The organism is Chryseobacterium viscerum, assembly GCF_002899945.2.
Taxonomy (GTDB): Bacteria; Bacteroidota; Bacteroidia; order Flavobacteriales; family Weeksellaceae; genus Chryseobacterium; species Chryseobacterium viscerum.
In genome coordinates this window covers 344,148-401,818 of record NZ_PPEG02000002.1, presented here as the reverse complement: position 1 = coordinate 401,818, position 57,671 = coordinate 344,148, and the positions used below count along the sequence as shown (strand labels likewise).

Below are 57,671 nucleotides of genomic sequence, written 5' to 3'. Positions count from 1 at the left end.
AGTCTGTGGCTGTAAAAGAAAAACATTACGCCCATGGCAAATGCTTTCATGATGAGGTCTAAGCCAAAGTTCATCAGTGCCAGATAAACATTGGTAGCGAGGTCCTTTCCACTATATAATTTAGCTTCTGAAACATGGCTGTAAATCATTTCGGCTAAAATGACGGCAGCGTGCAACGGAATAGACCATGCATATACATTTTCCAGCCCGTCCTCACTCATAAGAAAATCCATCATCACAAAATAATTTTTGCAAAGGTATGGCTTACCCTATTTTTAAGAAAATATTTGGTTTTTTTTTAAGGAAATTTTAATCTGTTGCTTTGTTGGCCAATTGCCCACAGGCGGCATCTATATCCCCTCCACGGCTTCTTCTGACCATTACCGTAATCCCTGCATTTTCAAGCTGACGAATATAGTTTTCTTCCGCCTGTTTGTTGCACTTGTCATACTTTCCATCCCCGATCGGGTTGTATTGAATCAGGTTTACTTTTGAAGGAACCTGTTTGCAGTATTTGATTAAAGCTTTGATATCCTCATCTCCGTCATTGATTCCTTTCCATACACAATATTCAAAAGTAATGACAGAAGCTGTCTTTTGATACCAATACTGAAGGGACTCCATAATATCCGTTAACGGGAATTTATCAGAGAAAGGCATGATCTCATTACGCTTGGATTCGATTGCAGAGTGAAGGGACAAAGCCAGTTTCACACGCAGTTCATCATCTGCAAGCATTTTGATCATCTTAGGAATACCGGATGTAGAAACGGTAATTCTTCTTGGAGACATTCCCAATCCTTCCGGCTGGGTAATTTTTTTGATGGCCTCCACTACGTTTTTGTAATTCATCATCGGTTCTCCCATACCCATAAATACGATATTGGAAAGCGGTCTGTCGAAGTACATTTTACTTTGGGTGTCAATAAGTGCTACCTGATCTACAATCTCAGCTACTTCAAGGTTTCTCATCCTTTTCAGTTTGGCTGTAGCGCAGAATTCGCAGTTTAATGAGCATCCCACCTGTGACGATACACAGGCTGTAGTTCTTGTTTCTGTAGGAATAAGAACAGATTCCACCATCAGTCCGTCATGAAGTTTCACGCCGTTTTTGATGGTTCCGTCAGAGCTTTTTTGAAGAAGATCTACGGAAACAGGGTTGATGGTATATTCTTCTGAAATTTTTTCACGAAGTGATTTCGAAAGATTCGTCATTTCATCAATCGAATGGAGGTTTTTACTCCATAGCCAGTCATAGACCTGTTTCGCACGAAACGGTTTTTCACCTAAAGATTCAAAGTAGTCTTTAAGCTGATCTAGTGATAATATACGGATATCTTTCATAATATTAAAGAGCCAAGTTAAAAGTAAAAGGTTTCTAAAGTTTAGTATTGTTAACTATTGCAGCCAAAATGTTTTTCAACTCGTTACTTTCATTCAATAAAGATTTAAATTCTTCAGAATCATAACCATCTAGTTCTTCTAAAACCCGAAGCCAAAAATGACTTTCTCTTGCTTCTCTTAAAGCAATTTTTACTTTATTTTTAAAGTCAGCTTTAGAAGATCCAGCTTGGGATTCTTCATAATTAGCGCCTATTGAAGTAGCTGATTTTCCGAGCTGGAATCTTATTAATTTACTTTCAGAATCATTTGGGAGTGTTCTTAAAAACTTAAGACAATTAACTCCAAATGTAAAAGTTCTTGTAAGTAAATCATTTTGTCTCATTTCTACTTGTATTACTTTTAACTTGGCTCTTTTTACTTTTTTATAGAATTAACATGGCATCACCATAAGAATAGAATTTATACTTTTCTTTTATGGCTTCTTCATAAGCTTGCATAATGAAATCTCTTCCTGCAAACGCAGCAATCATCATAAGCAATGTAGACTTCGGTGTGTGGAAGTTTGTGATCATTGAGGTAGCAACTCCAAAATCGTGAGGCGGATAAATGAACTTATTCGTCCATCCGTTGAAAGCAGAGATTTTTTTGTTTGAAGAAACAGAAGTTTCCAACGCTCTCATTGTAGTAGTACCTACTGCACAAACTCTTCTGTGAGTTTCTACTGCTTTATTGATAATTAAAGCATTTTTCTCATCAATGATAATCTCTTCAGATTCCATTTTGTGCTTAGAAAGATCTTCCACCTCAATCGGGTTGAATGTTCCCAATCCTACGTGAAGAGTAACTTCAGCAAAATTGATTCCTTTGATCTCTAATCTCTTCATCAAATGTCTGGAGAAGTGAAGACCTGCTGTAGGTGCAGCTACTGCTCCTTCTATTTTTGCATAGATCGTCTGATATCTTTCTGCATCTTCAGGTTCTACAGCTCTTTTGATATATTTTGGAAGTGGAGTTTCTCCCAATTCCTTTAATTTCGTTCTGAATTCGTCGTAAGAACCATCGAATAAGAATCTTAATGTTCTTCCTCTTGAAGTTGTATTATCGATAACTTCAGCAACCAAAGATTCATCCTCAGTGAAGAATAATTTGTTACCAATTCTGATTTTTCTTGCAGGATCTACTAAAACATCCCAAACTCTTGTTTCTTTATCAAGCTCTCTTAATAAGAAAACTTCAATTTTAGCACCTGTTTTTTCTTTATTTCCGTAAAGACGTGCAGGGAAAACTTTCGTATTGTTGAAGATAAACAAATCATCTTCATCAAAATAGTCCACTACATCCTTGAATAACTTGTGCTCGATAGTTTGTGTTTTTCTATCAAGTACCATTAATCTAGCTTCATCTCTGTGCTCTGATGGGTGTTCTGCTAATAATTCCTCAGGAAGATCAAAATTAAAATCTGATGTTTTCATTTTTTAAATTACGGTTTAAAAATTACTGAAATTACAAGGTGTAATTTTCGGAGTGCAAATATACGACATTGAATACCCCTTTGTCAAGTATTATTTACAATCAAATTTAAAACCCTGATTTTATGGGGATTTTTAAAGCTTAAAAAGATTATTTTCAGGATAATTTAAATTCAATATTGAACAAATAAGTAAAATCTACTCCATTCATCATCCGGATCCTGTAGGTCATAAATTTTTCATATTCAACTAATTATAGAAGATCGATGAGATTGACTTTGCCTGGTTTAATTTTCATTTAAAAACTAAAGCTTATTACCCAAATAATCGAGATAGAGACTCTGGAGAAAATGAAGATTTGTCCGATTGGCCCTCCAAAATAGGGTGAAAAAATGATCATCACTGCACTTTATCATCAACTTATTGTGGGAAACAGAGAAGAATCAGGATCATTAACCCGGATGAAAAACTGGATTTTCATGCCCTTTTCAGCAACGATCTTCTGTCTGTTTATAAAATCTGGTCAATAGAAATATTTAAAACTAAATGTCAATTTCTAAGAATATAAATTGTTGGATTTGAATTCTAAAAGTAACAAAAGAGATACAAACCCGACAAAATAAAACAGGAACAGTATAACAACAACAAATTAAATATAGATCATTATGAGTAAATATTCGATAGAAGCATTTATCAACGAAACGAAAGAGAATCCTCAACAAAGAGATTATTTTGAACTGGAAACCAAGCATCTTTTGGAAATCAACCTTAATAACCAGGCAGTATGGACGAAAAAAGGAAGCATGGTAAGCTACGTGGGGAATGTCAATTTTGAAAGACAGGGAATGCTGGCTGGCGGAATTGGCAATTTTTTGAAGAAAGCCATCAGCGGTGAAGGAGCAAAACTGATGAAAGCGGAAGGAACAGGTAAGCTGTATGTCGCTGATTTTGGGAAGAAAGTTCGTATTCTTTATTTGAATAATGAGTCAGTCTGTGTAAACGGAAATGATGTGCTTGCTCATGAACAAAGCATAAAAAGTGATATCACTATGCTTAAAAGTATTGCAGGAATGATGTCCGGCGGTCTTTTCCAGGTGAAACTTTCAGGTACAGGACATATTGCAATTACCACTCACGGCGATCCTTTGACCTTACTGGTTACTCCTGACACTCCTGTTTTCACAGATCCCAATGCTACGGTGGCATGGTCCGGAAACCTTAGCCCGGAGCTGAAAACCAATATTTCATTTCAGAGTTTAATGGGAAGAGGCAGCGGTGAAGAGTTTCAGATGAAATTTTCAGGACACGGATGGGTATTGATCCAGCCTTACGAAGAAGTTTATTATATGGAAAAATAAGCCCTCTTACAGGTAATTTTATATTTTCACAATAATTTAAATAGTAGCAGATGAAGACTCTTATAAAGCTATTTTTCGTGGTCGTTATATTCTCTAATATGATGATCGCCCAAACACCAAAGAAGAATTATGAATACCACATAGATCTTCTTCATATGTCTAATGATGAGGTAAAGGTATCTTTTGCTCCGCCCAAGAATAATCTTACAAAGGGTAAGTTTATTATTCCCAAGCTGGTTCCCGGATTTTATCAGGCGATGAATTTCGGACAGTATGTTTCTCATTTTACAGCTACTGATAAAAACGGAAAAAAAATTGTTACCGAGCGTTTGGATAAAAATAGCTGGATGGTACATGATCTTAAACACGTCGCTACCATATCTTACCAGGTAGCAGATGGGTGGGATTCTTTGGAAAAGGAATCCAATGAGGCCAGATCTGCAGGCAGCATGTTTAAAAAAGACAGCGTTTTTGTCATCAATTATAATTCTTTGGTGGGATATTTTGAAGAAATGAAAGATATTCCGTATCAAATTAATATTACCAAAAACAAGGGTTTTTATGCTTCATCTGCTTTGGATTATAAACAGAAAAACAAAACTACGGATAGGGTTTGGGCAAAAGATTACCGACAATTGGTAGACTCCCCCGTTTTATATTCTGTTCCCGATACCACATGGCTGAAAATAGGGCATACCAAAGTGCTTGTATCCTTCTATAATAAAAAGGAAAGACATTATTCCAAAACAATAGCTCATGAGATAGAGAACATTTTGAAAAACCAGCAGGCGTATCTTGGAGGAACATTACCGGTAGACAAATATGCCTTTTTGATTTATTATGAATCTTCCAATGAAAGCGGGTTCCTTGGAGACGGTCTGGAACATGCCCAATCTACAGTGTGCCTATACCGTTCCGGAAGTATGAAATTCCTTCCGAATGCTTTAAACCGAGTGGCCTCCCATGAGTTTTTTCATATTATTACTCCTCTCAACATCCATTCAGGAGAAATTCAGCATTATGATTTCCTGAATCCTGTGATGTCTAAACATCTATGGCTGTATGAGGGTATGACCGAATATGCTACAATTCATATGCCTATCAAACAAAAAATGATCAGTCTAGAAGATTTTGAAAAAAGCATAGAAGAAAAGATACACGGCATGAAAGAGTTTGACAATAAGCTTTCTTTTACAGACATCAGTAAAAATGCAATGGAAAGGCAGGACCAGTACATGAATTTTTACCAAAAAGGACCCTTACTCGGGCTATGTCTGGATATAAGATTAAGAGAACTTTCTAATGGCAAAATGGGAACTCAGGATCTGATGCAGCTGCTTATGAAAAAATATGGAGAAGGAAAGTATTTCAATGATGATGACCTATTTGATGAAATTACAAAAATGACTTACCCGGAAATACGTACATTTTTCCGAGATTTTATAGAAGGTGCCCAGCCTCTTCCTCTGAAAGAATATCTGGAAAAAGCAGGTTTTAACTATGATGAAACTACAGGAAAAGTAAGTGTTCTGCCTAATCCTGATTCAAAACAACTGGCTTTAAGAAAAGCATGGATCAATCAATAGATTTTTAAACGAAATTATAAAAGGGAAAAGGGCTGAATAGTAAAAATTTATTTAGCTCTACTTCCCTATTCAAACACCCTAAATTCTCCCACTCTCAAACTCTTTCATCCAAAAAACTTCAGATTTTTTTCCAAGCAATAAATATATCATATTCAGATTCCTACGGAATGACAAAGTGTGCGGATCGATAGATTAAGTGCTTAGATTGTATTCCGGAGGAATCTATACGCTTATAATCTCAACCCACTAACTCATAAACTCTCTCACTCTCTACCCCTCAAACATCTCCCCCTCGCATCCTAAATCTCACAACCTTATTCTCCATCACACCATCGGGATTTACAAAAGTTTTAATATATTTAAGAAAAAAAATAGATGAACAATAGCAATTCCCGCAGAGACTTTCTTAAAACAGCTGCTTTGGCAAGTTTTGGAGCCTTGGTTTTACCCAATTCTTTATTTGCTTATTCCAATGATTTTAAAACAGATAAAAAAGTCCGTGTTGGTTTTATTGGGGTGGGTCTTCGTGGTCAGGAACATGTCAAATTACTTGCAAAACGTAATGATGTAGAGATTGTAGCGTTTGCAGATCCCGAGAAAAGAATGCTTGCTGCATCTCAAAAAATATTAAAAGACAATAATAAACCGGCAGCTAAGGAGTTTTCCAATGGGGAATATGACTATCGAAATCTTTTACAATTAAAAACAATAGACGCTGTTGTCATTGCTACTCCATGGGAATGGCATCTTACACAAGGTGTAGAGGCAATGCGTGCTAAAAAAATTGTGGGCATGGAAGTTTCCGGAGCGATAAAGCTTCAGGACTGCTGGGAATTCGTAAAGGTATATGAGGAAACGAAAGTTCCTATCTTTATGATGGAAAACGTGTGTTACCGAAGAGATATCATGGCCATCCTGAATATGGTACGCAAAGGAATGTTTGGAGAACTGGTGCATGGAAGAGGTGGTTATCAGCATGATCTGAGGGGTGTCCTTTTCAACGACGGGGTTACTCCTTACAATTCCGGTGCTGAATTTGGAGAAAAAGGATTCAGTGAGGCAAAATGGAGAACTGAACATTATGTGAAACGCAATGGAGAGCTTTATCCAACTCATGGATTAGGTCCTGTTGCCATGATGATGGACATCAACAGAGGAAATCGTTTAACAAGGCTATCTTCATTTTCCTCAAAATCAGTAGGGCTTCACAAATATATCGTTGAACATCCTAAAGGAGGAGAAAATCACCCAAGTGCCAAAGTAAAATTCAACCAGGGAGATATAGTCACCACTCAGATCGCCTGTGCTAATGGGGAAACCATCCTTCTGACTCATGATACAAGTTTGCAGCGACCTTATGACCTGGGATTCCGGGTTCAGGGAACTGAAGGACTGTGGCAGGATTTCGGATGGGGAGACTTCAACCAGGGACATATTTATTTTGAAAAAACAATGAACCATACCCACCGTTGGGATAATACAGAAAAATGGATGCAAGAATACGATCATCCAATGTGGAAGAAGTTTGAAAGTTCTGCCGCAGGAGCAGGACATGGCGGAATGGATTTCTTTGTGATGAATACTTTCATTGAATGTATCAAACGAAATATAGAATTCCCGATGGATGTGTATGATCTTGCATTGTGGTATTCGATTACGCCATTGAGTGAAGAGTCTATTGCCAAAGGTGGTCAGGTAGTTGATATCCCTGATTTTACCAATGGAAAATGGAAGACCCGTAAACCTGTATTTGGAATGACCGATGAGTTCTAAGAAAACATTACTCATATTAGCAGGCGGATTAGGCAGCAGATATAAAGGCCTCAAGCAAGTGGATGGTATACTGAATAACGGCTCTCCGATTCTGGAGTATTCTATCTTCGATGCCCTGGAAGCCGGTTTCCAAAAAGTGGTCATTATTGTCAACAGGCTGATTCCGGAAAGTTATATTGAAAGACTCAACAGCATCTCAACAGCAAAAAAATTTGAGCTCCATTGGGTGTACCAGGAAATGGACAGTATTCCTATTTCGCTGGAAGGTTTTGATTATCCTGAGCGTGAAAAACCATGGGGAACTGCTCATGCTGTGCTTTGTGCCAAATATTCTATACAGGAACCTTTTGTCATGATCAATGCAGATGATTTTTACGGAAAAGAAGCTTATCAACTGGCGGCATATGAAATTAATCATCACCATATTTCAGACACACAGCTAGGAATGGTTGCTTATCCTGTAGGCACCACATTAAGCGGCCACGGAGCGGTAGCAAGAGGAATATGTACGCTGGATTCTGAAAATTATCTGATAAACGTTGAAGAACAAACTTCCATTCAAATCATCAATAATTCGATTATCTATATTAAAAATGGAGAAAATATTAAATTAGATCCCGACACATTGGTCTCGATGAACTTTTTTATTTTCCATCCTCATATTTTCTGCTACCTGGAAGCGTATTTTTATGACTTTATCGAATCTGATCCTCTGCCGAACCAGGAGTTTTATATTCCTTCTGCCGTACAGAGAATGATGGATGAAAACAGAGTACAGGTAAAGGTAAAAGCCTCTCCTTCGCAATGGATGGGGGTCACTTATGCTGATGATAAAAAAGAAATTAAGGATTTTCTGATCTCAGAGATTAAAAACAACAGATACCCGGAAGATTTATGGAAATAAAAGATATTATCATTGAGTTTATCGGTACTGACAACTATGATCTCTCCCCTATCAATGACGGATTGATCAATACCACTTACCTTTTGGAAGATAAAGATCAAGGGAAAAAGTTTATCCTGCAAAAGATCAACCATCATGTTTTTAAACAGCCGGAGGTCATCATCAATAATCATTTGATGATTAATGAACTTCTCAGGTCAAATCATTATCATTTTCAAATCATAGAGCCTATCCCTTCTCTTACCCATCAACTTCTGGTAAAAGATGCTAATGATGAGCCATGGCGTATGCTAAGTTTCGTAGAAAACAGCATTACCTTTCTTACCGCTCCATCTTTACAGACGGCTTTTGAAGCAGCTAAAACCTTCAGTTATTTCCTGACCACCGTCAATACTGAAAAGCTCCCTGCTATTGAAGATACCCTTCCCAATTTCCTTAATTTTGAAAAAAGGATTTCAGATTATAAAAAAGCTCTACAAGATGCAGCTCCTCATTTAAAAGAAAACGCAAAGGCTGAAATAGAAATCACCAACCAGCTTTTGTCCTTACCTGATCAATGGATCGAAATGGAGAAAAGCAATCAAATTCCCAAAAGAATTATCCATGCGGATGTAAAAATCAGCAATATCCTCTTCGATCAAAATCATCATCCGCTAGCTGTCATTGATCTGGATACCATGATGATTTCCACTATTCTATATGATTTTGGAACGATGATTCAATCCTACACCAATACAACCCATGAAGATGACGGAAGTGCTGTAAACAATTTCAACTCTGAAATGTATAAAGTTGTAAAAGAAGGATTTCTATTCTATCTAAAGGAAAAATTGACACCTGAAGAATCTGAGAATCTTGATTATGCGGCACAAGTCGCCATTTATATCCAGGAACTTCGTTTTTTAACTGATTATCTGAATGGAAGCACCTATTATTCTATCACACATCCTGAACATAATCTGGACAGGACAAAAAACCAGCTAGAGCTTTTAAAAGGACTGAGAGAATATTTAATAATTGATTAATTTTCAATATCTTACAATCATTCACTAAGGATTAAATATGATCTTTAGATTTCTACGGAATGATAAAATGTACGAATAGATAAAGCGCTCTGTTTGTCATTCCGTAGAAATCTAGCGTTTATCCTCTCACTCCCAAACCCTCAAACTCTAAAGCTCTCCCACTCTCAAATCTCTCCCCCAACTCTCCTCAACTCAAAAACTCCAGAACCTTCTTCCACTCTTCTAGCTTCTTCTCAAAGGAAACCGTATGAAGCGGGCTTGTAGAAGGGAGTAAAATGACAGGCAGTTTATAACTTTTTCCTAACAGCTTCTGTAAGTTTTTATAGGATTTTCCACCATTGCAGAAAATGGCTTTGACATTGGGGTGTTCTTCCATTAGTTCAGCAATCTGATTGGCTTCTTCATTTTTAATTTCAGAATCCAAACTTCCTTTTCGCTCGCAGGTATCGATGACATCCCAAAGCGCGATATGATGTTTCTTTATGGTTTCAATTCTTTGCGTATAATCATCTGTAAATTCTTCGTTCAGTAATTCAAAAATGATTTTCCAGAATTTGTTTTGTGGATGGGCATAATATTGCTGCATTTCCAATGATTTCACGCCGGGAATTGATCCTAAAATTATAATTTCAGATTGGGCATCAATAAGGGGTGGAAATGAAGAAATACGGTTTTTCATATTCAAATATAGAGAGATTTAATTTATTTTCATCAGGCTGGAAGCTGGGAGCTTGAAGAAGGAAGTTATTGAGCTTATGAAAACAGCTTTCCCATATTTTCATCTTTTCAAAGACTGATATCATTAATATGGTAACCACTATAAATGTTAAGATTAACATTAACTTCCAGCTTCCCTCTTCCAGCCTCCAATAGTCTGAATTTAATTCCCTTAACCGAACTTCGTTTATTTAGGTTTTGGCTAAAGCCGTTGGATTTTTCATCATAAAAAAAAGCGGGCTAAAGCCCGCTCCTATTGATATTGTATTCTTATTTGTCTTATAAAGTCTCCTTCAACCAGTCGAAGAATTCTCTCTGCCATACCAATCCGTTTTGTGGATGAAGTACCCAGTGGTTTTCGTTAGGGAAATACACCAGTTTAGATTTTAATCCTCTTAATTTTGCAGCCTGGAAAGCTTCCTGCCCTTGCTCGTAAGGAACACGGAAATCAATTCCTCCCTGAACGATCATGATAGGTTTGTTCCATTTATCTACAAAATTGCTTGGATTGAATTCTGTGTAGGCCTTTGGTTGTGGCTTTTCCCATGGTGAACCAAGATCCCAGTTTGCAAACCAAAGTTCTTCAGTAGTTAAATACCAAGATTTCATATCAAATAATCCATCGTGTGCGATGAACGTCTTGAATCTGTTTTCATGGATTCCTGCCAGCATAAATACACTGTATCCTCCATAACTTGCTCCTACAGCGGCTACTCTGTCACCGTCTACATAAGGTAATGTTTTTGCAAAATCCGTTGCTGCCAGATAATCTCTCATGGGCTGTCCGCCCCAGTCTCTTGAAATTTCTTCATTCCATTTTGTACCCCAGCCCGGCATACCTCTTCTGTTGGGTGCTACCACGATATAATCGTTGGCTGCCATCAGAGCAAAGTTCCATCTTACGCTGAAAAACTGAGTAAGAGCAGACTGTGGACCTCCCTGGCAGTATACCAAAGTAGGATATCTTTTGTTCGGGTCAAAGTTCGGTGGATAGTGGAACCAAACTCCCATTTCTTTACCGTCCGAAGTTTTCACCATTTTAAGTTCAGATTTCCCCTGAGCCAACTTAGCATAAGTGTCTTTGTTCGCTTCAGTCACCTGCTTCATTTCTCCGTTTTTAACGTTTACAGAGAATAATTCTGTTGCATGGTTTACGTCTGTTCTTCCTATTAAAAGTGAAGTTTTATTGTCTGTAAAGATTTCGTTGACGTCAAAATCTCCTTTGGTGATCTGCTGTACTTTTGCAGATTTTGAATCAAGGGCAAAAAGCTGCTTTGTTCCTCTGAATGCCGCTGTAAAGTAGATTGTTTTTGAATCTGCTCCCCAAAGCACATCTCCGGAAACACTTTCGTCCCAGCCAGAAGTAAGGTTAGTTGTTTTCCCTGACTTCCAGTCCATGATTTTCACATCATTTTTATCGGCTTCATACCCATCTCTGGCCATGCTCTGCCAGATCAAAGATTTTCCATCCGGGCTGAATTTAGGGTTTACATCATATCCTTTGTTGGATTCTGTAATATTTTTGGTTGTACCTGACGCCAGATCGTAAGCAAAGATATCTGTATTGGTACTGGTAGAGTACTCTTTACCACTTTTAGGTTTTGTAACATATAAAAGCTGTGCAGAATCCGGGCTCCAGATAAAATCTTCAGCACCCCCGAAAGGTCTTTGAGGAGAATCCCACATTTTCCCTTCCAACAGGTCTTTTGCGCCCTCTGCTTTATCAGAAGTATTCACTACAAATACGTGGTTGTATTTCCCTTCATTGAAGTAATCCCAGTGTCTGTGGTTCAGATCTGTGTATACCTGAGCGGTTGTTTTAGGAGTATCACTGAATTTGTCTTTCCCCATTACTTTTTCTACCAACACCTGCTTACTGAAAGCAATTTTCTTCCCATCAGGAGAAATTACAATGTTATCAGCTTCACCGATGGTATAAAATTCTGTCCAGGTTTTTCCGGCATCTTTAGAAAGGTAAATTTTGTCTCCTTCCTGAGCATAAATTCCGTTTTTATCCCACTGAATAAGTGCTTTTTTACCGAAATCAATTTTGGAAGACTGATTATTAAGAACATTCAGAAAATAGTTCTCATTTTTCGTTTTTTCTGTTTTCAGATCTACCTGTCCAACTTTATAGATAAGGGAACCCTGATCTGGTGAAACTGCCTGTACCCCAACTTTTTTCAAAGTCCAAAGAATTTCAGGCGTCATTACTTGTTGTGCATTCATTAAGAGCGGCGCTGCCAAAGCCAGCAGACTGTACTTAAGTTTCATATGTTGATATTCATTTTTTAATGGAGGTACGGAATCCTTATGATTTCACACCTCCTTTTATTAAATTCAAAGATTGCCAAAGTTAATATTTAAAATAAAAACGGACGAAAGAATTAACATTTAAGTTTCCTAAAGTTCAAAAATAAATCATTTATGTATGGGCGAATTTTATTAATTTTAGAGAAAACAAACTAATACCCATTCTTCATGAAAAAATTACTACTTTTTTCCTCATTTTTCGTATCCTCATTCTTTTTTTCCCAGCTAACCATAAGTCCTTTTTCCAATCATTATTATAATGCTTATCAGGCCACTATTAATGGAAACGGAACTATTTATTATACGACTGATGGAAGCACTCCGACCCTGAGTTCAACTTCAGCGGTTAACAATGTGCAGATTCCTATTGATCAGAATAAAGAAATCAAGGCATTTCTTGTCAATGGACAGGGAATTTCCTCGGCTGTCATCAGTAAAAAATATTATACAGGAAGTGTTCCTTCTGCGGTCATTTATTTTAAAGTTCCTTCTACCTGGACATCAGGAAGCTGTGTAATGATCGATATGGTGAGCCCCAATTCAATTGACGGGTTTGCGATGGACACATTCTGGCCGGGAGTGATCATGCAGCCTGCAGGATGCGAATCCTGGTATAAGACTACCCGGGATTTTGAAAGTGCCAATGTGCGTTTTAATAATTGTACTCCTTTTGAAAATATTCCTGCGACTATAAGTACGAATTTGATTCCTATGGGAAGTACTTTGTATTATGATTTTACGGACGGAGCGATAACAACTCCGCCGTCATGCTTATTTTTAGCGGCTCAAGAAACTTTGCCACACAATAAAAATGTATTAATCAAGGTGTATCCGAATCCTGTTTCAGATATTGTAAAGGTAAATACTGACAGGTACTTTCAGGAGTATGAGATCATAGATACGAATGGAAGGGTGATTTTAAAGGATCAGTTTGTAAAAGAAATTTCTATTCATCACCTTATTTCAGGAAATTATTTTCTAAAACTGAAAGACTCGAAAGGAGATTTGGTTCTACTGAAGTTCATCAAAAAATAAAAAAATCCGCTCGTTGGGCGGATTTTTATTTTGATCTGTTATGATTTTAATTACTCTCCATCCGAGAACATTGAGTTCGCCAGTGAAGTAACGATTGACAATAATATACTGAAGATAAATGCCCACCAGAAACCATCTACAAACATGCTATCTATGAAATAGTCTGCAATCAGTACAATTCCGGCATTGATTACCAGGGCAAAGAATCCTAATGTAAGAATGGTCAAAGGAAGACCAAAAAGACTTAAAATAGGCTTTACAAATATGTTAAGAACCCCAAGCACAATAGCAAAGATAATGGCTGAAGAAAATCCTTCAAATTGTACTCCCGGTAAGATTTTAGTTAAAAGATAAGCAACAATTGCTGTGATAAATAATCGGATAATTAAGTTCATTGAGTTATTTTTTAATGTTGATGGGATGTACTGAGCAAAAGCTATTCCATTTTAAACAAAAAATTCTACAAAACCCCTTTGTTTAAGGAATATTTCAACCTTTATTTCCCTTTATATTGTTATTTTATTTTCATCATGGTTACTAATGAAGTGGCAACATGACTTTCAGAATCAGAGCCTTCGGTTTGAACGTAGATTTCCGTTCTCACTACAATTATTCTTCCTCCTCCTTTGAGAACATAGGATTTTGAAACCAAAGCATCACCCATGGCAGGACGAAGATAATTCACCTTCAATTCAACGGTTACCACATAACAGTCTTCTGCATAATGACTCACCGATGCATATCCTGAAGAAACATCCACCAGAGAAGCAATCATAGCCCCGTTGAACATTCCGGCTTTTCTGGTCATCATTTCTATTTTGGGAATCTTAATGGATACAAAATCGGTTTCTACTTCCAGCAGTTCTGCTTTATAGAATTGTAAGGTTTCTGAACGGTTGAAGCTGTCTGTAATAAGTTTTCTTTTCTCTGGAGTCATGAATTTTATTTTAATCAAAGATAAGGACTGCAGCCTTTTTTATTTCAATTATATTCAAAAAATTTCATTTAAAAAGCCGTTCCACATAAGATGAAACGGCTTCTTTTTGAGCTTCTAAACTCTGAATTAAACAAACGATAACTTCTCTGATGAACTTGATATTTTCAAATGATGGTCTTCTTTAATCATATCAGCTGCTTTTTCACCAATCATAATGGTAGGTGCATTGGTATTTCCGGAAACCACATCGGGCATAATGGATGCGTCTGCTACTCTTAATCCTTTTATTCCATATACTTTCAGTCTTGGGTCTACAACAGACTCACTGTCGATTCCCATTTTACAGGTTCCTGTCATATGATGGTAAGTGGAACATGATTTTTTAATATAATCAATCACTTCTTCTTTTGTTTTTCCTTCTCCTGGATAGATCTCACCATCATTCCATTCTTTCATTGCTTCTGTTCTTCCCATTTCACGGCAGATTTCAACGCAACGGTAAAGAGCGTCCAGATCAGATTCCTCAGAAAGATACATTGGATTAATTTCCAGTGGTGCAAAGGGATCGGAAGATGTTAATTTAATATATCCTTTACTCGCAGGTCTGATAAAGCCTGCGCAGAATGTGAAAGCATCTTCCGGTCCTGTAAATCCGGGGCTGTAATAAGGCAGTCCCATGAACAAAGGCTGCAGGTCAGGATATACCATTTCATCTTTACTTTTCCAGAATAGTTGTGCTTCCAGTAAATTAGCTTGTGGGGCAGGAATCTCTTTTTTAGCTTTAAAAATAACACTGGTCAAAAGGTGATCCTGAAGGTTTTTTCCAACACCTTTTAAGTCTTTTACCACTGAAATTCCCACTGATTCCAGTTCTTCTTTATCCCCGATTCCGGAAATCATCAGAAGCTTCGCAGATTCTATGGTTCCACAGGATACGATGACTTCTTTTTCAGCTTCTACTTCTATTAATTCGCCGTCTTTTAAATACTGAACTCCGATACATTCGTTTCCTTCAAAAATTAATTTCTGAGCCAAAGCATTGGTATGAATATGTAAATTGGTTCGGGATTTCACCGGGTCTAAAAATGCTTTAGCAGTAGAACATCTTTTACTATCTTTTCCTGCAGTCAGGTGATTAAGACCCGCTCCCCATATTTCTTTGTTAAAATCATCTGTCAAAGGATAACCCAATTCTTTACAGGCTTCAATAGCGCTTATTGAAATCGCATTCGGATGTTTGATACGGCTTACAAAAAGCGGCCCCTCTCCCCCATGAATATCGTCTCCTCCATCTTCGTGGGTTTCAGATTTTTTAAAATAAGGTAAAACGGTATTCCAATCCCAGCCCACACATCCTTTATAAGCCCAGCTATCATAATCCTGCTGATGCCCTCTGATGTAGATCAACCCGTTGATAGAACTTGAGCCACCCAATGTCTTACCACGAGGCCAGTATCGGGTATTCCCTCCTGCATGTTCCTGCGCCACGGTATGATAGGCCCAATCTCTTTCGGTATTCCATACGGCAGGCCATCCTGCCTGTTCCTGTACCTCAGCAACTTTATCATCAGGACCTGCCTCCAGCAGAAGCACATTTATATTTTCGTTTTCGCTTAATCTATTGGCTATTACAGCTCCTGCCGAACCGGATCCGACAATTATAAAATCGTATTTCATGAGTTTTAATTTGATTTTTATTTTTTGATACTGATTACTTTAGGAACTGTGACTGCTTTCAATCCTTCAATTCCAAATTCCACTCCATATCCGGATTGTTTTACTCCTCCAAAAGGAACAAAAGGATGAATGGCACCGTGCTGATTGATCCATACTGTTCCTGCTTCCAATTTTGCCGCTACATTTTGTGCTTCGTTAAGGTCATCGCTCCAAACTGAGGCTCCCAATCCGGTTTCAGAATCATTGGCTTTACTGATAGCTTCTTCCAGAGTTTTATATTTAATGATAGGCAATACCGGCCCAAATTGTTCTTCGTCTACAATTCTGTTTCCATTATCTACATTTCCGATAAGGGTTATCGGGATAAAATATCCTTCCAGATCTGGTTTTTGCCCTCTGAATATGAAATCAGCACCGATATTTTCAGAATCACGGATCAGATCCTGAATTTTATCGTACTGCATTTTATTCTGAATCGGTCCTAAAACATTGTTCTCATCTGCGCCATTCCCCATCGGAATGTTGGAAGAGTAGTCTGCCAAAGCCTGAACTACTTTTTCATAATCTTTTTCATGAACGTATAATCTTTTTAAGCAGGCGCAGGTCTGCCCCATATTTAAGAAAGCTCCCCAGAAAATAGAATCGATGTGTTTGGCTACATCAAGACCGGGCAAGATAATCCCGGCATCATTTCCTCCACATTCCAAGGTTAGGCGTGCCATATTTTTAACAGAAGCTTCAATCACCTTTTTCCCTGTTGCAATAGATCCTGTAAACATAATTTTTCCAATTTCAGGATGAGCTGTAAGATAACTGCCTACTTCACCCCTGCCGGTAACGACCTGTAAAAGGTTTTCGGGAAGCACGCTGTTGATTACTTTTATCATTTCCAGACTGCAGAAAGTGGTATATTCTGAAGGTTTGATGATGACCGCATTTCCCATTCTGAGTGATGGAATAATCTGCCAGATCGCAATCATCAGAGGCCAGTTCCAGGGAGCAATCGCGGCAACTACTCCAATTGGGTTTCTGTATACAACGTCTTTCCTTGTTTCATCTTCAAAGACAATTTCTTCAGGTAAATCCAGTGATGCAGGAACTTGTGTCCAACCTACACAAGCCTGCATTTCGAAATGGGCTCCAGGACCATTAAGCGGTTTTCCCTGCTCACGGGTGATCCATTCTGCCAGATGTTTTGAATTTTGCTGCAAAGCTTCCGCAACTTTTAATAAAATGTCTTTTCTTTCTGAATCTGGTCTTGCTGACCATAGTTTTTGGGCCTTTTTTGCTTTCTCAATTTTAGCATCAATCTCCTCATGGGAAGTATTGGAAACTCCGCCTATAACCTCTAAGGTAGAAGGATTTAGGGATAAAAAGTAGGTGTCTGAAATATGAGTTTCTTTGGCTAATGATGTATTTTCCATTGTTTTAATTTATTTTGTATTTTACGTAGTTCGAAAATGGCAATAACATGATATAAATCATTTACCTATTCTCTATTTTTTTTAACCTAAACTCTACCTATCATGGAAAAGATCGAAGAAAGAACTGTTTTCAGCATTCCTTTTGGTGAATTGAATGTATTTGAAACGAATGTAGTGTGCCACGATTTTCCTTTCTTTTTTGAAAAGCCTGTCATTACGCTTATGCTGAGTGGCAATAAGATCATTCGCAGTGAGGATGAGACTTTTGAGTTTAATGAAAGAAGTGTATTTATTCCGCCCTGTAATAAGGAACTGAGTATAGATATTCACCCTGTTTTCAAAGAGCCCACAAAATGTCTGGTATTGAATATAGAACAGGAATATATTGACAGTGTATTTTCTGAAGTGATTGAAACCTGGCATCCGGACTGGGACAGAACGGGAATTATGATGAAGGAAAATATGGTAAAAAAGTTTGTAAGCTCAGATGAATCTTTGTGGAGAAGCCTTACCAATCTTTACAACAGAAGAATAGACAACAGTATGTATGGTACCTCAGATTTTCTTTTAAGTTTAAGTCTGAAGGAACTGATCTATGAGCTGATGAAGACCAATGCAAAACATATTCTGTTGTATTCTGACAAGGCAGAAAATGTACAGAACGGACTGCAGGAAGTGGTTCATTTTATCAAGCAAAATTACAAAGAACCGATTACCATAAAGAAACTTTCCGTGATCGCAGGAATGAGTGAAGCCAATCTGTTTAAAAAGTTTAAGCATTCCTACAACTGTACTCCGGTAGAATATATTATCCAGTTGAGAATAGAACACGCCAAGCAGCTATTAATAAGCAACCCCGAAATTGGGATTAAAAATATATGTTTTGAATCCGGTTTTAATACACTGGAGTATTTTTACAGAAAATTTACCCAGATCACCGGAAAGTCTCCGAAGAAATTTAAAATAGATTAATATAATTGAGGCTGGAAGATGGAAGAGAGAGGCAGGAAGTTGATATCTGTCTTTTCATTTCTGGTAGCTATCATTATTTAATAAAGTAATCATCTTATGTATTGTAAAAAAGTGTTCATCATCTTAAGTTTTCTCCTATGCTGCATTTTTCATGCACAGACTTTACATTTGTATGGAGGTGCCGACCAGGATCAATATCTGGGATGTCTGAACTGTGATAATTTTGATAAAAATTCGATATGGAATAAGTTTAGTGACTACGGGAATGTGTTCAGCTCAAAATCGATCTGGAACACCTATGGAAACTATGGAAGCACCTACAGCACCTATTCTCCATGGAATACTTATGGAGCATATCCTCCGGCAATCGTTGATCAGGACGGAAATTTCTTTGGGTTTCTTACTTTGAATCCTTATAAATCCGAAAGGTCTGAACTGGAACTGGCTATGATTTTATGCAAGCATCATGAGGAGATTAAGAAGGATGTTGGCGGTTGGTATGAGAGGTTGTTCCGGTAAACCACCCCGTCAAAAATTCTTTGAATTTTCGCCACCCCTCCAGAGGAGGGGAATTTTCACGTCTTCAGTGGTAATACTTGTTATTAAAACAAAATTGCAAAGTACAGAAAATATAGGGTTGGATTTTAATAGGTAAAAATCTAGCGCTTTTGACTGGCTGTCAAAAGGTCACGGTTTCGAATCCCGTATTCTCCACTAAACAAGTACGATTCAACTTGTCCCCTTTACTCTCGCAGATTAAACGGATTGAGCAGATTTTTTTTATAAATAATGATTAAGCACTTAGCTAAGTTGTACCTGAAAGTCATCAGTTAAAGTCAAAATACCTTCTGCAAGTGCTTCCGGATGGGTAGTAAATCCTTTCAGCTTCGATGTTTTTCCTTTTAAAACTAAATCTAAAAGCTGTTTATCAGACAATTTTTTACCGAAAATTTCGAAGGTAATTTTAAAGCCACAGTTTTTAAAATCGGAACATCCTACGGCTGTTTTTCCCTTGATCAGATTGTGCTCTTTACATTTCGGGCATTTCGTTTCTTCCCAGGACTGAAGTTCTTTTTTCTGTGCAGGTTCTCTTTTTTTCTTTTCCTTCACTTCTTCTTTTTCTTCTCCCTGCAGTGTAATCACTTTTCCTTTTCCATACACTACTTTCTCAGTCAGTTCTGTAACCATCTGAATCAGTTCTTCTTTGAAGAGATTGGCTTCATACTCCCCTTTTTCAATTTTACGAAGTTTGGATTCCCATTCTCCTGTCAGTTCAGGACTCTTTAGCAGCTCGTCTTCAATGGTATCAATCAGCTGGATTCCGGTTTGGGTAGCGATGAGGTTTTTCCTTTTCTTCTCAATGTATTTTCTTTTGAAAAGGGTTTCGATGATATTCGCACGGGTAGATGGTCTTCCGATCCCGTTATTTTTCAACATTTCACGCAGTTCTTCGTCCTCTACCTGTTTTCCGGCAGTTTCCATGGCTCTCAGCAATGTTGCTTCGGTATAAGGTTTTGGAGGGGTAGTTTTCCCCTGGTGAATCATGGGATCATGCGGTCCGGTTTCCCCTACAATAAATTCAGGAATCGTCTGTTCTTCCTCTTTTTCTTTTTCCTTGTCGGTAGATTCTTCTTTCGGCTCTTTAGCATAAACGGCTCTCCATCCCGGTTCCAGAACTTGTCTACCGCTGGTTTTGAAAGGAATAGTTCCTACTTTTCCTTCTACCAATGTATTGGAAATTTTACATTCCGGATAGAATACGGCAATAAAACGCTTCGCAATAAGATCATAAATCAGTTTTTCTTCCCTGCTCAGATTCTGAGAAGGTGGGATTTCCGTAGGAATGATCGCATGGTGATCGGTTACTTTTGCATCATCAAAAACGGCTTTTGATTTTGGAATCGGAGCTTCCAATAACGGAGCAATTAATTCCTGATAAGGATACATTTTCTGAAGAATACCCCCTATTTTCGGATATAAACTTTCTGATAGATAAGTGGTATCAACACGCGGATAGGTCACGTGTTTCTTTTCATAAAGGCTCTGGATATAATTCAACGTATTTTCTGCTGAATATCCATATTTTTTGTTGGCTTCTACCTGAAGCCCGGTCAAATCGAAAAGTCGTGGATTTTTTTCTTTTCCTTCTTTAATCTCGAAAGAAACGATCTCAAATGGGTTTACTTTAAGATATTCCAATCCTTTTTCTGCCCGTTCCAACGTTTTTAAACGGTCGATCGCAGCATTGAAAATGACATCACGATATTTGGTTTTCAGTTCCCAATATTCTTCTGTGGTAAACGCATCAATTTCTTTCTGACGCTGAACCAGCATCGCCAATGTCGGGGTCTGAACCCTTCCAATGGAAAGAACCGCTTTATTTCCTCCAAATTTCTTGGTAAAAAGCCTTGTGGCATTGATTCCCAATAACCAATCTCCTATCGCTCTGGCATTTCCAGCCAAATACAGATTTTTATAATCTTCTGCAGGTTTTAAGCTCGCAAAACCTTCTTTGATAGCTTCTTCCGTCAATGAAGATATCCATAAACGCTGGATGGGTTTGTTGCATTTTGCCTTCTGCAATACCCAACGCTGAATGAGTTCTCCCTCCTGCCCGGCATCCCCGCAGTTAATGACCTCATCACATTCCTCAACCAATCTTTCAATCACTTTAAACTGATTTTCAACACCTTTATTCGGGATCAGCTTGATACCAAAACTGCTTGGAATAATTGGTAGTGAAAAGAGATTCCATGATTTGAACTGAGGACCGTAGTCATGAGGCTCTTTCAGGGTGCATAGGTGTCCGAACGTCCATGTTACGCAATAGCCGTTTCCTTCCATATAGCCTTGCTTAGGCATGGTAGCGCCCAATACTTTGGCGATATCTCTGGCAACACTGGGTTTCTCGGCAATACATAATTTCATGAACTCGGGTTTATGGAAGGAGTGCAAAAATCGGGATTTTTTTTGACATTGCAAATTTAGTTGAGGGTTAAAGGCTTGGAGTTGAAAGAGAGGAAATTACGTTTTGTAATCTAAAGATGTAAAGTTTTACAATGTATACCATCAATTTATTTAAACGCAAAAGCTATTGGATTCTATTGTTTATTTGAGGGAGCAAAGAAATGCGACTAGAGTCGCTGATAAGCGAAATGATAATCCACAAGCTTATAAAAATCAATGAAGTTGATTCCATCTTTGCTCTCTTAGAATTTTTTAAAAATTTATTAAACTTTGCGTTTAAATAAATTGCTTGTTAGATATGTAATCGTGATCATATTTTTTATAAAAAAGCCCCCTTATAAAAAGAGGGCCAAATCAACAATGTAATGAAACTAGGTTCATTATTTCTTTTTTGCTTCTGAAATGGCGTCGGCAATTCCTCCGCCTGCAGTTTCAAAGAAAGCAGGACCAGCCAGAAGATATACTTTTTCTAATTTTTTTGTGGTGGATAGTTTGTGTTCTTTCAGGTAATTTTCAGAACGGTTGGCGTGTACGATTCCCCTCACTACATTTCCTGCTATCAAGGCAGTTGGAGAATCTATTCCGGCATCTTTCAGATCACTGGCAAAGGCAAAATTGGTAACACCTAATCTCATGGCTTCACGGGCTGCTACTTCTCCTACAGAAGTCATCAGGTCAGGGGTAAATTTGTTTCGGTCACCTAAACCGATCAGTAATAATTTCTTTGCAGACATCGATCCGGCAGGTGGTGTAATTAAAATAGTTTCCAAAGAATGTCCCTGAAATTGCCCTGTTTTTCTAAGGTTGGTCAATTCTCCTTTTAAAGCTTCATCCAGATGAACCAATCCGTTCAACTTGGCTGGTAATGCCTGAGCATTGAAGATGTCTCCTTCTGTATATTCGAAAACACAGGCAACCTGAAGCTGGGTATCTGCTGATGAGGGACCTTGTACTAATCCTACCATGGAAATTCCGTCTACGGTTCCCCATGTTTTGGAAGTTCCTATGGCTGTTGTTTTTGCAGGAGCTGTGGTGGTGGTTTGTGCAAAATTGAGTGTAGATAATGCTAAAGCTGCGATTACTAATGATTGTTTTAGTGTATTTTTCATGTGGTTTATTTTTTGTTATTTGTTACGGGGTGCGGGGTGCGGGTTATTTTCGTTGCGGGGTCTGGGTTTTGTTTGTTGGATAACGCAAAGGCGCTAAGTTTTTTTAGGTTTACGTTTTTAAGGCGCAAGTCGCTTCGCTCCGGATAGTTTTTCTATTTCTTTTTCAAAGGTAGTTTCTGTGATGGAGAGGTGCATTGATGTGGGATAATTTTGTTATGGGATTCGGGATTCGAGGTTCCGAGATTCGGGAAGCAGGTTGCGGGTTTTGATCTTTTAAAATTTAAATACAATTCTGGAATTGATGAAGAGTCCGTCTTTGTGGTTGTCTATTACATCGTTAATGAAGGCTCCTGTATTAAAATATTGTATTCCTGTATTAAAAGTTAAAAATGTATTGATCTTATAATTAAAACTTCCTAAAAAAGCGGTTCCTATATATCTTTTTTTTGAGTTTGAAGATGGTAGATTTAACGTTCCGCTGGGTCTGTAAATTCCATCCTGGGTTGAATATCTCCAGTTGAAAACGACATCTGCCTGAACTGTTATTTTTTTACTCAAATCAATGGTTGCATAGGGATGAATATCAATTAAATTCACGGGGCCGATCTGAGGATTAAATCCAAAATACCCACCTTTCGGATACAGAGGATTGAATGTTCCTAATGTTCCATCTCCTTTATTGCGGTCTCCTGAGATATAATCATTTCTAAGGTTGATGGTCGGTTTTCCTTTTATATTTTCAAACATATATCCCACGTCTGCAGAAGCTGTCCATGCGCTGATATTTCCTTTATTAAAATTCCCAAACTGATAGGCAGCTTCAAAATTGTAAATAAACCCTCCTCCATATTTCCAGAACCTCCCGCCGAAAGTATGCCTGTTCTCATCGGAAAGTCCGTCCTCAAAGCGCACATCCTTTCTGTGAATACCCAAATAATACAGCTCCAGGTTTCCGCTTTTAGGAATAATCCATGTGTTGTAGCTTCCCCAAAGATTGATAGATTTTGAAGAGGTATTATCAAATGCCCCGGGACCAATTTCGCTGGCCGCCATCATAAAGGCATCGGATCTGAAATTTCCTCTTTTATACATGAATTTCAATCCATCAAAATAGAGTCTCAAATTCGGTCCTTCTCTTACTGAGATCAGTCTTCCGCTTCCATAATCCAACTCCTGTCTTCCTGCACGCATCGTCAGTTTTTCTTTTTCATTTTTCAGAACATCCACCTCAATGAATAGATTTTGAATATTCAAATGGTCTTCGTCAATAGGTCTGGGTCCGTTTTTTCTTCCATTTTCCCAGGCACTTCTCACCTGCCCGAAAATTCTTACCCGTGAGCCCAGATGTAGATCTGCATGTGCATTGTATCTTTGAATCAGAAAAGGATTGCTTCCAATTCCCATTCTCCCCCAATCTTCATTATTAAAATCTACAAATTCCAGTCTTGCTTCTCCTCCCAATGAGAGATAATTGTTGTTGTTTTCTGCAAGCGGTATGTATTTTATGGAGTTGTAGAAAGTCTTTGCTGAGTCTTTATAGGAAGCATAATCTTCATCAAACCTCATCAGCTTAAACTGAGCAGAAAGCTGAGCCGGAATAAAAATCTGCAGAAACAGTACAATAGCAATCAGTTTTTTCATGATGATTTCTTTGTTAAATAATTGTCCACAGAATATCTCCCAGCCCCCATAAACAGTAAAAAAAGGTAACACAAACTGTACATAAAAGGAGTATCTTTCACCAGTAATGCATCATTCCAATGAAGAATAAAATAGCCTGTAAGCGTCACCGCCAAAATGGGTAATACAGCAATTCTTGTGAAAAAACCAAAGATCACAAATACCGGAAATACCAGATTGGCAGCATCAGCAAAAAGACTGTTGAATGCTTCAGGAAGATGCAGCGGGTTCGGAACCTGTTCTGCTTCTGAAACCCCTACTCCTATTTTTTTTAATCCGTGAGCTATGATTAGTTCTACAGAAAGTAAAACTCTGAATACTAAAAGTGCCACATCGGTTAGCTTTCTTCCCGGATTGGTATTGGTGATGATATGGATTATTTTTTTCATGATTGGAATTAATTTTAGCTATGAATTAAATTGATTGTCGTGACTCTATTAATGCTGGGCAAACCACCCCGTCAAAAATTCTTTGAATTTTCGCCACCCCTCCAGAGGAGGGGAATTTTCACCCCTTCAGTTGAAGTGTTTGTGGCTTTCGTGAGTTAAAAATTATTTTGTTTGGTAACCTCCATAGTATTTTACCGGTGACCAGTCTGGGATAACAGGAAGCGGTTGTGGAGCAGCGGTTTTGTAGGTTTCGTCTCCGCACACTACTTTACCGTCTACGATAGTCAGTTTTGAAGTGATGTTTTTGATTTCTTCATCATTGACTGTGAAATAATCTTTATCCAAAATGGTAAGGTCTGCAAAGTATCCTTTTTGTATTTTCCCTTTCTGATAGTCTTTGATGAGTTCATATCCTCCATAGGTAGAAAGTGATAATGCTGTTTTTCTATCCAGTGTATTTTCTTTACCCATCACCTGAGTTCCTCCTATTGTTTTTCCTGTTGTGATCCAATATAAAGCCACCCATGGATTATAGCTTGCGACTCTTGTTCCGTCTGTTCCCAATCCTACAGGAATTCCCATCTCCAACATTTTTTTCACCGGAGGCGAAGTTAAAGCAGGTTTTTTGCCATATCTGTGGATGAAACTTTCTCCCTGATAAGCCATTCTGTGCTGTACTGCAATTCCTCCACCCAAAGCTTTAATTCTTTTCATATTATCTTCGGTAACGGTTTCTGCGTGATCAATAAACCAGACCAACCCGTTCAAAGGAGTTTCTTTGTTGACTTCTTCAATGACATTTAAAAACCTGGTGATACTTTCATTGTAAGTCGCATGAATTCTGAAAGGCCATTTATTTTTCACCAGAATGCTTACTACTTCTTTCATATTTTTTTCCATAGTAGCCGGAAGTTCTGGTCTTGGGAAAAGAAAGTTTTCAAAATCGGCACCGTCTGATACGAGGTTTTCGCCTCCGCCGTTGACATGATAATCGATTTCATTAAAATCATTGTGACCATGGTCGTCAATCTCTACCATTCCAATCCATTTGGTATAATCTGCAAGTTCGGAACCTTTCTTCTGGGCAAATAAATAGTAAGGTAAGCGAACAGTAATTTTTCCTTGTTTATTCAGCTTATCCGTTGTTCCATAGTCATCCGGAAAATTCTGAAATCCACCTCCTGCATCCATTACTGCAGTCACCCCTAATCTGTTCAGTTCTGTCATGTACTGGAGGGTAGAATTCACTTTTTCCTCTTCTTTCAACTCCGGCAGTTTCGCTAATGTTGAATAAAGAATAAATGCATTGGGTTCTGCCACCAGTAATCCCGTAGGATCTCCGTTATTGTCTTTTTCGATTAATCCTTGTGATGGATTGGGAGTATCTCCATTGATGTTCAGTTCTTTTAATCCGGCTTTGTTTAGCCAGGCTTTTCCATAAAGGTACATGATGAACGTGGGTACATTTCCTGTAGCTTCATTAATTTCAGCCAGTGTGGGAAGTCGTTTTTCTTCAAACTGATATTCATTCCAGCCTCCGATCACTCTTACCCATTGTCCTTTGGGAGTTCTCTGAGCTTGTTCTCTGAGCATTTCCAATGCTCTTTTCAAAGATTTCACTCCATCCCAGCGAAGTTCCGTATTATAGAATCTGCCTCCGCGAATCACGTGCAAGTGGCTGTCAAATAATCCAGGGATCACTCTGTTTCCTTTGGCATCAATGACTTTTGTATTGCCGTTTTTTAATTTTAAAATCTGGGCATTGGTTCCTACCTGTAAGATTTTGTGGTCTTTTATGGCAACAGCCTGTACTTCGGGATTTTTATCATCCATTGTGGTAATTTTCCCGTTGGTGATGATCATGTCTGCTTTCTGAGCATGCAGGATTCCTGCACCCAAAACTGCGGAAAGTGTAAGTATATTCAGTAGTTTCATTATTTTCTATTTTTAGTTGGAAGGTTTCGGCAGGCTTTCAGCCTGCCGAAACAGCACCATTAATGTTTCAACATTTCCTGAGCATACTGAATTCCAATACCGTAAGCACCACCATGTTTTTTCATCAGATCATTAACGGGTTTATACGTTTCTTTTCTTGCCCAGTCTCTCTGCAATTCCAATACATACTGAACAGAAGTGATGGGATGTGCCCCCGCCTGAACCATACGCGTGATCGACTGATCGTGAGCTTCTTTAGAAATATCACCTGAAGCATCTGTTACTACATATACATCATAACCTTCATCAATAGCTGATAATACAGGGCCTACAATACATACACTCGTCCATAATCCTGCAAAAACCAATTTCTTTTTATTTTTTCCTGTAATCGCTTTGTGGGCATTAACATCTTCCCATGTATTCATGGTAGTTCTGTCTACATATCCGCTTGTTGCTTCAGGATATACTTCTGAAATTTCCGGGAAAACAGGTCCGCTGAATGACTTTTCTGCCACTGTTGTTACCACTGTAGGAACATTAAATATCTTTGATCCACCTGCTACCAGTGCTACATTATTTCTTAATTCTTCCATGCTGATGCTTTTTGTTGCGAAAGCCATTTGTCCTTCATGGTCTATAAGTACTACGGCATGATTGGTAGGATTTAATAATGATTTACCAGGGTTTTGAGCGGTTGCTGTTAATGATAATAGACCAACTGCAAATGATAGGATTAATTTTTTCATACTATTTAAAAATTTAAGGGTTGTTATTTTTGTTGAATTTTTTATTTATAATGTCATGGGTACTTCCATCAAAAGGATTTCTGTACCTTCTTTAAGTGCTTTGATAGTAATCTCCTGAATATCCCAGACTCCGAATCCATCACGTTCTTCAATGGTCTCACCGCCTATTTCTGCGCTTCCTTTAAGGATAAAAGCATAAATTCCATTTCCTTTTTTTCTGACCAGATAAAGTGTTTCTGTATTCTGATCAAAAGTTCCCAGATGAAACCACGCATCCTGATGGATCCATACTCCTTCGTCATCTGCATTGGGAGATAGAATCTGCTGAAACTGATTGTGACCTTTTGTTTTGTCTAAAGTGATCTGATCATATCTCGGCGTAACATTTCTTTTTTTCGGATAAATCCAGATTTGAAGGAATTTTACAAGCTTATCACTGTTTTTATTAAATTCGCTGTGCATGATTCCGGTTCCTGCACTCATGACCTGAATATCTCCGCTTCTGATCACTGCTGTATTTCCCATGTTGTCCTTATGCTCAAGGTCACCTTCCAAAGGAATACTGATGATTTCCATATTATCGTGAGGATGTGTTCCGAAACCTCTTCCAGATTCTACTTTGTCATCATTCAGAACTCTTAAAACTCCAAAGTGCATTCTTTCAGGATTATAATAATTGGCAAAACTGAAAGTATGCTGGCTCAACAGCCATCCATGGTCTGCTTTCCCTCTTGAATCTGCCCTGTGAATCACAGAGTTTTCTTTTATTTTTGATTCTGTATTGGGAAGATGATTGTATCCGATCGGTTCTAGTGGTTCGATCTCATCGATGTCATTTTTCATAGCACTGGCCAAAGAAGCTGATGCTACAAACATTCCTGTTCCCAATAATCCTTTCTTTAAAAAATCTTTTCTGTCCATATCAGATTGTTATTTGTTCTTGTTTGATAGGACAAATTTAGAGAGACCAGAAACCCTGCACATTTAACTAGTTTAATAAATGACTTTGCAGCAAAAAAAAATGCCGGATACTTTTGTATTCGGCAGTGTGATTAGATTGGATTGTTTTTTTGGGAAACGCAAAGGCGCAATATGTGTATTATAATGCTTATTAAGGCGCAAGGATTTTATCTACAAAACCTGTGAGATTATCGATGATTATATTTTTTTGTTCTTTTGCCTTGAAGCAAAATGAACCAAAAATTCAAGACTTAGAAACTTCCGCTAAAAATGAAATCTGTTCTCTAAAAACTCTAAACTCGTGCGGTAACAATGTATATTGATGATCACCATTTCGTCCGCACTGAGACATAAGAGTTTTCTTAACGTTCCATTTTCTTAGGTCATTTCTTACAACCTGTATATAATGAAGTTTTACTTTTCTTTTGAAGCAAGGCGCTTTCTAATGGTACTTACAAATTCTTTTGAAACACCGAGATAGGAAGCAATATAGTACTGTGCTACACTTGTGGGATTGAAGGATATACTTTGATGAATTCAAGGATCTCTATGGAATGACAAGGTGTACGGATAAGCTAAACATTGTATTTGTCATTCCGTTGGAATCTAGCCTTATACTTTTCATATTTTCACAATATTTACCCTATTCACAAATACCACAACTGAAAACGTAAAAATCCCCCTATTCCGTAGGAGTGGCGAAAATTCAAAGAATTTTTGACGGGGTTATCATAATTTCGAATGAATCTACATATGTGTCGAATCTGCGTTATCTGCAAAATTTTCGAGAATTATAGTCATTATTTTTTTGTTCTTTTGCCTTGAAGCAAAATGAACCAAAAGTTCAAGATTTAAGAAACCTCCGCTAAAAATGAAATCTATTCTCTAAAAACTCTAAACTCGTGCAGTAACAATGTATATTGATTATCACCATTTCGTCCGCACTCAGACATAAGAGTTTTCTTAACGTTCACAGAGTTCATTTTTTTAACGCTCCATTTTCTTAGGTCATTTCTTACAACCTGTATATAATGAAGTTCTACTTTTCTTTTGAAGCAAGACGCTTTCTGATAGTACTTACAAATTCTTTTGAAACACCAAGATAGGAGGCAATGTAGTACTGTGCTACCCTTTGCGGGATTGAAGGATATACTTTGATGAATTCAAGATATCTGTCTGAGGCGGTTTTGGAAATGGTATTGACCAGTCGGCTCTGTAGTGTTGCCAAATTCCTCTGTACCAGCATTCTGAAAACTCTTTCGAATTTAGGGATTTCCTGCAGTAATTTCTCTTTTGTTGTGGGATTCAGCATATAGATCTCCGAATCTTCCAGGGTTTCAATATAAACTTTAGAGGGTTTCTGTTCCTGAAATGATGCAATATCACTGATCCACCAATCTTCAATGGCAAACAGTAAAGTAACTTCTGTACCGTCATCATCCAAACAATACATTCTCACACATCCTTTGTGAATATACCCTTCAAATTGGCAGATCTCTCCTTCTCTAAGCAAAACCGTTTTCTTTGGAAACGACTGGCAAGCAAGCAGATCTGTGAACGTTTTTTCTTCTTCGGGAGTAATTGAGATAAATCGTGTAATGTTTTTGATGATATTTTCGAACATAATGTAGCGTTTATCCCTGCAAATTAGGAAAAAGACTGTAAACTTCATTCTTTAGAAGTCCACTTCCTCCTCCATAATGATCGATCACTTTAACCTCTTTATCTAATCCTGCACAAAATACTTTAATATCTTTCTCAAAATCTTCTTCTAAGCCAGCGCTTAAAAGGACAATATCTACCGTATTTTCTTTTAAATATTCATAACAGAAATTCTCGTCACTTTGTATTTCTGCTGTCCAGCCTTCATTATTTTCTATAATTCTTTTTAAAGTATCCAGAATTTCCTGGTTCTTTCCAATCACTAAAAAATGTAATGTTTTCATTTTGTTCAATGTTTATATTATTGGCTCAAAGCGAAAGAGCAAAAAAGTTTTTATCTACCCTATTCAGAAACCTCGCAACCTGAATTTTGAACCTCATATCCACTCTCATAAACTCCTAATACTCTCAAACTCTCCCACCCTCAAACTCTCCCACTCAACACCTCGAAACTCGTATCCCGACCCCATCCTACAAATGCTTATTCCCTGTAATTTTCAGTTCATTCAGGTCCAGCTGTGATTCTGCTTTTCGGATCTCATCGTCACTGAAAAGTTTTTCACGTTTCATTTTAAACAGTTCTTTTCTCTGCAAGGCAAATATATCCAGCATTACTTTATGATATTCTGCCATATCATTTTGTCTGTTGGTGCACATCTCAATAGAACTTAAATGATTCTGATGAAGTTTGATATCACTTTCCAGCGCCTTTTTAAGATTCTCAAGCAGACTATTGCTGTTCACCGCTTCATTATATTCTTTATCTAGTTTGTGAACGGCAAGCTTATCCAGCCTCATCTGAATTCCAGCCTGCTGTTCATGGGAAGGAAGAATAGGGTCTATCTCCCCGATCTTGATTAATTTAATCACCAAAGGCAATGTCAATCCCTGAAATACTAAGGTCACAAAAATGACTACAAATGTGATAAAAATGATCAGATTTCTCATGGGAAACTCTGCTTGCGAATTCATCATTACCGGAATCGACAAAGCTGTTGCGAGAGAAACAACTCCTCTCATTCCTGCCCAGCCTATAATCAAAGGATTTTTCCATCCCGGGTTTGGGTCACGTCGGGCTTTTTCATTGAACCATCTTGGAAGATGAGCCACGGGATAGATCCATAGCAGACGCACCACAATAACGATGAGACTTATTATTAAACCATATTTGATTCCATCCATTAATGAAGTTTCCCCTAATCCATTGATGATATCCGGAAGTTCAAGACCTATTAATACAAAGACCAAGGCGTTCATTACAAAAATCATGGTGTTCCAGACTCCTGTCATATTGATTCTTGTGGTTCCTGTTTTGAAAATTTCATGAGCGCGAAAAGACATAAACAATCCTCCGCTCACGACAGCCATTACCCCTGAAAAATGAAAATGTTCCGCAGAAAGAAACAGAATATAAGGAGTCATCACTGTAAGTGCCGCATCAATAGCTGGTGTTGTAGGCAAAAAACGGTGAATGGCATAGAAGATATGAGCTCCTACAATCCCAACAACAATTCCCATCCCAGCTACCAGAAAAAACTGACCTGTCGCTTCATGCATTGAAAAAGCTCCTGTCATTACTGCCGCCAGAGCAAATCTGAAAACAATCAGGGAAGAAGCATCATTAATCAGACTTTCTCCTTCCAGTATGGCAAGGGTTCGTTTAGGAACTTTCAATCCTTTTAAGACGGTAGCAGCTGCTACAGCATCCGGCGGTGAAACAATTCCTCCCAATAAAAACCCTAATGCGAGCGTAAAACCAGGAATGAGCATTTGTGAAGTATACGCTACCACTAAAGATGTCAGAAATACCAACCCGAAGGCCAGCAGACTGATGGGGCGTTTCCATTTCCAGAAATCATTCCATGAGGTATACCAGGCCGCTTCATATAAAAGAGGGGGTAGAAAAATTAAAAATATAATCTCCGGATCCAGTTTTAAAACAGGTACTCCGGGAATAAGACTGATTCCTAATCCGGCAAGCACAAGAAAAATAGGATAAGCAATTTTGATTCGCTGTGCCAGCATCACCAGCATCATAACGAGTAATAAAAGTCCCAGGATTAAAAGGAGTTGTTCGTGCATGTTTTTTTAGTTAGAAATTAGAGGTTAGAGGTTAGGTTTTAGATTCCGGATTATTTAGGTTTTGGCTAAAGCCCATTGAATGATTTATATTATTAAGTGGGCTAAAGCCCACCGCTATTGAATGTTCGTTGCCTTTGTTTTAAGAATTTTTAAATCCCAATTATAAAGGTTAACCACAAAAGTCACAAAGTTTGTATTTTAAAATGTTTAAGAAAGTCTGATAGAATATTATATAAAGTTCAATATTAACTTATCAAATTCTTTGTGACTTTTGCGGTTATATTATCTATTTAAATAGTATTGAGTTGGCTAATTCAATTTCTTCTGTATTGATAGAATGTCCAAAATTGGCATAGACTTTCTCGGTTACGTCAGCATTCATTTCTCTCAAAATATTGGCTGTAGCGTATACCCTTTCTATGGGAACATGAAAATCAGGGTTGCTGGTTCCCAGAAAAACAGGGGTTCCGGCAAAGTCTCCTTTGTAATTTTCACGATTGATCTTATCTCCTATTACTCCACCGATAATGGCAGCTGCTCCACCAAACTTTTGAGCATTACGAGCCAAAAATTCAAGCGTAAGACAGGCTCCCTGAGAAAATCCGAAAAAGTATATATTTTCAGGTTTAATTCCTGCATTGATAACGGCTTTTACTGTTTCTTCAACCATTTCAAGAGCTGATGACAGCCACGGTTCGTTTTGTTCCACCGGAGCTATAAATGAAAAAGGATACCAGGTATGATTCAAAGCTTGTGGGGCTAATAACGCATACTCTTTTACATTCAGTTGTTGAGATAAACTCAAAATATCCTGAGCACTTCCTCCACGCCCATGAATCATAATCAGAGCTTTTTCTGCCTGCTTTAATGGTATTCCTGCTGTTTTTATATTTAAAATATGACTCATTATTTCTATCTGAATTTTTCTGTTGGATAATTGATTTTGGGAAGAACTTCGATAAGACGTTCTCTTCTTTTTTCAAACTGCAGTGGTAACATCAGATCTTCCCCTAAAAATGCTGCTTCTTCGTCTACATCGAACCCGGGACCGGAAGTTGCAATTTCAAACAAAACGCCTCCCGGCTCTTTAAAATATACGGAAGTAAAATATTTTCTGTCTTTCACTTCGGTATGTTCCAATCCATATGCATTTAATCTCTTTACCATTTCAAGCTGGGATTCTGCATCCGGAGTGGCAAAAGCCACATGATGAACGGTACCTCTTCCTGCTAATCCTTTCAATGCATTAGGAGTAGACAGCAGATCGACATATTTCCCCGGCATATTGTCTGTTCCCAATCTCAATCTGTCTGGACTTTCTTTGATTACTTTATGATCCATCTGAGTCATCAGAAGAGCGGCTGTTCTTTCATAAGCATCCTGCCAGATTTCTACATGATGAATTCCTTTTATGGCATAATCTTTTGGAATATAGCCGTTATAATATCCTTTTCTTTCGTCTTTATCATTAAAAACCAATTCAAGTCCCAATCCGTCAAAATCTTCAAGATAAATAAAAACTTCATCAGAAAGTCTTTGCTGTGGTTGCTTAAAAGGAATATTAAACTGTTCCAGACGGTTCATCCAATAATCCAGGGCATCTAATGAAACTGAAAAAGCAGTGGTATTAAGCATACCTTTACCATGTCTTCCATTGATAAGGTCTTTACCATACGGAAAAGTAGTCATAATCGTTCCCGGTGTTCCGTATTCGTCCCCAAAATAAAAATGATAAACATCCGAGTAATCAAAATTGACTGTTTTTTTTACTAACCGAAGTCCTAGAACTCCGGTATAAAAGTCTATATTTTCCTGTGCATTACCGGTAATTGCCGTAACATGATGCAGTCCTGTGATAAGTTTCATTGTGTTAAAATTATTAATTGGTTATTATGATGGAGGTGCGAGATTTCGAGGTTCGGAGTTCGGAATTTGAGTTGATACGTTCAAGAGTAACTTTATTCATCTTTTGTCTTTCACTTCTGTTTTTTAGCTCGAGACTCTCAAACCCTATTACTCTCTTACCCTCCGACTCTCAATCTCGAATCTCGAAAACCCGCATCCCGAAACCCGACTCTCAAACTCACTACCTCTCTTCCTTCAACCACACATCATTATATTCTTCCGGGTGGCGTTTGAACTGAGCGTGAACATATGGACACAATGGTGCAATTTTCAAATCATTTTCTCTTGCATAGGAAACCAGTCTTTCCAATAAAATTTTGGCAAAACCTTTCCCTTCATATTCTGTATTCACTTCGGTATGGTATACAGTCAGTTTTTTTCCAATGACTGAAATATCCATTTTACCTGCTTTATGATCGTCTGAGAAAAGCTGAATTTCTCCTTTTCTTCCTTCTAAAACTATTTCTGTTCTTTCCATTTTTATTTTTTTATTAAATAGTGTTTTTTTAAACGCAAAGTCTTAATGATAATCAAGCCTATTTTAAGTTGGCTAAGATTTGAATCAACAAGTTGATTCGATGAATCGCTCTGTTATAATTACCTAAAATAAGTTTACATACTTTTAATTCTTTACATTTAAATCTTTATTCAAAATTAGCATCTTTATCAATACTGGCCGATGATCTATGATAAGTTCGGAAGCGCTTCTTCTATTTTCTCACGCATTCCTTCGTATTGAACGGGAAGTTTCAGATTTGTTCCCAATTCATTCAAAGGTTCGTCTACGGTGAATCCCGGATTGTCGGTTGCGATTTCAAATAAAACACCTCCCGGCTCACGGAAGTATAATGAGTAGAAATAATCTCTGTTGATCTTCGGGGTGATACTTAATCCTGCAGCTAATACTTTCTCACGATATTCCATCAGAACGTTATCATCCTTTACCCTGAATGCAATGTGGTGATTGGTTCCGGCAGCATTTCTTCCTGCCGGAAGTGTATCATTTTCAATAATATCAACAAGATTAGCAGTTTCAATCGCATCTGTTGCCAATCTGTATCTTTCACCGTCCTGCTTCTGTAGATTATATCCTAAAATATCCGTCAGAACTTTGAGCGTAGGATCAGCTTTTCTTAAAGTCAAAGTAACATTATGAAATCCTTTCAATGCATTTTCATCCTTGATATCATCGGTTGTCCATACTTTTCTGTTGTCTTCACCGGATGGTTCTATCAACTGTAACTGAAGACCGTCCGGATCTTTAAAAGAAATCATTTTTTCTCCAAACACTTCTCCTTCTTCTGGAGTTACATTAAAACTTTTTAACCGGTTTTTCCAGAATTCAAGGCTTCCTTTTGGTACCGAATATCCGATATGGGTAGCCATTCCGCTTCCATTGGTTCCTTTTCCTATTCCTTCCCATGGAAAGAAAGTAAGGATGGTTCCCGGAGTTCCGTTTTCATTTCCAAAATAGAAGTGATACGTTCCCGGATCGTCAAAATTCACTGTTTTTTTGACCAGTCTTACTCCTAAAACCTGAGTATAGAAGTCTAAATTTCTTTTGGCATTATCTGCGATTGCTGTTATATGATGCAGACCTAATATTCTATTGTCCATGTCTTTTAATTTTGATGCTAAATTACAGTGACCAGAAATCCTATGCATTTAACTAGTTTAATAAATGTAAAACTCGTTTCCCAAAACATCTTTTAGCATACCCTTACATAAACAGCAAATACACCTTTATACAATTCTCAAAATTTTCAATTTATATTATGTTTTTCACAACCTCAATTATGATGTAATTTGAGCATTATTTGGAATGAAAAGTATGGAAACATCATGGAAAATTTTAAATAAAGAAAAAAATAAATTCTATAATTAATTGATTTAAAATACATTAATCCATTAACAATAATTTAATATTCAAAAAGTCTACTTTTTTAGTAGACTAATTAAAATTATATTATATATTTGCAAACGTATTCAGGAAATAAAATAAAATGAAGGCAGAATTCAAAAATAATTTAATTAAGAAACATACCATCAAAAATATGATGATGGCTTTCTGTATGCCTTTGCATCAAGAATATTGTGGTTGACCTTACTTTTATATGACATATTTTTTAAGGCCCTACCACGTGTAGGGCCTTTTTTTATTGAAAACGAATAACATTAATAACATAAAAATGAGCAATTCTAAAAACAAATGGGTAATTCCATTAGCGTTTACAAACATCTATGTGATTTGGGGAATTACGTTTTTAGCTATTTCATTTGGCTTAAAAGGTTTTCCGCCATTCATTCTTTCCGGATTAAGATTTCTGGTTGCCGGAATTCTGATAATAGGATATCTTCTGTCTAAAGGAGAAAAAGCAAATTCTCTGATCAACTGGAAAAAAAATGCAATCACCGGGATTCTTATCCTTACCGGAGGAACAGGGCTTGTAGCCTGGGGCGAACAATATGTAACGGCTTCTGAAGCGGCAATTTCTATTGCAACCGGCCCGTTTTGGTTCATCGCCATCGACAGAAAAAACTGGAAATATTATTTTTCAGATAAGTTTATTCCGATCGGATTGGCACTCGGATTTGTAGGATTAGTCTTCTTTTTGAAAGGAAGTGTAAACTCGAATGCCCATGCAGTCACTGACGGAAATCTCCGTATTACAGCATTTGTGGTATTGGGATTAAGTTCCATAGCATGGGTACTGGGTTCTTTATATTCAAAGAAAAATCCGGCTTCACAATCTACTTTTATGAACATTGCGCAACAGCTTATAGTAGCGGGATTAGCCTCTTTTCTGATCGCTTTTTTAAGAAAAGAATGGACTGGTTTTTCGGTTTCTGCTGTTCCATTATCGGCATGGTTTGGGGTTCTGTTTTTGATTTTCTTTGGATCAATAATCGCTTATTTGTCGTACATTTGGCTCTTGTCCGTGAAGCCCGCTGCCTTGGTAAGCACCCATACCTACATCAACCCTATTGTAACGGTTATTGCTGGCTGGATTATTGCTCATCAAAGTATCAATGGAGGTCAGCTGTATGGTTTATTCATCATATTGCTAGGAGTACTTCTCACGAATGTGACCAAGTATTTCAAACTTTCCAAACGGTCGAAGGTCAAAATCAGAAGAGTAAGGAGATTTTTAAACAGAACAGGCAAACGCTATCAGCCTATTTAAACAGTATATAAAATCAGAATGATAGAAATCAGAAACATATCAAAGACATTTCACCAGAAAAAACAGTCATTTAAAGCACTGGACAAGGTGAGTCTTACTATAGAGAAAGGAGATATCGTAGGAATTATCGGGTTTTCGGGTGCCGGAAAAAGTACCCTTATCCGTACGGTCAATTTATTGGAAAGACCGGATGAAGGACAGATTATTATTAATGGAAAAGACTTTACCAAACTGGGTTCCAAACAGCTTGCTGAAGAACGCAAAAAAATAGGAATGATCTTCCAGCATTTCAACCTTCTTTCTTCGAGAACTGTTTTTGATAATATAGCTCTTCCATTGGAGCTGGATCATACCAGTAAGGATGAGATCAATAGAAAAGTGAATGAACTGCTGAAAATCGTAGGGCTTGAAGAAAAAGCCAATGATTATCCGAGAAGCCTTTCGGGAGGACAAAAACAGAGAGTTGCCATTGCAAGAGCTTTGGCCAATGATCCTCACCTTCTGCTTTGTGACGAAGCAACCAGCGCACTGGATCCTGCAACAACACAATCTATTCTGCAACTTTTAAGAGACATCAATCAGAGACTGGGAATTACCATCCTTTTAATTACCCACGAAATGGAAGTAATCAAATCGGTCTGTAACCATGTTGCAGTGATCGACAAAGGAAAATTATTAACAAAAGGAACTTTAAGCGAGATTATTTCGGATAGAGAACATCCAATCATCCGCCAGTTTATAAATTCAGACATCATGACCCTGCCACAGGAACTCAGTAACAGACTGCAGAAAGAGCCAAAAGATGGTTTATTTCCGCTGGTCGAAATAGAACTTAACGAAAACATCAGTGTTGAACAAATTCTTTCAACTCTGTATACCCAATATAAAATCCCTTACAAGCTTTTAAAGGCTGACGTAGAATATTTCGGAAATTCCAATTTTGGTAAGCTTCTGCTGCATCTTCAGGGTGAGACAGAAGAAAACCAGCAGGCGATCTATTATTTCAACCAAAATAAAATTCAAAATACAGTAAAAGGATATGCTTAGTGATACGGTAATTGCCCTTTTGGCAAAAGGAACCTGGGAAACAGTTTATATGACATTTCTCTCCGGATTTTTTGGATTTGTGTTAGGTCTTCCGGTTGGGATTATGCTTTTTTTAACCAGAAAAGGACAACTGCTGGAAAATACCTTCTATCATAGAGGATTATCTATTTTGGTTAATATTTTCCGTGCAATCCCTTTTATTATCCTGATTGTATGGATGATCCCTTTCACCAGAATTTTGGCAGGAACTTCTATTGGAGTGAATGCTGCTCTGGTTCCATTAAGTGTTGGAGCTGCTCCGTTTATTGCAAGACTTGTTGAGAACAGCCTTATTGAGGTTCCTCAAGGTCTTATAGAAACTGCAAGAGCGCTGGGTGCTTCTCCGTTACAAATTATCAGAAAAGTATTGCTTCCTGAAGCTTTACCTTCATTAATCAACAATGCTACGATCACTTTGATAACGCTGGTAGGATATTCTGCGATGGGAGGTGCTGTAGGTGCCGGAGGACTTGGACAGGTTGGGTACCAGTACGGATATATCGGTTACGATATTGTTATTATGAATACAGTATTGATTCTGCTTGTTCTTTTGGTCTTCATCATCCAATTTATGGGAGACAGATTGTCAAAAAGGTTTGATCACAGATAATTGAGTTGGAGTGTCAGAGAGTTTGAGAGGAGATTCGGGTTTTGAGATATGAGATAAGGAGTATACAAAATTGAAAAACTCATTAGCCCTTTTGCTTACTATCATTTAAATAAAAAATTAGCATGAAAAAGATAAAGATTTTTGGTTTATTAACGGCTGGATTATTACTATTCACAGCATGTTCGGGGAGAAAAGATGACCCGAATTTTATCCGTGTAGGAATTACTTATGGACCGGAGCAGGAAATTGCTGAAGTAGCTAAAAAAGTAGCGAAGGAGAAATATAATCTGGAAGTGGAGCTTATACCTTTTAATGATTATGTAGTTCCCAATGAAGCCTTGACAAATGGTGATATTGATGCCAATGCCTTTCAGCATATCCCTTATTTAACTGAACAGTCAAAACAGAGAAACTATAACCTCGTACCTGTAGGAAATACATTTGTCTACCCTATTGTAGCGTATTCAAAAAAGATTAAAAACATCAGTGAATTGCAGGACGGCAACACTGTTGTTATTCCCAATGACCCTACCAATGGAGGTCGATCTTTACTTCTTCTGCAGAAGGGCGGTCTGCTGAAATTAAAAGCGAATGTTGGGCTTCTTCCAAAAGTCACAGATATAACAGAAAACCCAAAAGAGCTGAAAATTATGGAGATTGAAGGGGCTCAGATTCCAAGAGTTTTAGAAGACAGAGATGTTGTTGTAGGAATCATCAATAATAATTTTGCTGCTCAGGCCGGTTTAGATCAGGAAAAGCAGGGCATCCTTGTGGAAGATAAAGATTCTCCTTACGTGAATGTAATTGTTGCCAGACCGGACAATAAGAACAGTCAAAAAGTTAAAAATTTTGTCAAAGCATACGAGTCTCCGGAAGTAGAAAAGAAAGCGAAAGAAATCTTCAAAGGAGGAGCGGTGAAGGGATGGGATTGATGAGTGAGGGGGTTTGAGAGTGAGAGCGTTTTGAAATTCGGGTTTCGGGGTACGAGTTTTCCAGATTCGGATTTTACTTTTTCACTTGTGAACTTCTCCTCAATTTTTTCACCTTTACCAATAAAAATATTCAAGATCAGCTGTCTGCAAATAAGCGGGCAGTTTTTTATATCCTATTTTTTTATTTTCTCAATTTGAGATAATAAAAATTTTCTTTACTTTTGCTTTTAATCAAATAGAAAGGCATTATGTTAAAGAAAACCGTCATTATAAGTTTATTCACCTTTATTTCTGCTTCTTATATGGCTCAGACCAATACTACTCTACCCACTTATTTAGATGAATCAAAACCTGTGGAACAGCGTATTCAGGATGCTTTGTCCAGGATGACACTGGAGGAGAAAGTGGCGATGCTTCATGCACAGTCGAAATTCAGTTCGCCGGGTGTTCCAAGATTGGGTATTCCGGAATTCTGGACAACTGATGGTCCTCACGGGGTACGTCCGGAAGTCATGTGGGATGAATGGGACCAGGCAGGATGGACTAATGACTCTATTATCGCCTACCCTGCTCTTACTGCATTATCCGCAACATGGAATAAAAAAATGTCATGGAACTATGGTAAGGCTTTGGGTGAAGAAGCACGTTACAGAAAAAAAGATATTCTTCTGGGACCTGGAGTTAATATTTACAGAACTCCACTGAACGGAAGAAATTTCGAATATATGGGTGAAGATCCCTATCTGACTTCAAAAATGGTGGTCCCTTATATTAAAGGGGTACAATCTAATGGTGTGGCAACTTCAGTGAAGCATTTTGCCCTGAATAACCAGGAAATGTTCCGTCATACCAGCAATGTGAATGTGGACGATAGAACTCTTTATGAAATCTACCTTCCGCCTTTTAAAGCAGCGGTAACAGAAGGTGATTCATGGACGATTATGGGAGCTTACGACATGTACAAAGGTCAATATGCCAGCCAGAATCAGTATCTTTTAAATGATATTTTAAAGAAAGAATGGAATTATAAAGGCGTTGTAGTATCTGACTGGGGTGCCGTAAACAATACGGAACAGGCCATTCATAACGGTCTTGATCTTGAATTCGGATCATGGACCAACGGACTTTCTGCGGGAACTAAAAATGCTTACGATAATTATTATCTGGCAAAACCTTATCTTGATTTGATTAAAGCAGGAAAAGCAGATACCAAAGAACTTGATGATAAAGTAACAAGATTACTTCGTCTTGCCTATAAAACAACGATGAACCGCAACAAGCCTTTCGGAAATATTGCCTCTGAAGATCATAAAGCGGTAGCAAAGGAAATTGGAGAAGAAGGAATTGTTCTATTAAAAAATCAGGGGAATGTTCTTCCAATTGATATTAATAAGGCTAAAAAAATCGCCGTTATTGGTGAAAATGCCATTAAGATCATGACTGTTGGTGGAGGTTCTTCATCATTAAAAGTAAAATACGAAACGCTTCCTTTGGATGGTATCAAGTCCAGATTTGGAAAACAGGCTGATGTACAGTATGCGAGAGGTTATGTAGGAGATATCGGAGGTGAATATAACGGGGTAAAATCCGGACAGGATTTAAAAGATACCCGTTCTGAAGCTGAGTTACTGAATGAAGCTGTAGAATTGGCAAAAAAATCGGATTATGTGATTTTCGTAGGGGGTTTGAATAAAGCAGACTTCCAGGACAGTGAAGGAAACGACAGAAAAAGCTATGGACTTCCTTACAATCAGGATCACGTGATTTCTGCTCTGGCAAAAGCCAATAAAAACCTGGCAGTTGTGCTGGTTTCAGGAAATGCTGTGGCAATGCCTTGGATTAAAGAAGTTCCAACCGTTTTACAATCATGGTATCTGGGTTCTGAAGCTGGAAATTCCATCGCTTCCGTTCTGGCAGGTGATGCAAACCCTTCAGGAAAACTTCCGTTTACATTCCCTGTAAAGCTTGAGGATAACTCAGCACATCAGTTGGGAGAATACCCGGGACAGAAGGATGAGTTGGCTGCAGGAAAAGGTAAAGATCAGAAAAACCCTATCAATATTACTTACAACGAAGGTGTTTTTGTAGGATACCGCTGGCATGATACCAAAAATATAAAACCTCTATTCAGCTTCGGACATGGATTGAGCTATACCACTTTTGAATTTGGGAAAGCAAAAGCGGATCAAACAACCATTTCACAGGATGGTAAAATTACCTTTACAATAACCGTAAAAAATACGGGTAAAAAAGCTGGGGCTGAGGTTGCTCAACTTTATATCAGCGATTTGAAATCATCCGTTCCACGTCCTGCAAAAGAACTGAAAGGTTTCGAAAAAGTATATCTAAATCCTGGAGAACAGAAAGAAGTCGCTTTCACCATCGACAAAACAGCTTTAAGTTATTTTGATGCCGGTAAACACGATTGGGTAGCTGAACCGGGAGATTTTGAAGCATTGATTGGAAATTCTTCTGATGCCATTAAAACGAAAGTAAAGTTTACCCTTAAGTAAACAAAAACCCGAAAGTTAAGAGTGCAAAACTCTACTATTTATAATTATTTGATAGAATGCTAAACAGATTCCAATTTGGGATCTGTTTTTTATTTCTCCCACAGATCACAGAGATTACACAAATTTTAAAATCTGTTAGATCTACGAAAGTTTTTTTCTCGCAGATTTAGGAGATTTCGCAGATTTTTTTAAGATCTGCTTAATTTGTTAAATCTGTGGGAGATTTTTTAAACCATTAAGAAGGCTTAAGTTTTTAAGGAATGTTAAGGTCAAATAAATTTGAATGAAGCAGTGTGCTTAATGAATATCTTAGATATTTTCTTAATACTCTTAACAGCTTAATATACTCTTAATGGTTTAAGAATTTGTGTCTGGATAGTGTCTGGATAGTTTCTCGAGGATCAACGAAATTACACAGGTTTTTGAGATTTTCTTAATTTGTTAAATCTGCGGGAGATATTCTTTTAACGCGAAGTTTAAAAGAAAAAACATCACATTTTTAAGAGAGCAAAGAAACCAACTTCGTTGCTTAAGAAGCTTCGTGATTATATGTACGCTTGGAAAGAATCAATGAAATTGATTCCTGCTTTGCCACCTTAAAATAATAAGAAATTCAGATAAAACTTTGCGTTACTATCTAAATTATTATCCTCCCACAGATCACAGAGACTACATTGATTTTTGAGATCTGCTTAATTTATTAAATTTGTGAGAGATATTCTTTTAACACAAAGTTTAAAAGAAAAAACATCACATTTTTAAGAGAGCAAAGAAACCAACTTCGTTGCTTAAGAAGCTTCGTGATTATATGTACGCTTGGAAAGAATCAATGAAATTGATTCCTGCTTTGCCACCTTAAAATAATAAGAAATTCAGATAAAACTTTGCGTTACTATCTAAATTATTATCCTCCCACAGATCACAGAGACTACATTGATTTTTGAGATCTGCTTAATTTATTAAATTTGTGAGAGATATTCTTTTAACACAAAGTTTAAAAGAAAAAACATCACATTTTTAAGAGAGCAAAGAAACCAACTTCGTTGCTTAAGAAGCTTCGTGATTATATGTACGCTTGGAAAGAATCAATGAAATTGATTCCTGCTTTGCCACCTTAAAATAATAAGAAATTTAGATAAAACTTTGCGTTACTATCTAAATTATTATCCTCCCACAGATCACAGAGACTACATTGATTTTTGAGATCTGCTTAATTTGTTAAATCTGCGAGAGATATTCTTTTAACGCAAAGTTTAAAAGAAAAAACATCACGTTTTTAAGAGAGCAAAGAAACCAACTTCGTTGCTTAAGAAGCTTCGTGATTATATGTACGCTTGGAAAGAATCAATGAAATTGATTCCTGCTTTGCCACCTTAAAATAATAAGAAATTTAGATAAAACTTTGCGTTACTATCTAAATTATTATCCTCCCACAGATCACAGAGACTACATTGATTTTTGAGATCTGCTTAATTTGTTAAATCTGCGAAAGATATTCTTTTAACGCAAAGTTTAAAAGAAAAAACATCACGTTTTTAAGAGAGCAAAGAAACCAACTTCGTTGCTTAAGAAGCTTCGTGATTATATGTATGCTTGGAAAGAATCAATGAAATTGATTCCTGCTTTGCCACCTTAAAATAATGAGAAATTCAGATAAAACTTTGCGTTAGTATCTAAATTATTATCCTTCCACAGATCACAGAGACTACACAGATTTTTGAGATCTGCGAGAGACTATTAAGCATAAAGATTTAAAAAAAGCAGATTCCAAATTGGAATCTGCTTCTATTATATCTAACAAATTTTGAATTATTTTCCTCCGCCAGCATTTTTCTCTACATCGGTCTTTGTATTTTCTTTTACCTTCTGGTTTCCGAAACGTTTTACGAAAGTAAGAGAAACACCGTACCAGTCCCATTTTGAATACTCTCTAAAAGTTCCGTCCTGGCCGTAAGTCGTATTATCACCGTAAGGTCTTTTAAAAATATTCATCAGCTGCATGCTCAGCTCCATTTGGTTTTTTGGGAATACTTTGGTCACTGAAATATTATGGAAAACATTGGTATTATTGGCATATGAATTTCCATTATTTTCATTGGCAAGTTCCACCCACGCACTTAGATTAATGTTTTTATTGAAAAGATTCGTGTAAGATACATTCGCGGAAGCTCCCCAATAGCTGATATAATCCTTAGCTCCCAACTTATTTTTCTCGTTAAAATCTTTGTTGTTAATATAGTACCATCCAAATCCGGCGTTCACATTCAGCTTATTTTTCAGGAAGTTCTGATTGGTATTCGCAAAAAGATAATATTTTTCCACCTTTCCATCGAAGTTCCCTGGTAATGAAACCGTTCTTCCATTTTCCGTCACATAACTAGTCCAATAATCCTGGTTGGTATGCATATACCTTGCAGAAATAAAGTACTTTTTCATAATCCCGAATTTCATATAAAGACGGTCATTAGGGTTAGGATTCAAATAAAGATTTCCTCTGGAATACGTTCCGTTAATTTCAGGCATCAGGAATGGATTAAACTCCGAATACCATGGTCTCCATATACTTCTGTTATAGGTAAGACTCAGATCATAATTGTCTGAAAAACTATATTTCAGCAATAGATTGGGAAGAAAAGTTCCATATGAATCCCTTCTCTCCGTACCTGCTACATCCTGTCTTACTTTATAATCAATATATTCGTAACGAACTCCGATTCTTGTTTCCAGTTTCTTGAAGAATGTTTTGCTATAATTGGCATATACAGAGCTCAGATTATCCTCATAATGGAATCTGTCATTTTTAGAAAGATCAAAATATTCTGATTGAGGATCATTCATGCTGAATCCATAGAGATTATTGGGAATCGTGTGATTATTAACTTCAGTCTTACCTCCCACTTCAATGGTACCTCCTGATTTACCCAAAGGTTGTGTATAATCTATTTTCAGGTAATAATTACGCATCTGATTCATGCGGACAAATCCTAATTGCTGACCTTTTTTCACTCCGAATTTATCAATGGCTTCCTTATCAATTAAATTATCATTGTTATTACTGGAATAATTGGTCCCTAAATTAACATCTAAAATTCTATTTTTCTCTTTATCATAGTATTTGTAGAAGGCATTAGTCCCCAAATTACGGCTGAATCCCCATGTGTTTTGAGTCTGGTGAAAAGAATCACCGGGGCCTTTATCAGAAGAAGTCATCCCGTCAGACTCTGACAAAGATAAATTTCTGTTCTGTGAATACTCCAGCACAAGTCCGATATTATTTTTGTCATTGATTGCAAATTCTGAAGTAGAGGAAAGAGAAGGACTCTCATTTCTCATCACATTTTCCAGATTGAATTGGGTAAGCTTATTGTTTTCATACCGGTTATCCCAAGTCTGAGTCTTTTGCACGTAATTCCCGCTGCTGTAACCTCCTATAAAGGTTTGAGTAAATTTCTTCTTATGGTAATTCAGGTTAAAATTTGCGTATTGTGAGTTTTTGGTGCTCTGTCTGTTGTTAAGGGAAATACTTCCTTTCATTCCTTCATCATCCCTTTTTTTCAGGACAATATTGATAACGGACCCTGACGTTTCATACCGTGAAGAAGGACTGGTGATGACTTCTATTTTCATCAGGTTATCAGCTGGAATTGTTTTAAGATATTCTTTTAATTCCTTTCCTGTAAAAATAGATTTCCTGTCATTGATATATACTGTAACCGCCTGTCCTTCGGCTTTTACATCATCATTATTATTAATACTTACCAAAGGAGTCATTCTCAGGACGTCCCACGTTGTATTTCCTGCCAGAATTGCACTATTCGCTACATTGAATACAGTTCTGTCTACTTTAGATTCTACTGTTGGTTTTCTGGCAACCAGGGCAACAGCTTCTATTTCCTTTGTATTTCCTTTTACAGTATCCTTGGCAGCCGGAGCCGGAGCTTGCTGAGCCATTGCGAATGAACCTGCTAATATCGCTATTGGAAATAAGATAACTTTCATGTGAAATTATAGTTTTTATTATAAGACCACTATCTCACTATAAACGTTACATCAAAAAGTAAAAAAAATAAAATAATTATCTAATTTCCAGCAAGATATCAAGGTCAAATTTAAACATAAATTAAAAAACAGTGAAAATTATTCAATAAATCAACTTAATAAAAATCACTCTTGTAATAAATATTCTTAAAAAAACCATTTATCTTCAATGGAAACTTATTTAAAAATAATCAATAAAAAAGCCCGGATCTCACCCGGGCCGCTAGCAATAGCAAATTTACAAGGAATAATATTAAAAAATATGTGCTAGTTTAAATTTTCAAAATAATGGATAACCCCTACTTCCGGCAGAAGAAGTGGGTCCTTATTAAAATCAGACGCCTGATTCTTGCTGTTTTCCAGGAAAGAATTACTGAAAAGAGCGTAAGAAGGCTGCTCTGCTACTCCGTTTTTCAAAAGCTGATGGGCCTCTACAATGGTTTTCCCATATAATTTTCTGAAGTTTCCAATATTGTATTGTGAAAAAGATCCATAATGAACAATAAACTTAAGTCCAAGATCAATTGTTGTGCTTAGACTCTTACTCAGTTCTTCTATCTTCCTGTTGAAGGCACTTCTCATTTTCCAAAGCATCCCGGAAATACTTTGGTATGAAGGATTTTCATCATATCGGTAAAATAAAATGGCATCGCCCTCAATTTCGGAAATTTCAAAATACTGATCATTCACATCAATCAGTGTAGACAATAACTGTCTTACAATATACTCGCCTGTGTACAATTTTGTATTGAACACAAATTCTGTAAATCCGCTGAAATCCGGAATAAGAATGATCCCCTCTTGTATATTTGTTTTCATAGTGATAATGGATTAAAAATCTGCTTCATCATGAGAGACGAAGCAGATTCAATTTTACTTTATTGCCACCCGCCTCCTACAGAACGGTAAAGAGCTGTTATTGCATTCAGTCTCTGGGTTTTCAAAGATGCCAAATCCAATTCTGCCTGAAGCTTATTCGTTTGAGCCATGATTACCTCAACATAAGTCGCTGAATTATATTTAAATAACAGATCAGCTTTCTTCACTGCTTCCCCGGATTTCAATGCCAGTCTTTCTGCAATTTTCTGCTGTTCTTCCAACTTTTGGATCTGAACCAGCGCATCAGAAACTTCTCCTACTGCTTTCAAAACAGACTGTTTAAAGTTAATTTCTGCCTGATCTGCCAATACTTTAGACTGCTCATACTGTGTCTTCAGCTGTTTTCCATTCAAAATAGGCTGTGCGACAGCTCCTGCTATCATCCCGAACAGTGAACCCGGAACACTGAACCATTTACTGATCTGGAAAGCATTTACGCCGCCCTGCGCTGTAATATTCAGTGAAGGATACATACTCATTTTCGCCACGTGAATTGCCGCTGCACTTTTTCTTACCTCAAGTTCTGCGGTTTTAATGTCTGGCCTGTAACTCAATAATTCTGAAGGAATTCCTGCTGCAATACGATCCGGAGACTGTACATTATTCAGGCTTGCACTTCTTTCAATTTTTCCAGGCATTGAACCGGTGAGCAGGCTCAAAGCATTTTCCTGAGTGGTCACAGAACTTTCAATGGCCGGAATTGATTTCAGAATCTGGTCTTTCACAATTTCCTGCTGCTGTACAGCCAAAGCCGTTACCAGCCCAAGTTCCTGTTGTTTGGTCAGAAATTTCAACGTATTGTCAGCATACACAAGATTGGATTTTGTAATTTCCAATTGCGTATCCAGCATCAGCAGATTATAATATCCTTGTACAACGGCAGACACCACTTGTGTTTTCACCGCTTTTGCGGCTTCCTGTGTTTTAAGATATTCTGTTAAAGCCTGTTCTTTTCTCCCTTTAATCTTCCCCCAAATATCTGCTTCCCAGGAAAAACTAAGGGAGGTTGTATAATCTTCCATATACCTTTTTCCCATGAACTGTCCGGCCATCATTCCGTTCATACTGTTGTCTGAAGGACGGTTGATATTGGCATTGGCAGAAGCACTGATTGTTGGAATATTGGCCCACTTACTTTGGGTATACGCTAATGATGCAAATTCTATCTGTTTTAAAGCTACCTGAAGATCATTATTCTGCACGATCGCTTTATCAATCAATCCTACCAAAACCGGATCTTTGAAAAAGTCTTTATAGCTGATTTTAGCAATATTTTCATCTTGTCCTGCAACAATGCTGTCACTTCTAAAGGTTTCTGGCATTTTCACTTCAGGCTGCTCATATTTCTGAACTTTACAGGAAATTGCGGTCCCTGAAATCAATGCGATATATGCTATATTTTTAATTTTCATTTTTAAAATCATTTGAATTAATATTCCCAATCTGCATCGGTTACTACTCTTCCGTTGATCCTCTCATGCAAAGCCTGGAATACCACGAAAAGAACCGGAACCACAAAAATTCCTAAGATCGTTCCGAAAAGCATCCCTGAAATTGCTGCATATCCGATAGAATGGTTACCCATCGCCGAAGGTCCTACTACGGATAACAAAGGAATCAATCCTGTTATAAATGCCAGAGAAGTCATCAGAATAGGGCGCAAACGGGCTTTAGCACCCTCCACTGCGGAGGCAATAAGGCTTTTCCCAGCTCTGCGTCTCTGAATCGCAAATTCTACGATTAGGATACCATTCTTCGCCAAAAGTCCGATCAGCATTACCAAAGCAATCTGAACATAAATATTATTAGACAATTCTGCGAATGTTATCCCAACAAACACTCCTGAAAGTCCCACCGGAATTGCAATCAATACCGCCAAGGGAAGGATATAACTTTCATATTGTGCAGATAAAAGGAAGAATACAAACACAATACATAATCCAAAAATCATGACTGATTGTGAACTGGAACCTGCTTCTTCACGGCTCATCCCTTTATAATCGTAAGTATATCCCGGAGGAAGTACCTGCTTACTCACTTCTTCAACAGCCGCCATTGCCTGCCCCGTACTGTATCCCGGAGCTGCCATTACCGTTAAGTTGGATGAGTTGAAAAGATTGAAACGGTCTACCACTTCAGCTCCTGTCACCTGCTTCAGGCTTACCAGCGTATTGATAGGAACCATTTGTCCTAAATTATTTTTAACGAAAATTCCGTTCAGGGATTCTTTGTCCTGTCTTGTTTCCGGAGTAGATTGTACCAATACTCTGTAATATTTCCCGAACCTATTGAAATCCGAAGCCTGAATACTTCCGTAATATCCCTGCATCACTCCCAGTACATCAGAAACGTTTACTCCAAGCTGGGCAGACTTCACCTCATCTACAAGCACTTCAAACTGAGGATAGGTAACATCAAAAGTGGTAAATGCTACTGCGACTTCCGGTCTCTGCATCAAAGCTCCCATCATTCCATAAGAGATATTTCCTAAATTCTGAAGTTCTCCGTTGGTACGGTCCTGAAGCACCAACTCCATCCCACTCGTATTTCCGAAACCATCTACCGTTGGGGTATTGATCACAAGGAAATTGGCTCTTTTATCCTGAGAAAGCATCCCCTGTGTCTGCCCGATAATGTCATTGATGTTATTAACAGCTCCTCTCTCGCCTCCTTTTTTCAATTTAACGAAAATAGAAGCGGCTGAAGATGACATAGAACCACTGAATAAGTTCAATCCGTCTACTGAAATGACTTTATCTACAGCCGGATTTTTCATCAGAAGATCTTCCGTATCAGAAACTACTTTTGAAGTTCTGTCCTTTGATGCTCCCGGAGCAAGATTAGCCGTTACAATAATGAAACTCTGGTCTTCATCAGGGATAAATCCTTTAGGTGTTGTCATAGACATCCATGCGAACAACCCACCGAAAGCCACAATGATGATCAAAGCGACCCATTTTCTTTTTAACAGGAATAAAACAGCTTTACCATAACGGAATGTCAGCTTATTAAAACCAGCATTGAATCCTGCAAAGAAACGGTCTTTGAAATTCATTTTTTCATGCGTTCCCGGATGGTGTTGTTTTAAGAATAAAGCACATAATGCCGGGCTCAACGTCAATGCATTGATCGCTGAAATCACAATCGCAATCGCCAGTGTCAATGCAAACTGCTGGTAGAACAATCCTGTAGAACCACTCATAAAGGCCACCGGAACGAATACTGCAGACATGATCAATGTAATGGAAACAATGGCTCCTGTAATCTCACTCATTGCTGACATGGTAGCAGCTCTAGGATTGAGTTTTTTATGTTCCATTTTGGCGTGAACCGCCTCTACGACTACAATCGCATCATCCACCACAATACCAATGGCCAATACCAAAGCAAACAACGTCAGAATATTAATAGAAAATCCGAACACTTTCATAAAGAAGAACGTCCCTATAATAGATACCGGAACTGCAATAGCCGGAATTAACGTGGAACGGAAATCCTGAAGGAAGATATACACTACGATGAACACCAAAATAAATGCTTCTATCAAGGTATGAATCACCTGTTCTATGGATTGATCCAGCGCATCTTTTGTAGCATAAGGAATTTCATAATCCATTCCTGCAGGGAAGGATTTTTCCAGTTCCTTCATTCTTTCCTGAAGAGCAATCTGTACTTCATTGGCATTAGAACCCGCCATCTGGAAGATTGCCATCGTTACGGAAGCTTTTTTATTATAATTGGAAGAAACCGTGTAACTGTAAGCCCCGAATTCTACTTTGGCGATGTCTTTTAATTTTAAAACAGAACCATCATTCAATGCTTTAATGGTGATATTTTCATACTGTTCAGGCTCTGTAAATTTTCCTTTATAACGAAGTACATATTCCATAACCTCCTTACTTCTTTCTCCTAATCTTCCGGGTGCTGCTTCCAGGTTTTGGGTCTGAATAGCCCGGGAAACATCAGATGGCGTAAGGTTGTACGAGGTCAGTTTATTCGGATCCAGCCAGATACGCATGGAGTAATCTTTATTTCCATATACCATGGCATCTCCTACTCCTTTTACCCTTTTCAGCTCCGGTACGATATTGATCTTGGCATAGTTTTCAAGGAAAAGATCGTCCATCTTTCCATCTTTACTGGTCAGGGAAACCATCGCAATCATACTGTTCTGTCTTTTCACGGTGGTGATTCCCGCCTGGATAACTTCTGCAGGAAGCTGATTGGTTACCTGCGCCACTCTGTTCTGAACGTTGATTGCCGCCTGATCGGGGTCTGTTCCCAGTTTAAAAATAACAGTAATGCTTAATGTCCCGTCATTACTCGCTGTAGAAGTAATATAGTCCATATTTTCCACTCCATTGATGGCATTTTCCAACGGTGGTGCTACCGATCTCGCAATCGTTTCAGCATTGGCTCCCGGATACGCAGCTGTTACCATAACGGTAGGAGGGGCAATGTCCGGAAATTTGGTAATCGGAAGGCTCACCATACCGACAATCCCCAGAATAACAAGCAATACGGAAATTACCGTTGCCAGTACGGGTCTTTTTATAATTTTCTTTAACATGATTTCTTCTTACGATTTTTTCTGTTGTGCATTTTTCTTTTGTGCCACGACAGGAGTTCCCGGCTGCAATCTGTCAAAACCGCTGGTGATATATTCATCCCCTGCTTTCAGTCCTTTGGCTACAATGAAGTTATCTCCGGCTTTTCCATTCACTTCAACTGGGAGCATTGCTGCTTTCCCACCCTGAATGGTAAATACAAACACTTTATCCTGAATAGTTCTGGTAGAAGCAATCGGAAGTAAAACAACATTACTGTAGAATTGATCCAATACGATTTTACCCGTATTTCCACTTCTTAAAAGACTGTTGGGATTGCTGAATTTCGCTCTTAAAGTAATAGATCCTGTCGTTTTATTGAACTGTCCTTCCACAGCATCAATCTTTCCCGTCTCAGCGTATTTTTCACCGCCTGAAAGCAACAGGGTTACTGCCGGAGTATTTTTGATCACCTCATCAATGCTGCTTCCTGCATACTGCTTTTGGAAATTATTAAAATCATTTTCACTCAAACTGAAGTAAGTATATACCTGATGAATGTCTGACAATAAAGTAATAGGATCCTGATTACCGGGAGTCATCAAACTCCCCAGACGGTAATTGAATCTTCCGATAAATCCGCTTACAGGAGCTTTGATCGTAGAGAAATTAAGATTGATTTTGGCAGATTCAATGGTAGAAGTAGATTGGCTTACCGCTCCTCTTGCACCATTATAAGCAGCTTCTGCTTCTTTCACCTGAATTTCTGAAACCATTTTGTTTCTGAACAGTTCTTTTTTTCTGTCCAGATCAATTTTAGAAGTTGAAAGATTAGCCTGAGCGGTAATCAAGGCAGCCTGAGCACTTTTCAGCTGCTCGCGGAAGACCTGATCTTCAATTTTGAACAAAGGCTGGCCTGCTCTCACAAAGTCTCCTTCATCTACATAAATTTTGCTTAAATATCCTGTTACCTGAGGTCTGATTTCCACATTGGAAACACCCTCGATAGATGCTGCATATTCTCTGGAAACAGAAGCGTCTCCCTGCGTCACTTTTGCAACCGGTAATTCCGGCGCCTGCTGCTGATATCCTTGGTTTTGATTATTTTTCCTACATCCTGATAAAACGATCAAAGTGAGGAAAAGTAAAGTCGATTTTTGAATAAAAAATCTTTGCATAACAATAGTCCTTTTAAATTTTCCGCACAAAAATCGAACGAAAAAAATTCAATAGGATTATTCAAAAAACCCCTTGTTTTGTCAAAAAGACTCCTTATTTTAAAAAACATGAGAAATATCATTTATAGACAACATAAATGATAATATTCAGTATTTTAAATCAATATTATAGCTTGAATTTGGTAAAAAGACGTCTCAAAACCACAAATAACTGATTATCAATACAAATCATCCTTTCTGTATTCCAAAGGAGATCTCCCTACGTGTTTTTTAAAAAATTTACTGAAAGACGCCTGATCCGAAAACTTCAACTGTGACGCCACTTCACCAATATTCAAATTGGGATTCCTTAGCAGTAATCGGGCTTCTACCGCCAGAACCTGATGAATAATCTCGCGTGGAGATTTAAATACGGTTTTATTAATGACTTTTGTAAGGTATTTACGGCTGATAAAAAGCTTATCTGCATAGAACTGAACATTGTGTTCTTCTTTGAAATGATCCTGAACCAGCTTAAAAAAACTCGTAGTGAGCTCATCTTCTCTATTGGTTACCGAATGAGGCTTTTCTATCTTTTTAAAATAATTATCAATCTCGTAGATTACCAGGGAAAAATGGTGCCAGATCATTTCATTAAAATAATAATTATCTTTTTCCTTATTATTCAAAGCCTTAAGCTCATCAAGATGGAAATTCAGTTTCCTGTACACATCCGGCTCATTTCTGATGATGTGTGTAGGATCTGATGACAGGCTTTTCAGAACATTATTTGATTTATAGTTAAAACCTGCATCAGAAATAAAATCCAGCGAAAAGAATATGTATTTGCCGTCATAATCTTCAGCAATTTCATCCAACCAAAAAGTTTCTAACATTGGGCAAAAGACAATATCACCTTTGGAAACTTTATAACTCTTATCATCCAATCTAAAGGTAACACCCCCTTTCTGTATCATAAAAATACAGAAATAGTCCGAACGGTAAGGGATATTCTGCTTTATGACGTAGTTAGCCCTATCAATTTCCATGACAACAAATTCTTTGATCCGAAGATCAAATTCCACCTGCTGCAGCACTTCATCGAAAGTTAATTGCGAAACAAAATCAGGTTTTGGCTGGGATTTTTTAGACATTGGAAAAAAATTAAAACACGAAGATAATCATTAAGGTGAAAACACTGAAAAGCCCAACAAGTGAATACATCCCTTTGCTAAACAATAACAATCAATTCTTTATCGTATCCATTGTATTTTTCATCAATATAGCCGTGAGGATTGCAGATAACTTCTGTTTCTCCGATCTTATATCTGCACGGGGTGTGGATATGCCCATGAATCCAGTACAGCGGATTATATTCTGTAATTAAATCTTCCAGATCAGAGGCATAGGCAGAAGTCAATGGATCTTCTTTATATTGCTCCGGAACAGATTGCATGCTGGGCGCATGATGGGTAACAACTATATTGTTAAGCCCTTTCGAATTTTCAAGACTTTCTATCAGCCATTGTTTTGAAAACTGATGAATTTTAAAGGTATCCATTGTTCTCATTTTCGAATAGGAAGGATCTCTTCTGATCATTTTATAATCATTCATCTTCGGCTGGCAAAGCATTCCGTACTGAACGGGATTCCCAAAGATGGAAAAATCCGTCCATAAGGTGGCACCATGAAAACGAATACCATCAATATCTACAAATGAATTCTCCAAGACAAATACATTGGAATCCAGCGCTGCATCTTTAATCTTGTTCAGTGTTTTGGGATAGGAACCTTTATAGTATTCATGATTGCCCAAAACATAAATTACAGGCTTATTGGGAATTGCATTTTTAATCCATTCAATTCCTTTGGTTCCCAAATTGATATCTCCTGCCAACACAACAATATCCGAATGATCAAAACATAATTCCGTACTTCCAAATTCCCGGTGAAGATCGCTGATGACCTGTATTTTCATGATGTATAGTAAAAGAACAAAGATAGTGAAGGGAAGTGAAAAGGCAAAAAAAGAACCGACACCTAAGCACCGATTCTTTCGTCATATAGTTTGTATATTTTTAAGGCCGTCTATGATGAAACAGCTACTTTTGCTTGTTCCACTTTTAAGCTTTTCAATATAAAATAGAATAACATTCCGAGAGCTAACAGAGCGTAACCGATCAAAATAATCAAGTTAAGGCTTCCCACCGATAATTCTGAAGGAAAGATCTGGCTCATTAACGTCATGAATGACAGTCCAATTCCTGCTCCCAGAAAGTAACTTGTAGAGCTCAAACTTGATGCCAATCCGTAATGTGCAGGTTCAACATCCTGAATTCCCATTACTGAAAGGGCGGTAAAACAAAACGTCATTCCTACACCTGAGATACATGCTGCACCCAACAAAACTACAGCTAGCGGATGTCCTATGTAAACTGAGATCAACAGGGATAATCCCCCCATCAACATAAATAACCATCCTAATACTCCCATTTGAGAAGAGCTCAAACGCTTTGATACGTGGGGGAGAATAAATTTAGCTGTTAGGGCGGATATGATACTGAAGGGAACAAGCATCAATCCTGCTGAAGCAGCGCTATGCCCCATATCTTTCTGAAGCATTAATGAAATCAGGAATAAAAATCCGATAAAAAACGCACCCAATGTAAAAAATACGGCATTGGAAACTACCAGGGATCTATGCTTAAACAATTTTAAGTCTACCAAAGGCTCAGCAACGGATTTTAATCGGTAATAAACCATAACAAGAAGCACTAATGCCAGAACTAAAGAACCTATTACCAGGAAAGGCTGTTCTTTAATATGTACCAGTTCGTGTGTTCCGTAAGTAAGACTTAAAAGCCCAAGCACCATCAATATTCCGGAAACCATATCTGTTTTTTGTGCGGTTTCATTTTTCTCATCTGCGGGCAGATAGTAGTAAGAAAGCACCAATGTTATTAAAAGAATAGGAACATTGATCAGGAAAACCCAGTGCCAGCTCAGGTAAGTACTGATAATTCCTCCTACCGAAAGCCCGCTTCCTGATCCAATAGCAGCAAATGAGCTGAAAATTCCGATAGCGTGGTTTCTTTCCTGTTCGCCTCTGAACGTATTGGTCACGATGGATAACGCTGATGGCATTACCAATGCAGCTCCCAATCCTTGTAAAGCCCGGAATATTGCCAATACTTCAAAGTTTTGCGATAATCCTGCTCCCAGTGAAGTCAGCATAAAAATCAGGGCTCCCCATAAGAACATTTTCTTTCTTCCTATCTGATCTGAAAGCTTTCCTCCGATGATCAGAAACCCTCCAAAGAACAGAACATATAGGGTCTGCAGCCATTGAACAGTTTCTGCCCCAATCTGAAACTGCTGCTGAATAGAAGGAATTGTTAAATTAATAATGGCAATATCCAAAGCCTCTACAAACGTCCCAACCGATGCTAAAATTAATATTACATTTTTCCTTGTATCCATATATTCAAATTTCCTGCAAAATTAGAATTAACAGAACATATATAAAAATTTAACCTTAAATTTGGAACAATATTCAAATCAAACCATACATAAAAGAACAAAACACCTGATACACTGAATAACAATCTATAAAAACAGAACAAAATGGCAACTGAAAATTATATTCCCGACGAAAAAGACTTATCTATCCTTCGTCTTCTTCAGAAAGATGCGAAAATGAGTGTTCGTGACATTTCAGCAAGAATTAATCTGAGCCCCACTCCTACTCACGAACGTATCAAACGTATGGAAAAACAGGGAATCATTAAAGAATACACTGCTGTTGTAGACCGTAAAAAGGTCAACAAAGGAATGATGGTCATTTGTATGATCGCTCTGAATGTTCATAACAAAAAAACGGCTGGAAAATTCATTGAAGAAGTCAGTAAACTGAAGGAAGTTGTAGAATTCTATAATATCAGCGGTGATTTTGATTTTATGTTGAAAATTCTCGCTCCCAACATGGATGAATTCCACGAGTTTTTCGTGAACAAATTATCAGAAATCGAGGGGATAGGTCAGACCAAGAGTATTTTTGTGATGAGCAGCATTAAGGAAAGTGCCCAGATTGTTTAAGCCAAGAAATAAAAAGAGACTGTCTCAAAAGTCAAATTATTTACCTTTTGAGACAGCCTCTCTCTATTATTTTAAGCCGGATTAATCTGACTGTATTTATTTCCAGTAGTTCCAGACTGATCCGTCAAATATTGCCAGAGTCTTGCTGGTTGTATCATAACAAATCATACCCGGATAGGGATTTTTTACATTAAGATGCGGTGTTGCTACTTTTGGAAGAATCATTGCTTTATCCTGAGATTCGAGGACCAATACCCCATCAGCAGAACTTACCGCCTCACCCATAATAACTCCTTTACCTGATTCCGCAGAATTATTAACGATAACTGCACTTGAATTACCTGCATCGGACCAAGATTTCCATGTGTCATTTTCGTAGACTTTTACTTTATTATCTGTAACATCAAAGATCAGTGTTCCATTTACCAAAGTCCCTGTAGGAAGTCCGGATGTTGCGGGAAGAATCAGACCTTTTGTATTTCCTGCCACATTATCAAAGTCCAATACGGTACTGTTTCCATCTATCGTCTGTTTACCAATAGCTATCTGAGCAAAAACTGAGTTAAAAGCAATCAGGGCAGCTGCTATACTTATATTTCTTATATTTTTCATATTCTTTATCCTTCAGATTAATCATTACAGCTTCTTTGTAGACAT

General features: G+C 37.7%; 48 protein-coding genes (2 of these 48 cut by a window edge). 14 read left to right on the top strand and 34 right to left on the bottom strand.

What is annotated here, in order from left to right; all coding sequences use genetic code 11:
* The 4 genes from C1634_RS05450 to queA all read right to left on the bottom strand — a co-directional run.
* A protein-coding gene (locus tag C1634_RS05450) for a sterol desaturase family protein (protein WP_109738013.1) crosses the window boundary here: on the bottom strand, positions 1-236 show its beginning. It extends 715 nt beyond the left edge of the window; only the first 236 of its 951 coding nucleotides appear in the window; it begins with the start codon at positions 234-236; its stop codon lies beyond the left edge, outside the window.
* Positions 237-309: 73 nt separating this feature from the next.
* The gene (gene rlmN, locus C1634_RS05445; RefSeq protein ID WP_103231982.1) at positions 310-1,344 is read right to left on the bottom strand and encodes a 23S rRNA (adenine(2503)-C(2))-methyltransferase RlmN; all 1,035 of its coding nucleotides are present in this window, start codon (positions 1,342-1,344) and stop codon (positions 310-312) included.
* A 34-nt stretch (positions 1,345-1,378) separates the two neighbouring features.
* Positions 1,379-1,726, bottom strand: a complete 348-nt coding sequence (locus C1634_RS05440) for a four helix bundle protein (RefSeq protein ID WP_103231983.1) — start codon at positions 1,724-1,726, stop codon at positions 1,379-1,381.
* 40 nt (positions 1,727-1,766) lie between these two features.
* A complete protein-coding gene (gene queA, locus C1634_RS05435; protein WP_103231984.1) occupies positions 1,767-2,816 on the bottom strand; it encodes a tRNA preQ1(34) S-adenosylmethionine ribosyltransferase-isomerase QueA in 1,050 nt (349 codons plus the stop codon).
* Between the two features lie 662 nt (positions 2,817-3,478).
* Here queA and C1634_RS05430 point away from each other — a divergent pair.
* The 5 genes from C1634_RS05430 (at position 3,479) to C1634_RS05410 (ending at position 9,459) form a co-directional block, all read left to right on the top strand.
* Positions 3,479-4,171: an AIM24 family protein gene (locus tag C1634_RS05430; RefSeq protein ID WP_103231985.1), complete on the top strand. Its 693-nt coding sequence runs from the start codon at positions 3,479-3,481 to the stop codon at positions 4,169-4,171.
* 50 nt (positions 4,172-4,221) lie between these two features.
* On the top strand, positions 4,222-5,757 hold the full coding sequence (locus C1634_RS05425) for a M61 family metallopeptidase (RefSeq protein ID WP_109738012.1): 1,536 nt from the start codon (positions 4,222-4,224) through the stop codon (positions 5,755-5,757).
* A 375-nt stretch (positions 5,758-6,132) separates the two neighbouring features.
* The gene (locus tag C1634_RS05420; protein WP_109738011.1) at positions 6,133-7,530 is read left to right on the top strand and encodes a Gfo/Idh/MocA family protein; all 1,398 of its coding nucleotides are present in this window, start codon (positions 6,133-6,135) and stop codon (positions 7,528-7,530) included.
* Positions 7,520-8,434, top strand: a complete 915-nt coding sequence (locus C1634_RS05415) for a nucleotidyltransferase family protein (RefSeq protein WP_103231989.1) — start codon at positions 7,520-7,522, stop codon at positions 8,432-8,434. The genes C1634_RS05420 and C1634_RS05415 overlap by 11 nt, the downstream gene beginning before the upstream one ends.
* The gene (locus C1634_RS05410; RefSeq protein ID WP_109738010.1) at positions 8,425-9,459 is read left to right on the top strand and encodes a phosphotransferase enzyme family protein; all 1,035 of its coding nucleotides are present in this window, start codon (positions 8,425-8,427) and stop codon (positions 9,457-9,459) included. The genes C1634_RS05415 and C1634_RS05410 overlap by 10 nt, the downstream gene beginning before the upstream one ends.
* Positions 9,460-9,646: 187 nt before the next feature.
* On the opposite strand, the gene C1634_RS05405 is transcribed toward C1634_RS05410, so the two are convergent.
* Both C1634_RS05405 and C1634_RS05400 read right to left on the bottom strand, forming a co-directional pair.
* A complete protein-coding gene (locus C1634_RS05405; protein WP_109738009.1) occupies positions 9,647-10,138 on the bottom strand; it encodes a DNA-deoxyinosine glycosylase in 492 nt (163 codons plus the stop codon).
* 317 nt (positions 10,139-10,455) lie between these two features.
* Entirely contained in the window at positions 10,456-12,450 is a 1,995-nt protein-coding gene (locus C1634_RS05400; protein WP_103235523.1) for a S9 family peptidase, read from the bottom strand.
* A gap of 207 nt (positions 12,451-12,657) precedes the next feature.
* Between C1634_RS05400 and C1634_RS05395 the strand changes: the two genes are divergently transcribed.
* Positions 12,658-13,524 (top strand): FN3 associated domain-containing protein, encoded by an 867-nt coding sequence (locus tag C1634_RS05395; RefSeq protein ID WP_109738008.1) that lies wholly within the window; start codon positions 12,658-12,660, stop codon positions 13,522-13,524.
* Between the two features lie 50 nt (positions 13,525-13,574).
* Here C1634_RS05395 and C1634_RS05390 read toward each other — a convergent pair whose 3' ends face one another.
* The 4 genes from C1634_RS05390 to C1634_RS05375 form a co-directional block, all read right to left on the bottom strand.
* Positions 13,575-13,919 carry a phage holin family protein gene (locus C1634_RS05390; protein ID WP_103234450.1) on the bottom strand — a complete coding sequence of 115 codons (345 nt, stop codon included), beginning with the start codon at positions 13,917-13,919 and terminating at the stop codon, positions 13,575-13,577.
* Positions 13,920-14,038: 119 nt separating this feature from the next.
* On the bottom strand, positions 14,039-14,461 hold the full coding sequence (locus tag C1634_RS05385) for a PaaI family thioesterase (RefSeq protein WP_103234451.1): 423 nt from the start codon (positions 14,459-14,461) through the stop codon (positions 14,039-14,041).
* 126 nt (positions 14,462-14,587) lie between these two features.
* Positions 14,588-16,138 (bottom strand): GMC family oxidoreductase, encoded by a 1,551-nt coding sequence (locus tag C1634_RS05380; protein ID WP_103234452.1) that lies wholly within the window; start codon positions 16,136-16,138, stop codon positions 14,588-14,590.
* 17 nt (positions 16,139-16,155) lie between these two features.
* The gene (locus C1634_RS05375; RefSeq protein WP_103234453.1) at positions 16,156-17,562 is read right to left on the bottom strand and encodes an aldehyde dehydrogenase family protein; all 1,407 of its coding nucleotides are present in this window, start codon (positions 17,560-17,562) and stop codon (positions 16,156-16,158) included.
* Between the two features lie 102 nt (positions 17,563-17,664).
* Between C1634_RS05375 and C1634_RS05370 the strand changes: the two genes are divergently transcribed.
* Together C1634_RS05370 and C1634_RS05365 are read left to right on the top strand one after the other, a co-directional pair.
* Positions 17,665-18,534: a helix-turn-helix domain-containing protein gene (locus tag C1634_RS05370; protein WP_103234454.1), complete on the top strand. Its 870-nt coding sequence runs from the start codon at positions 17,665-17,667 to the stop codon at positions 18,532-18,534.
* Between the two features lie 96 nt (positions 18,535-18,630).
* Positions 18,631-19,053: a hypothetical protein gene (locus tag C1634_RS05365; RefSeq protein ID WP_103234455.1), complete on the top strand. Its 423-nt coding sequence runs from the start codon at positions 18,631-18,633 to the stop codon at positions 19,051-19,053.
* 282 nt (positions 19,054-19,335) lie between these two features.
* On the opposite strand, the gene C1634_RS05360 is transcribed toward C1634_RS05365, so the two are convergent.
* The 14 genes from C1634_RS05360 to C1634_RS05290 all read right to left on the bottom strand — a co-directional run bounded on the left by C1634_RS05360 (position 19,336) and on the right by C1634_RS05290 (position 35,589).
* Complete coding sequence (locus tag C1634_RS05360; RefSeq protein ID WP_103234456.1) at positions 19,336-21,462, bottom strand: type IA DNA topoisomerase; 2,127 nt, start codon at positions 21,460-21,462, stop codon at positions 19,336-19,338.
* 419 nt (positions 21,463-21,881) lie between these two features.
* A complete protein-coding gene (locus tag C1634_RS05355) occupies positions 21,882-22,610 on the bottom strand; it encodes a M17 family peptidase N-terminal domain-containing protein (RefSeq protein WP_109738007.1) in 729 nt (242 codons plus the stop codon).
* A 273-nt stretch (positions 22,611-22,883) separates the two neighbouring features.
* Positions 22,884-24,251 (bottom strand): alginate export family protein, encoded by a 1,368-nt coding sequence (locus tag C1634_RS05350; protein WP_109738006.1) that lies wholly within the window; start codon positions 24,249-24,251, stop codon positions 22,884-22,886.
* Positions 24,248-24,679: a DoxX family protein gene (locus C1634_RS05345; protein ID WP_103235543.1), complete on the bottom strand. Its 432-nt coding sequence runs from the start codon at positions 24,677-24,679 to the stop codon at positions 24,248-24,250. The genes C1634_RS05350 and C1634_RS05345 overlap by 4 nt, the downstream gene beginning before the upstream one ends.
* A gap of 162 nt (positions 24,680-24,841) precedes the next feature.
* Positions 24,842-26,614, bottom strand: coding sequence for an amidohydrolase (locus tag C1634_RS05340; protein ID WP_109738005.1), 1,773 nt, complete (start codon positions 26,612-26,614; stop codon positions 24,842-24,844).
* A gap of 59 nt (positions 26,615-26,673) precedes the next feature.
* Positions 26,674-27,363 carry a hydrolase gene (locus C1634_RS05335; protein ID WP_103234375.1) on the bottom strand — a complete coding sequence of 230 codons (690 nt, stop codon included), beginning with the start codon at positions 27,361-27,363 and terminating at the stop codon, positions 26,674-26,676.
* A 45-nt stretch (positions 27,364-27,408) separates the two neighbouring features.
* Positions 27,409-28,284, bottom strand: coding sequence for a pirin family protein (locus C1634_RS05330; RefSeq protein WP_103234376.1), 876 nt, complete (start codon positions 28,282-28,284; stop codon positions 27,409-27,411).
* Positions 28,285-29,362: 1,078 nt separating this feature from the next.
* Positions 29,363-29,947, bottom strand: a complete 585-nt coding sequence (locus C1634_RS05320) for a Crp/Fnr family transcriptional regulator (protein ID WP_103234377.1) — start codon at positions 29,945-29,947, stop codon at positions 29,363-29,365.
* A gap of 10 nt (positions 29,948-29,957) precedes the next feature.
* Complete coding sequence (locus tag C1634_RS05315) at positions 29,958-30,269, bottom strand: hypothetical protein (protein WP_109738004.1); 312 nt, start codon at positions 30,267-30,269, stop codon at positions 29,958-29,960.
* Between the two features lie 187 nt (positions 30,270-30,456).
* Positions 30,457-32,067 (bottom strand): Na+/H+ antiporter, encoded by a 1,611-nt coding sequence (locus tag C1634_RS05310; protein ID WP_109738003.1) that lies wholly within the window; start codon positions 32,065-32,067, stop codon positions 30,457-30,459.
* A gap of 286 nt (positions 32,068-32,353) precedes the next feature.
* A complete protein-coding gene (locus tag C1634_RS05305) occupies positions 32,354-32,974 on the bottom strand; it encodes an alpha/beta hydrolase (RefSeq protein WP_103234379.1) in 621 nt (206 codons plus the stop codon).
* Between the two features lie 5 nt (positions 32,975-32,979).
* Positions 32,980-33,933 carry a VOC family protein gene (locus C1634_RS05300; protein WP_103234380.1) on the bottom strand — a complete coding sequence of 318 codons (954 nt, stop codon included), beginning with the start codon at positions 33,931-33,933 and terminating at the stop codon, positions 32,980-32,982.
* 220 nt (positions 33,934-34,153) lie between these two features.
* Positions 34,154-34,450, bottom strand: a complete 297-nt coding sequence (locus C1634_RS05295) for a GNAT family N-acetyltransferase (RefSeq protein WP_109738002.1) — start codon at positions 34,448-34,450, stop codon at positions 34,154-34,156.
* A gap of 206 nt (positions 34,451-34,656) precedes the next feature.
* Entirely contained in the window at positions 34,657-35,589 is a 933-nt protein-coding gene (locus C1634_RS05290; RefSeq protein WP_109738088.1) for a ring-cleaving dioxygenase, read from the bottom strand.
* Between the two features lie 572 nt (positions 35,590-36,161).
* Between C1634_RS05290 and C1634_RS05285 the strand changes: the two genes are divergently transcribed.
* From C1634_RS05285 to C1634_RS05265, 5 genes are all read left to right on the top strand, one after another.
* Complete coding sequence (locus C1634_RS05285) at positions 36,162-37,157, top strand: EamA family transporter (protein WP_109738001.1); 996 nt, start codon at positions 36,162-36,164, stop codon at positions 37,155-37,157.
* 18 nt (positions 37,158-37,175) lie between these two features.
* On the top strand, positions 37,176-38,204 hold the full coding sequence (locus tag C1634_RS05280) for a methionine ABC transporter ATP-binding protein (protein WP_103234639.1): 1,029 nt from the start codon (positions 37,176-37,178) through the stop codon (positions 38,202-38,204).
* Positions 38,197-38,853, top strand: coding sequence for a methionine ABC transporter permease MetI (metI, locus tag C1634_RS05275; RefSeq protein ID WP_103234640.1), 657 nt, complete (start codon positions 38,197-38,199; stop codon positions 38,851-38,853). Before C1634_RS05280 ends, metI begins: the two co-directional genes overlap by 8 nt.
* A gap of 122 nt (positions 38,854-38,975) precedes the next feature.
* Complete coding sequence (gene metQ / locus C1634_RS05270) at positions 38,976-39,785, top strand: methionine ABC transporter substrate-binding lipoprotein MetQ (RefSeq protein ID WP_109738000.1); 810 nt, start codon at positions 38,976-38,978, stop codon at positions 39,783-39,785.
* Positions 39,786-40,087: 302 nt separating this feature from the next.
* A complete protein-coding gene (locus C1634_RS05265; protein ID WP_394337094.1) occupies positions 40,088-42,298 on the top strand; it encodes a glycoside hydrolase family 3 C-terminal domain-containing protein in 2,211 nt (736 codons plus the stop codon).
* Between the two features lie 1,809 nt (positions 42,299-44,107).
* On the opposite strand, the gene C1634_RS05260 is transcribed toward C1634_RS05265, so the two are convergent.
* From C1634_RS05260 to C1634_RS05225, 8 genes are all read right to left on the bottom strand, one after another.
* Entirely contained in the window at positions 44,108-46,297 is a 2,190-nt protein-coding gene (locus C1634_RS05260; protein WP_103235569.1) for a TonB-dependent receptor domain-containing protein, read from the bottom strand.
* Between the two features lie 306 nt (positions 46,298-46,603).
* On the bottom strand, positions 46,604-47,155 hold the full coding sequence (locus tag C1634_RS05255; protein WP_109737998.1) for a DUF2652 domain-containing protein: 552 nt from the start codon (positions 47,153-47,155) through the stop codon (positions 46,604-46,606).
* 59 nt (positions 47,156-47,214) lie between these two features.
* Positions 47,215-48,627, bottom strand: a complete 1,413-nt coding sequence (locus C1634_RS05250; RefSeq protein WP_228409990.1) for an efflux transporter outer membrane subunit — start codon at positions 48,625-48,627, stop codon at positions 47,215-47,217.
* Between the two features lie 17 nt (positions 48,628-48,644).
* On the bottom strand, positions 48,645-51,785 hold the full coding sequence (locus tag C1634_RS05245) for an efflux RND transporter permease subunit (RefSeq protein ID WP_109737996.1): 3,141 nt from the start codon (positions 51,783-51,785) through the stop codon (positions 48,645-48,647).
* Positions 51,786-51,794: 9 nt separating this feature from the next.
* Positions 51,795-52,940 carry an efflux RND transporter periplasmic adaptor subunit gene (locus C1634_RS05240; protein WP_109737995.1) on the bottom strand — a complete coding sequence of 382 codons (1,146 nt, stop codon included), beginning with the start codon at positions 52,938-52,940 and terminating at the stop codon, positions 51,795-51,797.
* Between the two features lie 218 nt (positions 52,941-53,158).
* The gene (locus C1634_RS05235; RefSeq protein WP_109737994.1) at positions 53,159-54,073 is read right to left on the bottom strand and encodes a helix-turn-helix domain-containing protein; all 915 of its coding nucleotides are present in this window, start codon (positions 54,071-54,073) and stop codon (positions 53,159-53,161) included.
* Between the two features lie 77 nt (positions 54,074-54,150).
* Positions 54,151-54,897 carry a metallophosphoesterase gene (locus C1634_RS05230; protein WP_103234177.1) on the bottom strand — a complete coding sequence of 249 codons (747 nt, stop codon included), beginning with the start codon at positions 54,895-54,897 and terminating at the stop codon, positions 54,151-54,153.
* Between the two features lie 110 nt (positions 54,898-55,007).
* Positions 55,008-56,399, bottom strand: a complete 1,392-nt coding sequence (locus tag C1634_RS05225; RefSeq protein ID WP_109737993.1) for an MFS transporter — start codon at positions 56,397-56,399, stop codon at positions 55,008-55,010.
* 144 nt (positions 56,400-56,543) lie between these two features.
* Here C1634_RS05225 and C1634_RS05220 point away from each other — a divergent pair, with 144 nt between their 5' ends.
* Positions 56,544-57,014 carry an Lrp/AsnC family transcriptional regulator gene (locus C1634_RS05220; RefSeq protein WP_103234178.1) on the top strand — a complete coding sequence of 157 codons (471 nt, stop codon included), beginning with the start codon at positions 56,544-56,546 and terminating at the stop codon, positions 57,012-57,014.
* A 96-nt stretch (positions 57,015-57,110) separates the two neighbouring features.
* Here C1634_RS05220 and C1634_RS05215 read toward each other — a convergent pair whose 3' ends face one another.
* Together C1634_RS05215 and C1634_RS05210 are read right to left on the bottom strand one after the other, a co-directional pair.
* Positions 57,111-57,626 carry a hypothetical protein gene (locus C1634_RS05215; protein ID WP_103234179.1) on the bottom strand — a complete coding sequence of 172 codons (516 nt, stop codon included), beginning with the start codon at positions 57,624-57,626 and terminating at the stop codon, positions 57,111-57,113.
* Positions 57,627-57,643: 17 nt separating this feature from the next.
* Positions 57,644-57,671: the 3' end of a hypothetical protein gene (locus C1634_RS05210; protein ID WP_123921382.1), read on the bottom strand. The gene runs 989 nt beyond the window's last position; only the last 28 of its 1,017 coding nucleotides appear in the window; its start codon lies off the right edge, out of view; it ends in the stop codon at positions 57,644-57,646.

Bases quoted from the DNA above. Each gene is read 5' to 3' on its own strand.
- rlmN (WP_103231982.1), bottom strand. From the start codon at position 1,344: ATGAAAGATATCCGTATATTATCACTAGATCAGCTTAAAGACTACTTT.
- C1634_RS05440 (WP_103231983.1), bottom strand. From the start codon at position 1,726: ATGAGACAAAATGATTTACTTACAAGAACTTTTACATTTGGAGTTAAT.
- queA (WP_103231984.1), bottom strand. From the start codon at position 2,816: ATGAAAACATCAGATTTTAATTTTGATCTTCCTGAGGAATTATTAGCA.
- C1634_RS05430 (WP_103231985.1), top strand. From the start codon at position 3,479: ATGAGTAAATATTCGATAGAAGCATTTATCAACGAAACGAAAGAGAAT.
- C1634_RS05425 (WP_109738012.1), top strand. From the start codon at position 4,222: ATGAAGACTCTTATAAAGCTATTTTTCGTGGTCGTTATATTCTCTAAT.
- C1634_RS05420 (WP_109738011.1), top strand. From the start codon at position 6,133: ATGAACAATAGCAATTCCCGCAGAGACTTTCTTAAAACAGCTGCTTTG.
- C1634_RS05415 (WP_103231989.1), top strand. From the start codon at position 7,520: ATGAGTTCTAAGAAAACATTACTCATATTAGCAGGCGGATTAGGCAGC.
- C1634_RS05410 (WP_109738010.1), top strand. From the start codon at position 8,425: ATGGAAATAAAAGATATTATCATTGAGTTTATCGGTACTGACAACTAT.
- C1634_RS05405 (WP_109738009.1), bottom strand. From the start codon at position 10,138: ATGAAAAACCGTATTTCTTCATTTCCACCCCTTATTGATGCCCAATCT.
- C1634_RS05400 (WP_103235523.1), bottom strand. From the start codon at position 12,450: ATGAAACTTAAGTACAGTCTGCTGGCTTTGGCAGCGCCGCTCTTAATG.
- C1634_RS05395 (WP_109738008.1), top strand. From the start codon at position 12,658: ATGAAAAAATTACTACTTTTTTCCTCATTTTTCGTATCCTCATTCTTT.
- C1634_RS05390 (WP_103234450.1), bottom strand. From the start codon at position 13,919: ATGAACTTAATTATCCGATTATTTATCACAGCAATTGTTGCTTATCTT.
- C1634_RS05385 (WP_103234451.1), bottom strand. From the start codon at position 14,461: ATGACTCCAGAGAAAAGAAAACTTATTACAGACAGCTTCAACCGTTCA.
- C1634_RS05380 (WP_103234452.1), bottom strand. From the start codon at position 16,138: ATGAAATACGATTTTATAATTGTCGGATCCGGTTCGGCAGGAGCTGTA.
- C1634_RS05375 (WP_103234453.1), bottom strand. From the start codon at position 17,562: ATGGAAAATACATCATTAGCCAAAGAAACTCATATTTCAGACACCTAC.
- C1634_RS05370 (WP_103234454.1), top strand. From the start codon at position 17,665: ATGGAAAAGATCGAAGAAAGAACTGTTTTCAGCATTCCTTTTGGTGAA.
- C1634_RS05365 (WP_103234455.1), top strand. From the start codon at position 18,631: ATGTATTGTAAAAAAGTGTTCATCATCTTAAGTTTTCTCCTATGCTGC.
- C1634_RS05360 (WP_103234456.1), bottom strand. From the start codon at position 21,462: ATGAAATTATGTATTGCCGAGAAACCCAGTGTTGCCAGAGATATCGCC.
- C1634_RS05355 (WP_109738007.1), bottom strand. From the start codon at position 22,610: ATGAAAAATACACTAAAACAATCATTAGTAATCGCAGCTTTAGCATTA.
- C1634_RS05350 (WP_109738006.1), bottom strand. From the start codon at position 24,251: ATGAAAAAACTGATTGCTATTGTACTGTTTCTGCAGATTTTTATTCCG.
- C1634_RS05345 (WP_103235543.1), bottom strand. From the start codon at position 24,679: ATGAAAAAAATAATCCATATCATCACCAATACCAATCCGGGAAGAAAG.
- C1634_RS05340 (WP_109738005.1), bottom strand. From the start codon at position 26,614: ATGAAACTACTGAATATACTTACACTTTCCGCAGTTTTGGGTGCAGGA.
- C1634_RS05335 (WP_103234375.1), bottom strand. From the start codon at position 27,363: ATGAAAAAATTAATCCTATCATTTGCAGTTGGTCTATTATCATTAACA.
- C1634_RS05330 (WP_103234376.1), bottom strand. From the start codon at position 28,284: ATGGACAGAAAAGATTTTTTAAAGAAAGGATTATTGGGAACAGGAATG.
- C1634_RS05320 (WP_103234377.1), bottom strand. From the start codon at position 29,947: ATGTTCGAAAATATCATCAAAAACATTACACGATTTATCTCAATTACT.
- C1634_RS05315 (WP_109738004.1), bottom strand. From the start codon at position 30,269: ATGAAAACATTACATTTTTTAGTGATTGGAAAGAACCAGGAAATTCTG.
- C1634_RS05310 (WP_109738003.1), bottom strand. From the start codon at position 32,067: ATGCACGAACAACTCCTTTTAATCCTGGGACTTTTATTACTCGTTATG.
- C1634_RS05305 (WP_103234379.1), bottom strand. From the start codon at position 32,974: ATGAGTCATATTTTAAATATAAAAACAGCAGGAATACCATTAAAGCAG.
- C1634_RS05300 (WP_103234380.1), bottom strand. From the start codon at position 33,933: ATGAAACTTATCACAGGACTGCATCATGTTACGGCAATTACCGGTAAT.
- C1634_RS05295 (WP_109738002.1), bottom strand. From the start codon at position 34,450: ATGGAAAGAACAGAAATAGTTTTAGAAGGAAGAAAAGGAGAAATTCAG.
- C1634_RS05290 (WP_109738088.1), bottom strand. From the start codon at position 35,589: ATGGACAATAGAATATTAGGTCTGCATCATATAACAGCAATCGCAGAT.
- C1634_RS05285 (WP_109738001.1), top strand. From the start codon at position 36,162: ATGAGCAATTCTAAAAACAAATGGGTAATTCCATTAGCGTTTACAAAC.
- C1634_RS05280 (WP_103234639.1), top strand. From the start codon at position 37,176: ATGATAGAAATCAGAAACATATCAAAGACATTTCACCAGAAAAAACAG.
- metI (WP_103234640.1), top strand. From the start codon at position 38,197: ATGCTTAGTGATACGGTAATTGCCCTTTTGGCAAAAGGAACCTGGGAA.
- metQ (WP_109738000.1), top strand. From the start codon at position 38,976: ATGAAAAAGATAAAGATTTTTGGTTTATTAACGGCTGGATTATTACTA.
- C1634_RS05265 (WP_394337094.1), top strand. From the start codon at position 40,088: ATGGCTCAGACCAATACTACTCTACCCACTTATTTAGATGAATCAAAA.
- C1634_RS05260 (WP_103235569.1), bottom strand. From the start codon at position 46,297: ATGAAAGTTATCTTATTTCCAATAGCGATATTAGCAGGTTCATTCGCA.
- C1634_RS05255 (WP_109737998.1), bottom strand. From the start codon at position 47,155: ATGAAAACAAATATACAAGAGGGGATCATTCTTATTCCGGATTTCAGC.
- C1634_RS05250 (WP_228409990.1), bottom strand. From the start codon at position 48,627: ATGAAAATTAAAAATATAGCATATATCGCATTGATTTCAGGGACCGCA.
- C1634_RS05245 (WP_109737996.1), bottom strand. From the start codon at position 51,785: ATGTTAAAGAAAATTATAAAAAGACCCGTACTGGCAACGGTAATTTCC.
- C1634_RS05240 (WP_109737995.1), bottom strand. From the start codon at position 52,940: ATGCAAAGATTTTTTATTCAAAAATCGACTTTACTTTTCCTCACTTTG.
- C1634_RS05235 (WP_109737994.1), bottom strand. From the start codon at position 54,073: ATGTCTAAAAAATCCCAGCCAAAACCTGATTTTGTTTCGCAATTAACT.
- C1634_RS05230 (WP_103234177.1), bottom strand. From the start codon at position 54,897: ATGAAAATACAGGTCATCAGCGATCTTCACCGGGAATTTGGAAGTACG.
- C1634_RS05225 (WP_109737993.1), bottom strand. From the start codon at position 56,399: ATGGATACAAGGAAAAATGTAATATTAATTTTAGCATCGGTTGGGACG.
- C1634_RS05220 (WP_103234178.1), top strand. From the start codon at position 56,544: ATGGCAACTGAAAATTATATTCCCGACGAAAAAGACTTATCTATCCTT.
- C1634_RS05215 (WP_103234179.1), bottom strand. From the start codon at position 57,626: ATGAAAAATATAAGAAATATAAGTATAGCAGCTGCCCTGATTGCTTTT.